The sequence below is a fragment of the Thalassospira sp. CH_XMU1420-2 genome (assembly GCF_037029325.1).
Lineage (GTDB): Bacteria > Pseudomonadota > Alphaproteobacteria > Rhodospirillales > Thalassospiraceae > Thalassospira > Thalassospira povalilytica.
This window is the reverse complement of the sequence record NZ_JAYMEG010000001.1, coordinates 54,697-112,367: the sequence shown is the minus strand read 5'-3', so window position 1 is coordinate 112,367 and position 57,671 is coordinate 54,697. Positions and strand designations below refer to the sequence as shown.

General features: G+C 54.3%; 52 protein-coding genes and 1 tRNA gene (2 of these 53 only partly in view). 26 read left to right on the top strand and 27 right to left on the bottom strand.

The annotated features are described in order from the left end of the window. The 9 genes from WA429_RS00595 to rph form a co-directional block, all read right to left on the bottom strand. A protein-coding gene (locus tag WA429_RS00595) for an LptA/OstA family protein (RefSeq protein WP_114112084.1) crosses the window boundary here: on the bottom strand, window positions 1-680 show its 5' portion. 199 nt of this gene lie to the left of the window's left edge; the window shows 680 of its 879 coding nt (coding positions 1-680); it begins with the start codon at window positions 678-680; its stop codon lies beyond the left edge, outside the window. Then, on the bottom strand, window positions 677-1,384 hold the full coding sequence (gene lptC / locus WA429_RS00590) for an LPS export ABC transporter periplasmic protein LptC (protein WP_101246629.1): 708 nt from the start codon (window positions 1,382-1,384) through the stop codon (window positions 677-679). Before lptC ends, WA429_RS00595 begins: the two co-directional genes overlap by 4 nt. Before the next feature lie 3 nt (window positions 1,385-1,387). Next, the gene (locus tag WA429_RS00585; protein WP_101246630.1) at window positions 1,388-2,395 is read right to left on the bottom strand and encodes a KpsF/GutQ family sugar-phosphate isomerase; all 1,008 of its coding nucleotides are present in this window, start codon (window positions 2,393-2,395) and stop codon (window positions 1,388-1,390) included. 151 nt (window positions 2,396-2,546) lie between these two features. Further along, complete coding sequence (locus tag WA429_RS00580) at window positions 2,547-3,158, bottom strand: ribonuclease D (protein WP_101246631.1); 612 nt, start codon at window positions 3,156-3,158, stop codon at window positions 2,547-2,549. 245 nt (window positions 3,159-3,403) lie between these two features. Further along, on the bottom strand, window positions 3,404-3,559 hold the full coding sequence (locus WA429_RS21405; RefSeq protein WP_353799156.1) for a superinfection immunity protein: 156 nt from the start codon (window positions 3,557-3,559) through the stop codon (window positions 3,404-3,406). A gap of 229 nt (window positions 3,560-3,788) precedes the next feature. Then, window positions 3,789-3,875: transfer RNA gene (locus WA429_RS00575), tRNA-Leu, on the bottom strand. A gap of 168 nt (window positions 3,876-4,043) precedes the next feature. Next, window positions 4,044-5,237 (bottom strand): radical SAM family heme chaperone HemW, encoded by a 1,194-nt coding sequence (hemW, locus tag WA429_RS00570; protein WP_206926495.1) that lies wholly within the window; start codon window positions 5,235-5,237, stop codon window positions 4,044-4,046. A 111-nt stretch (window positions 5,238-5,348) separates the two neighbouring features. Then, entirely contained in the window at window positions 5,349-5,945 is a 597-nt protein-coding gene (gene rdgB, locus WA429_RS00565; protein WP_101246633.1) for an RdgB/HAM1 family non-canonical purine NTP pyrophosphatase, read from the bottom strand. A 77-nt stretch (window positions 5,946-6,022) separates the two neighbouring features. Next, the gene (gene rph / locus WA429_RS00560) at window positions 6,023-6,739 is read right to left on the bottom strand and encodes a ribonuclease PH (RefSeq protein WP_286886513.1); all 717 of its coding nucleotides are present in this window, start codon (window positions 6,737-6,739) and stop codon (window positions 6,023-6,025) included. A 302-nt stretch (window positions 6,740-7,041) separates the two neighbouring features. Between rph and hrcA the strand changes: the two genes are divergently transcribed. The 3 genes from hrcA (at window position 7,042) to WA429_RS00545 (ending at window position 9,678) form a co-directional block, all read left to right on the top strand. After that, window positions 7,042-8,100: a heat-inducible transcriptional repressor HrcA gene (hrcA, locus tag WA429_RS00555; protein WP_101246635.1), complete on the top strand. Its 1,059-nt coding sequence runs from the start codon at window positions 7,042-7,044 to the stop codon at window positions 8,098-8,100. A 51-nt stretch (window positions 8,101-8,151) separates the two neighbouring features. Then, the gene (gene grpE, locus WA429_RS00550) at window positions 8,152-8,796 is read left to right on the top strand and encodes a nucleotide exchange factor GrpE (protein ID WP_101246636.1); all 645 of its coding nucleotides are present in this window, start codon (window positions 8,152-8,154) and stop codon (window positions 8,794-8,796) included. Window positions 8,797-8,931: 135 nt separating this feature from the next. Beyond that, on the top strand, window positions 8,932-9,678 hold the full coding sequence (locus WA429_RS00545; RefSeq protein ID WP_287464544.1) for an NAD-dependent deacylase: 747 nt from the start codon (window positions 8,932-8,934) through the stop codon (window positions 9,676-9,678). Here WA429_RS00545 and WA429_RS00540 read toward each other — a convergent pair. Next, the gene (locus tag WA429_RS00540; protein WP_114112090.1) at window positions 9,675-10,355 is read right to left on the bottom strand and encodes an ArsR/SmtB family transcription factor; all 681 of its coding nucleotides are present in this window, start codon (window positions 10,353-10,355) and stop codon (window positions 9,675-9,677) included. The genes WA429_RS00545 and WA429_RS00540 overlap by 4 nt on opposite strands. Before the next feature lie 110 nt (window positions 10,356-10,465). Beyond that, window positions 10,466-11,701 carry a hypothetical protein gene (locus tag WA429_RS00535; RefSeq protein WP_287464545.1) on the bottom strand — a complete coding sequence of 412 codons (1,236 nt, stop codon included), beginning with the start codon at window positions 11,699-11,701 and terminating at the stop codon, window positions 10,466-10,468. 212 nt (window positions 11,702-11,913) lie between these two features. On the opposite strand from WA429_RS00535, the gene WA429_RS00530 reads away from it, so the two are divergent. Continuing rightward, entirely contained in the window at window positions 11,914-12,243 is a 330-nt protein-coding gene (locus tag WA429_RS00530; RefSeq protein ID WP_286886505.1) for an NIPSNAP family protein, read from the top strand. Beyond that, on the top strand, window positions 12,240-12,590 hold the full coding sequence (locus WA429_RS00525) for an antibiotic biosynthesis monooxygenase family protein (protein WP_287464546.1): 351 nt from the start codon (window positions 12,240-12,242) through the stop codon (window positions 12,588-12,590). The genes WA429_RS00530 and WA429_RS00525 overlap by 4 nt, the downstream gene beginning before the upstream one ends. Before the next feature lie 19 nt (window positions 12,591-12,609). Here the strand turns inward: WA429_RS00525 and WA429_RS00520 are convergent, their stop codons facing one another. Further along, window positions 12,610-13,542 (bottom strand): DMT family transporter, encoded by a 933-nt coding sequence (locus WA429_RS00520; protein ID WP_287464547.1) that lies wholly within the window; start codon window positions 13,540-13,542, stop codon window positions 12,610-12,612. A 506-nt stretch (window positions 13,543-14,048) separates the two neighbouring features. Between WA429_RS00520 and WA429_RS00515 the strand changes: the two genes are divergently transcribed. The 8 genes from WA429_RS00515 to WA429_RS00480 all read left to right on the top strand — a co-directional run bounded on the left by WA429_RS00515 (window position 14,049) and on the right by WA429_RS00480 (window position 20,862). After that, window positions 14,049-14,987 (top strand): LysR family transcriptional regulator, encoded by a 939-nt coding sequence (locus tag WA429_RS00515; RefSeq protein WP_101246641.1) that lies wholly within the window; start codon window positions 14,049-14,051, stop codon window positions 14,985-14,987. Window positions 14,988-15,080: 93 nt separating this feature from the next. Then, complete coding sequence (locus WA429_RS00510; RefSeq protein ID WP_206926488.1) at window positions 15,081-15,965, top strand: glycosyltransferase; 885 nt, start codon at window positions 15,081-15,083, stop codon at window positions 15,963-15,965. Between the two features lie 164 nt (window positions 15,966-16,129). Then, window positions 16,130-16,654, top strand: a complete 525-nt coding sequence (gene ppa, locus WA429_RS00505; RefSeq protein ID WP_287464548.1) for an inorganic diphosphatase — start codon at window positions 16,130-16,132, stop codon at window positions 16,652-16,654. 54 nt (window positions 16,655-16,708) lie between these two features. Next, entirely contained in the window at window positions 16,709-17,344 is a 636-nt protein-coding gene (locus WA429_RS00500; RefSeq protein ID WP_336107141.1) for an O-acetyl-ADP-ribose deacetylase, read from the top strand. Next, a complete protein-coding gene (locus WA429_RS00495; protein WP_287464550.1) occupies window positions 17,345-17,887 on the top strand; it encodes a L,D-transpeptidase family protein in 543 nt (180 codons plus the stop codon). 69 nt (window positions 17,888-17,956) lie between these two features. After that, window positions 17,957-18,931: a DUF2333 family protein gene (locus WA429_RS00490; RefSeq protein ID WP_287464551.1), complete on the top strand. Its 975-nt coding sequence runs from the start codon at window positions 17,957-17,959 to the stop codon at window positions 18,929-18,931. Window positions 18,932-19,094: 163 nt separating this feature from the next. Further along, a complete protein-coding gene (locus WA429_RS00485; RefSeq protein WP_101246646.1) occupies window positions 19,095-19,664 on the top strand; it encodes a NifU family protein in 570 nt (189 codons plus the stop codon). 307 nt (window positions 19,665-19,971) lie between these two features. After that, the gene (locus WA429_RS00480; RefSeq protein WP_228194854.1) at window positions 19,972-20,862 is read left to right on the top strand and encodes a glucosaminidase domain-containing protein; all 891 of its coding nucleotides are present in this window, start codon (window positions 19,972-19,974) and stop codon (window positions 20,860-20,862) included. Between the two features lie 105 nt (window positions 20,863-20,967). Here the strand turns inward: WA429_RS00480 and WA429_RS00475 are convergent, their stop codons facing one another. Then, window positions 20,968-21,426, bottom strand: coding sequence for a hypothetical protein (locus WA429_RS00475; RefSeq protein WP_101246648.1), 459 nt, complete (start codon window positions 21,424-21,426; stop codon window positions 20,968-20,970). A 285-nt stretch (window positions 21,427-21,711) separates the two neighbouring features. Here WA429_RS00475 and WA429_RS00470 point away from each other — a divergent pair, with 285 nt between their 5' ends. Next, a complete protein-coding gene (locus tag WA429_RS00470) occupies window positions 21,712-22,917 on the top strand; it encodes a hypothetical protein (protein ID WP_287464552.1) in 1,206 nt (401 codons plus the stop codon). A gap of 116 nt (window positions 22,918-23,033) precedes the next feature. Here WA429_RS00470 and WA429_RS00465 read toward each other — a convergent pair whose 3' ends face one another. After that, on the bottom strand, window positions 23,034-25,301 hold the full coding sequence (locus tag WA429_RS00465; RefSeq protein ID WP_101246650.1) for an NADP-dependent malic enzyme: 2,268 nt from the start codon (window positions 25,299-25,301) through the stop codon (window positions 23,034-23,036). Between the two features lie 603 nt (window positions 25,302-25,904). After that, the gene (locus tag WA429_RS00460; RefSeq protein WP_114112363.1) at window positions 25,905-26,405 is read right to left on the bottom strand and encodes a hypothetical protein; all 501 of its coding nucleotides are present in this window, start codon (window positions 26,403-26,405) and stop codon (window positions 25,905-25,907) included. Between the two features lie 185 nt (window positions 26,406-26,590). On the opposite strand from WA429_RS00460, the gene mutS reads away from it, so the two are divergent. The 4 genes from mutS (at window position 26,591) to trpS (ending at window position 35,545) form a co-directional block, all read left to right on the top strand. Next, the gene (mutS, locus tag WA429_RS00455; protein WP_287464553.1) at window positions 26,591-29,314 is read left to right on the top strand and encodes a DNA mismatch repair protein MutS; all 2,724 of its coding nucleotides are present in this window, start codon (window positions 26,591-26,593) and stop codon (window positions 29,312-29,314) included. Window positions 29,315-29,539: 225 nt separating this feature from the next. Further along, window positions 29,540-32,281, top strand: coding sequence for a [protein-PII] uridylyltransferase (locus tag WA429_RS00450; RefSeq protein ID WP_101246652.1), 2,742 nt, complete (start codon window positions 29,540-29,542; stop codon window positions 32,279-32,281). A gap of 551 nt (window positions 32,282-32,832) precedes the next feature. Further along, window positions 32,833-34,383 carry a murein biosynthesis integral membrane protein MurJ gene (gene murJ, locus WA429_RS00445; protein ID WP_287464554.1) on the top strand — a complete coding sequence of 517 codons (1,551 nt, stop codon included), beginning with the start codon at window positions 32,833-32,835 and terminating at the stop codon, window positions 34,381-34,383. A gap of 160 nt (window positions 34,384-34,543) precedes the next feature. After that, entirely contained in the window at window positions 34,544-35,545 is a 1,002-nt protein-coding gene (gene trpS, locus WA429_RS00440; RefSeq protein ID WP_101246654.1) for a tryptophan--tRNA ligase, read from the top strand. 76 nt (window positions 35,546-35,621) lie between these two features. Here trpS and WA429_RS00435 read toward each other — a convergent pair whose 3' ends face one another. Next, window positions 35,622-37,082: a hypothetical protein gene (locus WA429_RS00435; RefSeq protein WP_287464555.1), complete on the bottom strand. Its 1,461-nt coding sequence runs from the start codon at window positions 37,080-37,082 to the stop codon at window positions 35,622-35,624. Between the two features lie 154 nt (window positions 37,083-37,236). Further along, complete coding sequence (gene ribA / locus WA429_RS00430; protein WP_287464808.1) at window positions 37,237-38,394, bottom strand: GTP cyclohydrolase II; 1,158 nt, start codon at window positions 38,392-38,394, stop codon at window positions 37,237-37,239. Between the two features lie 387 nt (window positions 38,395-38,781). Between ribA and WA429_RS00425 the strand changes: the two genes are divergently transcribed. Further along, complete coding sequence (locus WA429_RS00425; RefSeq protein ID WP_101246657.1) at window positions 38,782-39,471, top strand: response regulator transcription factor; 690 nt, start codon at window positions 38,782-38,784, stop codon at window positions 39,469-39,471. A gap of 224 nt (window positions 39,472-39,695) precedes the next feature. Here the strand turns inward: WA429_RS00425 and WA429_RS00420 are convergent, their stop codons facing one another. Continuing rightward, entirely contained in the window at window positions 39,696-40,391 is a 696-nt protein-coding gene (locus WA429_RS00420) for a YggS family pyridoxal phosphate-dependent enzyme (RefSeq protein WP_287464556.1), read from the bottom strand. A gap of 48 nt (window positions 40,392-40,439) precedes the next feature. Between WA429_RS00420 and WA429_RS00415 the strand changes: the two genes are divergently transcribed. Then, window positions 40,440-41,072, top strand: coding sequence for a thiamine phosphate synthase (locus WA429_RS00415; protein ID WP_287464557.1), 633 nt, complete (start codon window positions 40,440-40,442; stop codon window positions 41,070-41,072). 36 nt (window positions 41,073-41,108) lie between these two features. After that, entirely contained in the window at window positions 41,109-42,332 is a 1,224-nt protein-coding gene (locus tag WA429_RS00410; protein ID WP_287464558.1) for a lipopolysaccharide heptosyltransferase family protein, read from the top strand. 98 nt (window positions 42,333-42,430) lie between these two features. On the opposite strand, the gene WA429_RS00405 is transcribed toward WA429_RS00410, so the two are convergent. Beyond that, window positions 42,431-43,471, bottom strand: coding sequence for a porin (locus WA429_RS00405; protein ID WP_287464559.1), 1,041 nt, complete (start codon window positions 43,469-43,471; stop codon window positions 42,431-42,433). A gap of 597 nt (window positions 43,472-44,068) precedes the next feature. Then, complete coding sequence (locus WA429_RS00400; RefSeq protein WP_287464560.1) at window positions 44,069-45,100, bottom strand: porin; 1,032 nt, start codon at window positions 45,098-45,100, stop codon at window positions 44,069-44,071. 253 nt (window positions 45,101-45,353) lie between these two features. Here WA429_RS00400 and WA429_RS00395 point away from each other — a divergent pair, with 253 nt between their 5' ends. The 4 genes from WA429_RS00395 to holA are packed head-to-tail and all read left to right on the top strand — an operon-like array spanning window position 45,354 to window position 48,186. After that, window positions 45,354-45,917, top strand: coding sequence for a DUF3576 domain-containing protein (locus tag WA429_RS00395; RefSeq protein ID WP_287464561.1), 564 nt, complete (start codon window positions 45,354-45,356; stop codon window positions 45,915-45,917). A gap of 5 nt (window positions 45,918-45,922) precedes the next feature. Continuing rightward, window positions 45,923-46,597: a hypothetical protein gene (locus WA429_RS00390; protein ID WP_287464562.1), complete on the top strand. Its 675-nt coding sequence runs from the start codon at window positions 45,923-45,925 to the stop codon at window positions 46,595-46,597. Further along, a complete protein-coding gene (gene lptE, locus WA429_RS00385) occupies window positions 46,598-47,104 on the top strand; it encodes an LPS assembly lipoprotein LptE (RefSeq protein ID WP_101246664.1) in 507 nt (168 codons plus the stop codon). Between the two features lie 50 nt (window positions 47,105-47,154). Next, the gene (gene holA / locus WA429_RS00380; RefSeq protein WP_101246665.1) at window positions 47,155-48,186 is read left to right on the top strand and encodes a DNA polymerase III subunit delta; all 1,032 of its coding nucleotides are present in this window, start codon (window positions 47,155-47,157) and stop codon (window positions 48,184-48,186) included. A 110-nt stretch (window positions 48,187-48,296) separates the two neighbouring features. On the opposite strand, the gene WA429_RS00375 is transcribed toward holA, so the two are convergent. The 7 genes from WA429_RS00375 to WA429_RS00345 form a co-directional block, all read right to left on the bottom strand. Continuing rightward, window positions 48,297-49,514, bottom strand: a complete 1,218-nt coding sequence (locus WA429_RS00375; RefSeq protein ID WP_287464563.1) for a ParB/RepB/Spo0J family partition protein — start codon at window positions 49,512-49,514, stop codon at window positions 48,297-48,299. Then, window positions 49,511-50,338, bottom strand: coding sequence for a ParA family protein (locus tag WA429_RS00370; protein WP_101246667.1), 828 nt, complete (start codon window positions 50,336-50,338; stop codon window positions 49,511-49,513). The genes WA429_RS00375 and WA429_RS00370 overlap by 4 nt, the downstream gene beginning before the upstream one ends. Then, a complete protein-coding gene (rsmG, locus tag WA429_RS00365) occupies window positions 50,335-51,036 on the bottom strand; it encodes a 16S rRNA (guanine(527)-N(7))-methyltransferase RsmG (RefSeq protein WP_286887622.1) in 702 nt (233 codons plus the stop codon). The genes WA429_RS00370 and rsmG overlap by 4 nt, the downstream gene beginning before the upstream one ends. 604 nt (window positions 51,037-51,640) lie before the next feature. Beyond that, window positions 51,641-53,548, bottom strand: a complete 1,908-nt coding sequence (mnmG, locus tag WA429_RS00360) for a tRNA uridine-5-carboxymethylaminomethyl(34) synthesis enzyme MnmG (protein ID WP_287464564.1) — start codon at window positions 53,546-53,548, stop codon at window positions 51,641-51,643. Window positions 53,549-53,691: 143 nt separating this feature from the next. Further along, window positions 53,692-55,065, bottom strand: coding sequence for a tRNA uridine-5-carboxymethylaminomethyl(34) synthesis GTPase MnmE (gene mnmE / locus WA429_RS00355; protein WP_287464565.1), 1,374 nt, complete (start codon window positions 55,063-55,065; stop codon window positions 53,692-53,694). Window positions 55,066-55,209: 144 nt separating this feature from the next. Further along, entirely contained in the window at window positions 55,210-55,533 is a 324-nt protein-coding gene (locus WA429_RS00350) for a (2Fe-2S) ferredoxin domain-containing protein (protein ID WP_101246670.1), read from the bottom strand. Window positions 55,534-55,538: 5 nt separating this feature from the next. Continuing rightward, window positions 55,539-55,793, bottom strand: a complete 255-nt coding sequence (locus WA429_RS00345) for a DUF6489 family protein (protein ID WP_101246671.1) — start codon at window positions 55,791-55,793, stop codon at window positions 55,539-55,541. A gap of 293 nt (window positions 55,794-56,086) precedes the next feature. Here WA429_RS00345 and WA429_RS00340 point away from each other — a divergent pair, with 293 nt between their 5' ends. Further along, on the top strand, window positions 56,087-57,671 hold the 5' portion of the coding sequence (locus WA429_RS00340; RefSeq protein WP_287464566.1) for a thioredoxin domain-containing protein. It continues 455 nt past the right edge of the window; 1,585 of the gene's 2,040 nt are visible here — the first part of the coding sequence; its start codon is at window positions 56,087-56,089; its stop codon lies beyond the right edge, outside the window.

The window sequence follows — 57,671 nt, the reverse complement described above, 5'->3', positions numbered from 1 at the left end:
ATACCTGTTTTCGCATCATAAACGCCCTGATCGCCCACGACAAAGTCGGTGGATGTGCGAATATTCACATTGCCCTGACCATCAATGCGGCGCAACTCGTTTGCACCGTCCTTGCCCGGTTCAAACCGTGCTGTCAGCGTATCACCACGCAGGGTCCGGTCCTCGGAGGTTGCAACCGCGTTGCCACGGGCCACTGCAATCCGCTCGGTCTCCCAATATTCAAGGCTGTCACGCGCCGTCAGGGTTTCCTTTGGCGTGGTGTATTTAAGGTTATCACCGGTCAGAACCACCACCGCCTGATCGATGTCATAAACTGCCTTGTCGCCGGTCGCGACATCGGTATCCGATGACAGTTTGACATTGCCGATCGCAATGATGCGGTAAATCTCGCTATTGCCGTCGCGATCACGATACAGCGCCTGAAGCTCATCGGCATCGACGCGCGATGTCCCGCGCTTGGCCACCGCATTGCCGCGGGCAATCAGGACCTGTTCGTTGCGACGCCATTCAATGCCGTTATCGGATTCGACTTCAAGACCGCCACTGCCATTTTGCGCCAGCCCCAGCGGATTGGCCTTTGCACCGTTTGGCAGCCCCGACAGAGCCAGCACAGCACCACCAAGCATCAGGGCCGCAACAAGCGTTCCGGTTTTTCGGCTCAGATGCCCCATTGCGATCATGACTTCCCTTTCAATGCGCTATCGAAAATCACCAGTTTGGACTTCCCGAGAAACCGGATCACCGCCCCCTTGTTTTCCAGTTCAAACCCGGAATCGGATTTGATCGTGCCGAACGGCCCCTGGCCATCGACCGGCACTGTCCCGCTTGCAGAACCGGAATTCATAGCGATTTCAGCTTCTTCGGTGTGAATTTCAAAGCCGTTATCGTGATACATATTGACCGTACCAACAAGATCGAGCATCCCGTTTTCTTCGGTATAGAACCCCTCATTGGCGGTAAGCGCGATCCAGGATCCGTCTTGCAGGGTGATGTCAGCCTGCGGCGCATCCAGATAGATATGTTCGTTGCGTTCCTGGGTTTCCGGGGTTTCAATGGCTTCGCGTGCGGTCACGGTAAAGGGCTGCTTTTTGCCATCCACACCAAAGAAACGCGGGTTGCTCATGGCAACATTTTCCATCAGATCTTCGGGGGATGTCGAAAACCCAAGGCGGAAGCCGCTATCCTGAACCTGTTCGATCTGCGGCCACAGCACCACAAGCGCCATCAGCGCCAGCGCAATCATCGGCAGAACGAATTTCAGCATGGTGACAATCATCCGTCGCAACGGATTGATACGCACCTCGCGGCGACCGGAAGGCAGCCGGTCGCGCGAAAGGCCTTCGGCCCTTTGCGATGCGACCTTTGGCGTGCCTTCGATACTCATTGCTTATGCCACTCCCGAACGCAGAAGATCATGGATATGGACAAGCCCCACCGGCACCTTGTTTTCATCCAGAACGAACAAGGCGGTGATGCTGCGATCATTCATGATTGCCAGAGCCTCGACCGCCAGCGCATCGGCATGGGTCACCTTGGGCCCGGCGGTCATGACATCGCCAACCTTCATCGCCACCAGATTGTCAGCCATATGACGGCGCAAATCGCCATCGGTCACAATCCCGATCAGCGCGCCATCATCGCCAAGCACCCCGACACAGCCAAAGGAATGGCTGGTCATGGTCACAAGGGCCTCTGACATCAGCGCGTCGCGCGCAATAAGCGGCAGGCTGTCTGCATCATGCATGACGTCATGAACATGCAGCAAACGCTGCCCCAGCTTGCCGCCGGGATGGAAAGTACGGAAATCATCGGCGCTAAAGCCGCGGCGCTCCATCAAGGTCACCGCCAACGCATCGGCAAGGGCCAGCATCGCCGTGGTCGAGGTCGTCGGAGCCTGTTTGTTCGGGCAGGCTTCCGGACTTGCCGGCAAAACCAGCGGACAGTCGGACTGCTTGGCAAGCGAGCTTTCCGGCTTACGGGTCATGCCGATCAGCGGCACGTTAAAGCGCCGGGTAAAGGCGATGATGTCGGACAGTTCCGGGGTTTCGCCGGAATTGGACAGGGCCAGAACCGCATCATCCTTGCCAATCATGCCAAGATCGCCGTGGCTGGCTTCGGCCGGATGAACAAAGAAGGATGGCGTTCCGGTCGAGGCAAAGGTTGCCGCGATTTTCTTGGCAATATGACCGCTTTTGCCCATTCCGGTAATCACCAGACGGCCCTTGAGGCCTTCGATCAGGTCAATCGCCTTGCAGAAATCACCATTGAGCGAGTCTGCAAGTTCGCGCAGTGCCGTGGCTTCGATATCAAGTACCCGGCGCGCAATCGCAAGATCGGCATCAGACGCCGGTGCGGGAGCATTTTTTGAGGTGGGAGCGATAGAGGTCACTGTCATCTGTTTCTTGTTTGCGTTTCCTGCCCGGAGATAAGGCACAAGGCCCCTTATGCAAGACCAATGAGCCGAAACTATGAACCTGACAGGTGTAGGGGTCAATTTTATTGAACCCCATACACCGCCATTCTTCACAGGCGGTTAACCGCAATGATTAATGGGCAAAAATATCGGTTTCTTCCCAACCCGACAGATCAAGCGTCGCACGGGTCGGCAGGAAGTCAAAACAGGCCTGGGCCAGCTCGGTACGGCCTTCACGGGCCAGACGACGATCAAGCTCTTCCTTGGCCTTGTGCAGATACAGCACATCGGACGCCGCATAATCGATCTGTTCCTTGGTAAGCTCGGCGGCCCCCCAGTCGGAACTTTGCTGCTGCTTGGAAATCTCGACCCCGACCAGTTCGCGCAAAAGGTCTTTCAGACCATGGCGGTCGGTATAGGTGCGGATCAGTTTGGAGGCGATTTTGGTGCAATAGACCGGCGCGCACCGCACACCAAGATATTTGTCCATAACCGCAATGTCGAAACGCCCGAAATGAAACAGCTTCAATACCGACGGATCGGCCAGCAGCTTTTTCAGGTTCGGGGCGCTGTAATCTTCTCCATCGAACTTGACCAGATGAGCATTACCATCCCCGCTTGAAAGCTGCACGACACACAGACGGTCGCGGTGCGGGTTCAGGCCCATGGTTTCGCTGTCGATCGCCACCACCTTGCCAAGGTCAAGATCGTCCGGCAGATCTCCGAGATGGAGGAAATTGGTCATCGCGGTTCTCCAAATGTCAGAATTTGCCTGTTCTTAACACAGCGAACCGCCGCTCGCATCGCAAAAGTCATGCCATTTGTGGGGTTTTATTCCTAAAATTGAACAGAAACTGCATTCTTCTGAATCCTATCGACGCCGACATCAGACTAGACGCTATACTTTTTTCCTTCAATGTAGTCGGCTGTTGCGAACTCAGCTCTCTTGCACTCAGCGACTTACTTAATTCGTAAAATTTGAGATGTGAGCTAATCGCTATTCCTGATGCTTTTCAGCGACCAGACGAGTGCCACAATCCATAGAATTATCGTAAAAGCGAGAATGTTGAGCACTAAAATGACAACCCTGCTTGGGTGGCGCCGTCTGAAAGCAATTATTGTCGGTATGAAATAAATTACCGCCATCAAAAGAAGCAGAACAATCTGCCAAACGCCTATTCCCACGTTTCAATCCCTCACAAGTTTTGAACAAGTCACTGATTTATTTACAGGATGGTGAAATCTAATATCACATCAACAACAAATACAAGTATTGGGACAACTTCGCACACGCAAAAGTTAATCCGAGATAAAACAATCCTGTTTTCAGGCCCAAAACGACAATACCCCAGCACATCAGAAATGTGCTGGGGTATGGTGCCCAGGAGAAGACTCGAACTTCCACGACCTAATGGCCACTGGCACCTGAAGCCAGCGCGTCTACCAATTCCGCCACCTGGGCATAGGGGCATCTGGTTTGTTCGGGCGGTGTCCGCCGGAACGGGGCGGAATATACGCGGTCAGCTTAAAGTGTCAACCAACTTTTTGATGGTTTGGTGAAACTAAATCGCGCAAAGCCGCCTTGGGCCGAAAACACACGGATTTTCCTTGGTTTTCGCGGATTTTCACATCACGCCGAATGGTCGAACAAATAGCCCAGAACACCATTCAGCCGGTTTCTGCCCTGCTGCGTTGCCCGAAGCCCCGCAGAATCACAGATCAGATCACCCGACGCGATCAGGGTTTCGAGCCGTTCCGAATCCAGCACATCACGTGGTGCCTTGCCAATGATCCGATCAAAACGCGATACCGGAATGGTTTCATTAAGCCGCAAGCCCATCATCACCATTTCAAGCAGGCGTTCATCCGCATCCAGCACAGTTTCTTCCTGCGTGCCATGGCCATGCTTTTCCACCCGATCCAGCCAGATTTCCGGTGCACGGTGGCGGCGCACCGCCATCGGGATGGTGCTGCCATCGGGTTGAATCACCGCTTCGCGGCCATGTGCGCCCGGGCCAATGCCCAGATAATCGCCATAGCGCCAGTAAACGAGGTTATGGCGGCTTTCCTGACCGGGCTTGGCGTGGTTGGAAACCTCATAACAGCGATACCCCGCCGCCTCGGTTTCTTCCTGGGTGATTTCGTAAAGTTCGGTGGCAAGGTCTTCGTCGGGCACCACCAGTTCGCCGCGCTGATGCAGGGTATAGAATTGCGTGCCCGGCTCGATGGTCAGCTGATAAAGCGAAATATGACCATTGGCGATATCAAGCCCTTCGCGCAGCTCCTGACGCCAGGCCTTGGGATCATGTTCCGGACGGGCATAGATCAGATCGAATGAAAAGCGATCAAACACCGTGGTTGCCACATCAAGGGCGCGCAGCGCCTCCTTGGCGGAATGGACGCGGCCCAGGAATTTAAGATCACGGTCATTGAGCGCCTGGATACCGATCGATACCCGGTTGATGCCATTCGCCGCAAAGGCCGAAAAACGGTCAATTTCGACCGTGCCCGGATTGGCTTCCAGCGTGATTTCAAGATCGTCCGTGACCTGCCAGAAGGTCTTGATATCGGCAATCAGCGCGCCCGCGGTTTCCGGATCCATCAGCGACGGCGTACCACCGCCAAAGAAAACCGACCCGACAACGCGCCCCGGATGACGTGCGGCACCCGCAGCAAGCTCTGCGCGCAGCGCCTTGCGCCAGCGGGCATGATCAACACTGTTCGCGACATGGCTGTTGAAATCGCAATAGGGGCATTTCGACAGACAGAACGGCCAGTGGATATAGATGCCAAACGGCACGGTTTCGACAAGGGGTGCGGACACGCGGAACTCTTTTAAATGCGGGAAGCAGGGCCATAAACTAACACGCACCGCCGATCATGACATCAGCGATGCGTGCATATGTTCAATGCAGGCTTTGGGCCTGTGAAAGGCTTATTCGAAGCAGGCCTTGACCAGCTGGGCAAAGGCATCGGCACGGTGGCTCATTTCATGCTTTTTGGCCGGGTCCATTTCGCCAAAGGTTTCGTCATATCCCTTGGGCTGGAAGATCGGGTCATAGCCAAATCCGTGACGACCGCGCTTCGGCCAGACGATTTCGCCATCGATCTTGCCTTCGAAATTCTCGACATGCCCATCGGGCCAGGCCAGTGACAGCGCACAGATAAAGGACGCCCGGCGATCCGGGTGGTTACCGATCCCGTTCTGGACCTTTTCCATCGCCATGTCGAAATCCTTGTCCGGCCCGGCCCAGCGCGCCGAATAGATCCCCGGCGCACCATCAAGGGCGGAAACCGCAAGGCCGCTGTCATCGGCCAGTGCCGGAAGATTGGCCCCCTTTGCCGCGGCCATCGATTTCAGCTGCGCATTGCCGATAAAGGTCTTTTCGGTTTCTTCTGGCTCTGGCAAATCAAGTTCGCCGGCTGAAAATACCTCGATCCCGAACGGGGCCAGCAATTCGCCAATTTCCTTGATCTTGCCTTTGTTATGGCTGGCAATCACCAGTTTCTTTTCCGTAAAACGACGCGCCATTTTTCTGCCTGAGATGCAATAAGGGTCAGATGTGAAAAGCGGCAGGTGGGATGCCTGCCGCAAACTGCAATTCCAGCTTAAAGGCCAAGGGCCTCGCGCTGTTTGGCAAACAGCTCTTTGCAGCCTTTTTCCGCCAGCGCGAACATCTTGTCATAAGAGTCGCGATCAAACGGCACGTCTTCGGCAGTTGCCTGCACCTCGACGATGCCACCATTGCCCGCCAGCACAAAGTTGGCATCAGCACCCGCATTGCTGTCTTCGGCGTAATCCAGATCAAGAACGGCCTCGCCTTCATAAATACCGCATGAGATGGCAGCAACCGGCTGGGTCAGCGGGATTTCCTTGATCAAGCCAAGGCGGCGCACGCCCTGAAATGCCAGATGGGCCGCGACATAGGCACCGGTGATCGATGCGGTACGGGTACCGCCATCAGCCTGGATGACATCACAATCCAGACGCATCTGCATTTCGCCCATGGCTTTCATATCGGCCACCGCACGGATCGAACGACCGATCAGACGCTGAATTTCCTGGGTACGGCCCGACTGGCCGCCACGGGCGGCTTCACGCTGCATGCGCGAATCGGTGGCACGCGGTAGCATGCCGTATTCTGCGGTGATCCAGCCTTTGCCGGAATTGCGCATCCAGCCAGGCACCTTATCCTCGACCGTGGCGGTACAAATAACTTGGGTGTCGCCGAATTTGATCAGGCAGGACCCTTCGGCATATTTCGAAACACCGGTTTCAATGGTTACGTCACGAAGCTGATCGGGGGTACGGCCGGATGGGCGCATGAGTGGGAACCTCTTGTTTGTAAGGTCAGGCCCTTGTGCCAAAGCAACAAAGGCGAACTGTCTGAAAATTTGGCCCAAAGTACGGTGCCACCCGCCAAAGGTCCAGCAGTTTCCCCGTCAAAATTGCGTCCGATTCGCACATCAATGACCCGGTCGGCAAACAACGTTTTCAAACCAAGGGCTTGAAGCAATGCAGCTTTCACCACGTGTGGCCCCGCGGTGTGATTGACGCCATCGCCTTGCCTGACTAAATTCTCAAAAGCATTGAGACAGCTTTGTCTGAACCGGTTGGCACAGAACAAATGGCGCATTTTGACGATACATTGCTGGGCGATATGAATGCGCGGTCACGTGAAGTGTTCCGCCAGATTGTCGATGCCTATGTCGAAACCGGCGAACCGATCGGGTCGCGGTCCATTGCCCGGCGCATGTCTGAAAATCTTTCGGCTGCAACCATTCGCAATGTCATGTCCGATCTTGAAGACATGGGTCTTCTGGTTGCACCGCATGTTTCAGCCGGCCGCCTTCCCAGTGAAAAGGGGTTGCGGCTGTTTGTGAATGCCCTGATGGAAGTCGGCGATCTTCCCAATGCCGAACGCGACCAGTTGACCAAGAATTGCGAACAGGCGGGCTATTCGCTTGATCAGATGCTGGGCGAGGCCACCACAATGCTTTCCGGCCTGTCACGCTGCGCAGGCCTGGTGGTTGCACCGAAAACCGATGGCATCCGGCTTAAACAGATTGAATTTGTCGCGCTTTCGCCCGGAAAAGTGCTTGCGGTTCTGGTGTCGCAGAACGGCACGGTTGAAAACCGAATCCTGGATGTACCGGTCGATTTGCCCGCCTCGGCATTGACAGAGGCGGCGAATTATCTAAATACCCGGTTGGCTGGAAAGACACTTGATGATGCAAGAGTACTGATCACAAAGGAACGTGATCAGCTCAAGCAGGAGCTTGATGATCTTTCGGCCAATCTGATTGATGCGGGCCTTGCGACATGGGCCGGCGGGGTCAAGGGATCGTCTCTGATCGTTAAGGGACAGTCCCAGCTGCTTGAAAATATCGATACGATAGAACAGCTTGAGACCGTTCGCCGCCTGTTTAACGTGCTTGAGGCCCGTGATCAGATGATTGAATTGCTCGATGTGACGACGGATGCCCAAGGCGTTCAGATTTTCATCGGGTCGGAAAATAAACTGTTTGGCGGATCGGGTCTGTCGATGGTGATTTCGCCCTATCAGAATGCAGAAGGCAGCATTGTGGGCGCAATCGGGGTTGTCGGACCGACCCGGATCAATTATGCCCGGATCATTCCGCTGGTCGATTATACCGCCAAGCTGGTCGGTCGACTGATTGGATAAATCGCGGCGCTGCGTGTCAGGCCGCACAACGTGAAAGTAGTAAGGTTAGCCATGTCGGAAACCGCAAAAAACAATCCGGAAGATCTGCAGGATGTAAATGCCGCAGAGGAAACCGCAGCTGAAGACGTCGCAGCAGAGGCGACCGAGGCAGAAAGCGAAGAAGTTGTTATCGAAGATCCGGTCGCAGCCCTTGAAGCCGAAGTCGCAGAACTGAAAGACCGTCTGTTGCGTCAGGCCGCCGAGGTGGAAAATACCCGCCGTCGCGCGAAAAAGGACGTCGAGGATGCCGGCAACTACGCCATCACGAAATTTGCCCGTGACCTTCTGGATGTGGGCGACAACCTGCGCCGTGCACTCGAAGCAGCCGGTGATACCTCCGATGCTGACCCGGCGATGAAAACGCTGGTTGACGGTGTCGAGATGACCGAAAAGGCGCTGCTCAAGGCGATGGAACAGAACGGCATCGAAAAGCTTGAACCGCTTGGTGAAAAGCTTGATCCGAACAAACATCAGGCCGTGTTTGAAATGCCGAACCCGGAATATCCGGACGGTCATGTCGCACAGGTCATGCAGGCCGGTTACGTGCTTAAGGGCCGCTTGCTGCGCCCGGCAATGGTTGGTGTGACCAAAAATCCGGCCGGCGAAGCCCCGGCCAAGGAAGACGGCCCGGGCAGCAATGTCGATACCTCGGCCTGATTGCCACAATATTCAGATAAACCGGTTTTAGCGGATCGGGTTTAGCAACCACCCCTGCCAGACATACTTGGCGGGGGTGTTTTGTTTGCATTAGGCTGTCGGGCAAAAGTCCCCTGCCAATCAAGGATCACTTATATGCCGCTCCGCCCCGATCTGATTGAAATCCTGCGTGACGAAGCCGCCCCAATTGTCATTCTGACCGGTGCGGGCATTTCCAAGGAAAGCGGCCTGCATACGTTTCGCGATCCTGACGGTATCTGGGCGAAATACGATATTTCCGAAGTTGCCACACCCGAGGCCTTCGTGAACAACCCTGATCTGGTGCATTATTTCTACAATGACCGCCGATCCGGACTGCTTGATCCCGCGGTTCAACCCAATGCCGCCCACATTGCCCTTGCCCGGCTTGAAGCCGAGTGGCCGGGGCCTGTGCTGCTGGTGACGCAAAATATCGACGATCTTCATGACCGGGCCGGATCGAAAAACCTGATCCATATGCATGGCGAGCTTTTAAAAATCCGCTGCAATCATTGTGATCTTCTTGCCCACTGGGCTGATGATCTTGCCACGAAAACCCCCTGCCCGTCCTGTGGCAAGGCTGGCGGGCTTCGTCCGCATGTCGTGTGGTTTGGTGAAATGCCCCTTGAGATGGAACGCATTTACGCCGCCTTGGGCGAATGCGGGCTTTTTATCTCGATCGGGACATCGGGAAATGTCTATCCGGCTGCCGGGTTTGTTCAAATCGCCCATGAAGAAGCCGGGGCGGAAACGGTCGAGCTCAATCTTGAACCAAGTTCGGGCGCGACGCTGTTTGAACACAGTGCATACGGGTCGGCAACCGATCTGGTGCCGGCCTTTGTCGCAAGCTTGCTCGGCGATTAGAAATTCACAAGATCACGGAACTGGCGTTCGCCATCACGTTCAAACCGTACAATGCGCGACTCCGCAACCCGCCTGGCCCAACCCAGCTCATAAAATCGGTCCAGCATTGCCGCACCGAATGAACCGGCCAAATGCGATTGCCGCGCGCTCCAGTCCAGACATTCCCGGCAAAGCGGACGGCGTTTGCGACGCAAGGCTTCAAGATCAATGCCGAATTTGTCAGCAAATGCCACGCCGGCATCGGTCAGCACCACGCCATTTACGGTATTTTCGATCAGCTTTCCTTTGATCAAACCGTCAAACAGGGCAACCCCCATATCCCCCGCCAGATGATCATAGCAAACGCGTGCCTTGCGTAATTCCGGGTCCTTCGGCCCGGTCCGCACCCGGTTATGTCCAACCCGGTTCGCAATCCCCATCAGGACCTCAAGCGCCTCGACAATATCGGGACCCGACAACGTGAAATAACGATGTCGCCCCTGTTTGCGCGGCACAACAATCTGCCCGGCTTCTAGTTTCGCCAGATGGGAACTTGCGGTTTGCGGGGTAACACCGGCTTCCTGCGCCAGTTCGGCGGCCGTCAATGCCCGACCGCCCATAAGCGCGGTCAGCATATTTGCGCGCGCCGGATCACCAAGCAATGCGGCCACACGGGCAATATCGGGTCCTTCTTTCATCCTTCGATAGTAATCGAAATGTGATCACCAAACAACAACCAGCAAAGCGAAAGGCGGACAGATACCTGCCCGCCTTTGCCTTAGTCACTGGAATTGGTTCTTGTCGCTGATCAGTGGGACAGGCCCGAACCACCCAACGCAACAATATTGAATGGCAGCCCGTCGACCGGGATTTCACCTTTGTTTGCAAAAGTCTCGGCATCAACGAATCGGACAAGATGTTCGCGCGGGTCGGTCACGCTAACCACGTCACCGGCAACAGCAATGCGCGGACGCGGATCACGCCAGTGGCCATCCTTGCTATAGGGTTTGGTGATTTGGGCAGACCGGACAATCTTGCCATCCAGCAAATCCACCGCATGAAGATAGCCATTCTCGGTGAAGACATAGGCAATGGTCACGCGTGCCGGATCAAGGATGAAGTGCACGTATCGGACCGGCAAGTTAATCAGATGAAACGGGTTCTGTTCGGTGCGATCAATAAAGACCAGCTTGTCTGAACCGTAATCGCCAAGAAAGAACTGCATCGCCTTGCCACCGGCCAGATGCCCTACACGACCTTCCGGCATGTCCTTGCCATAGGGCAGCATTTCAACTGTCGGCGCATCATCACCATTCTGATAGGCGATGATCACCCCTTCCTCGCAGCCAAAGGCCGTCACACCGGCAGACGATGCTTCGCCATGCAGGCCGGTGCAGGTATGAACAGGACCAACCTGTTTTCCATCCTGATCAAGAACCTTAAGGCCCAGCCGCGGCGGCAGACTGCCCGGCTTGGTTTCAACAGCAAGATTTGGCTCGGAGATCAGATGATAGTTCCCCTTTGGCACAACAACGCCATGATGGGGCGCACTGCCTGCAACTGTTTTATGCACGGATTTTCCGGCAATCAGATCTCCCTCATCAAAGACCTTTGCCGCACCCTCACCATCAAAGAATATATAGAATGCGCCATGATCGGGCACGGCGTGGACCGGGCGTTTGCCCGCAATGGTTATGGGCAGCAATGCCGGATCATGGATTTCAAGGTCGCTGTGATCCCCGTGCGAGGACAACTCAATACCGCTATCGATCATGTGGACGACATCATGATCCATCTGAACAGCGGCCAGGGTTCTGCCGCTTTGGCTTGGGACAAGATGCGTGACATAGCCCTTGGTGGCAAACCGGTCGATCACCGATTTCTGTTCCAGATCAAGGATCGTTACCCCGCCCTCTTGCTGGTCGGTAACAAAAAGACGCCATGCCTGTTTGGTTTCATCATCGGCCCGGGCAACAGAGATACCCAAGACCGGCATCAGAACCGCACCACTTATAATCGCGGCCTGAACCACATGTTTGAACAACGAACGCTCCTATTAAATGTTATGTTATAACGTAACATTTAATAGCGTCCTTTTTCACACCTGTCCATGCCCCGTCACGTTCTTTGCTGTCGCTTCTTGTAATTGCCCATAGTTCGATCCGTATCGAAGCAACAGGGCGATCATTTGCGCTATCTCCGACAAATACCGGGACCTTCACCGGTTTCGTCACCATTTACATAAGGAAGACCGCCATGATCACCTGCTTCATCCGCTATGAAATCGATCCCTATAAAAAGGATGCCTTCGTCCAATATGCCCGAAACTGGGGGCAGGCCATTCCGCGTTGCGGGGCCGATCTTGTCGGGTATTTCGCCCCGCATGAAGGATCGGTATCGACCGCCTATGGTATCTATCATTTGCCCGATCTGGCATCTTATGAGGACTATCGCGCCCGGTTAAAGGACGATCCGCTGGGCCGGGAAAACTATGCGTTTTCCCAACGCGAAAAATTCATCCTGCGCGAAGAACGCCAGTTTCTCAAACTGGCGTCCACCCCGCATGCGGAGCTGATCAAACCATGATCGCGGTCATTTTCGAAGTCACACCTCACACGGCGCGCTATGACGATTATCTTGCCATTGCGGGTGATCTCAAACCGGTGCTTGAAACCATGGATGGCTTCATTTCGATCGAACGGTTTCAAAGTCTGAGCACGCCGGGGAAAATCCTGTCACTGTCATTCTGGCGTGACGAGGATGCCGTGAAAGCCTGGCGCAATCTGGCGGAACACCGTTCTGCGCAGACCCAAGGTCGAACCGGAATTTTTGAAGATTACCGTTTGCGGGTTGCCGGTGTTATCCGGGATTACGGCATGTTTGAACGCCAACAGGCACCCGACGATTCCCGATCACGCCATGACCGTGACTAGATCGGCATAAGTGGATCAATCACGCCTCGGCCGGTTTCGGGGATGTTTCATCATCCCCGATCTCCTCGGTATCTGTTGCCTGCTGCGGTTTTGCCCCGCCTTTGTAGTCCAGAAGCATCACCGCAAGAATAACAATCCCCGCCCCGATGAATATGACCGGCACCGGCAACATATCAAAGAAAATCAGGTCCATCGCGACTGAAAATGGCAGGGCGGTATAGGCTGCTGGTGACACAACACTGGCATCTGCAACCCGTACGGCACGCAAAACCATATAGTTGGTCATCATGGCAAAGAACCCTGCCCCCGCCGAATAGGCCCAATCGGCAAATGACGCCGGCTGCCAGGAGATCAGGGCAATCGGCCCCCAGATCACGACTGCAATGATTTGCGGCCAGAACAGCATGGAAAAATTGGTCTCGGTGCGCGTCATCACCTTGGCAAACAGGGTTTGCGCCGAAAAACAGAAGGCACCGATCAGGGCAGCAGCCACACCAAGCGGCACACCGAACCCGTCCATGCGTGGCGCACACATCACCCAAACCCCGATCAAACCCAGAACGGTTGCGATCATTTTGCGTGCTGTCAGCTTTTCACCAAGGATCACAACCGCCAGCAACACGGTCAGCAATGCCTCGATAAACAAATAGGCATTGACCTCGGCGATGCTCATCTGACGAAGTGCAAAGAACACGAAAAACAGCGACCCGTACCACAAAACACCACGCGCAATATGGGCCATCGGACGACGGGTGCGGATTGAACGGGTACCGACAAACATCAGGATGATCAGGAACACCGCAACCGTCGTTATTGCCCGCATGGCAAGGATTTGAGCCGTCGGAACGTCATGGGATACCAGCTTGGCACAGACATCGACAAAAACGCCCGATGCCATTGCAGCCGTCATCCATAAAACGCCGCGGACATTTCCGCTTAGAGCACTCAACATCAAATCCAATCCATTTTGTTTGTCATTGGCGCGTTGTCTGGCAAGGAACGTTGCGCGGGGGCGATGCGGGGCATCGTTCACGTAATGTGACGCTCCGAAAAACCGTCCGCACCCAACCCTTCGGGCCGGGCACCCGTTCTTTCCGCAACATCGATGACAGTGACCTTTGCGACCGCCTTATTGCGGAACATCTGGTTGCTTTGGGCAAAACGGGTTGGACTTGATGCTGAATGCTCTTGCCGCATCAGCGTCCCGGTCATGATCGTTTCCATGCTCTGAGGTTGTTTGGGGGTTTCCGGCAGTCAGGGAGACTGGCTTACGAGGTGGCGCAAGGAGACATCGGAAAATCTACGGCCGGAAACCCTTTATGCCGATGATATTGCCCGCTTGTTTTGAAAAATACGAATGAAGAGTTTTCAGCCATTGTTGAGTTTTTTTTGCCCCATTTTCCGATCACTCCTGATAGACAGGTATGACGAAGGAAACAGCTGGTATGGAAATACAAAATGCGCCGGAAACTGCCCCCTTTACGCGCACTTGTCGCCTTTGAAGCCACCGCCCGCCATCAGAGCGTCAAGGGCGCGGCCGAAGAACTGCATGTCACACAAAGTGCCATCAGCCATCAGCTGCGCCAGCTTGAGGAAAATCTTGGTGTTGTCCTGTTCACCCGCAAAGGCCGCGGACTAAGCCCGACCAAATCGGCCGAACTTTTGTTGCCGCGCCTGACCGAGGCCCTGGACGGCATTGCCGACATCACCGGCGAAGTCGGTCCCGACAAGGGCAAGGCGATCCGTATTGGTGCGCTTGCAACACCGGCCCTGACCGTGTTGCTTTATGAACTTGATAACCTGCGTGACCGGCTGCCGGGTGATATTCCTGTCCAGTTCCGCAAGATCGAATTTGATGACGGGCTTGATCCGCTTGAAATTGATCTTGCCCTGCAAATCGCCCCCAAGGACCTGCCCGGTCCGGAAGATTGGGTAACTGAACTTCTGACTCCCGAAGTCTATACCGCCTTTGCCGCCCCCGAATGGCTGGCAAAACGCGGATTTGATGCCCGCAACATCAATGTTGCCGAGCTCGGCCCGCGGGATATCTTGCTGATCGACAGTGACAGTGAACAGTTTTCCCAGATCGAACAATGGTTCAAGGCCGGCAAGTTCTCCCTCGCTGATTGCTGGACCTTCAGCCATCATATCTGGGCGCTTGAGGCGGCACGTGCCGGTCAGGGGATCGTTGCCAGCACCGACGTTGTTGCCCGCAACTATGTCGAACGTGGTGAACTGGTGCCGCTGAATTTCCCGGATTTTATTTCGCATTGGTGGTACCGCCTTCTAATCCGCCCGGCGCGTCAGAAGGACCCGGTCGTGATCGAAGCCGCCAACTGGATCCGCGAACTGATCAATCCGAAAACCGCATCACTCGCACGCAAGAAATTCATGTAAGCGAATTGTCAATTGCCCTTAAGGATTCGTAAGGGTAGGCTCGGTTAACAATAGCGGGCAATGCTGCGAAAAAGACGGGGTAATTTGGGGAAGATGACATCTTTGGTGTCGGTCGTTGTCACGACCTATAACTGGCCGGAGGCACTGTCACTGGTGCTCAATTCGCTTGCCGATCAGAAGGACCGCAATTTCGAAATCATCATTGCCGATGACGGGTCTGCCGGTGCGACAACGCGTGTCATTGAAAATTTCGCAGCCACCTGTCCTGTTCCGGTGAAACATTACTGGCATGAAGATAGCGGCTTTCGGGTCGCAAAGGCACGAAACGGGGCAATTGCGATGGCCAAAGGCGATCTTGTTGTCTTCATTGACGGCGATTGCTGTGTCATGCCCGACTTCGTCAGCCGCCACCGCAAAGCGGCAGAAGCCGGATGTTTTGTGTCGGGCAAACGCGTATTCATCAAGGAACGCCTGACCAATATGCTTTTGAAGCGCAAATGGGCCTTCCACAAATGGCCCCGCGCAGCCCTGTTTGGCGTTTCGCTTTTTGGTTTCTGCAACCGCCCGTTCCAGTTTATCCGTCTGCCGCATAAGGGTCCCTGGCTTTGGGAACATGAAAACTGCTGGCGCAAGGCCCAGACATGCAATCTTGCCGTGTTCAAAGCGGATATCGATCGTATTCACGGCTTTGACGAGGCATACGAAGGTCACGGCTGGGAAGATTCAGACTTTGTACTGCGCCTTCTGCGATCAGGTCTGCGCCGCAAAAATGTCGAATATTGCTCACCGGTATTGCACCTGTATCACGACCGCAAAATTCCGCAGCGCCATCAAACCAGCAATGCAGTTTCCAACTGGCATCTCTTTAACGAAGACCTTTTGCGTGATCAGAACAGGTTTTTGCCGTCAGGTATTGCCGCGCAGTCAAAACACCCGGAAACTGCGTCTTCTTTCGCAGCCGCAAAAGAGATAGCGTGATTTTCGACCAAGGATGCATGTGCACCCCCTTGGAAGCGGCGACAATTCGCGATAAAAGGGCGGCATCATTCTCCTTCGGGTGCGTTTTCGCATCTTCGAAGCCGATTACAGCCGTCCCGGCATGCCGGGGCATGCCTTTATAGAAGCGAAAGGGATTTTCCCAGATGGATCTCAGCAAGATTGCCGTCGGCAAAGATGTTCCGTGGGACGTAAATGTCGTCATCGAAATTCCGCAGGGCGGACCGGTAAAGTACGAAGTAGACAAAGACTCCGGCGCTGTCTTTGTTGACCGTTTCCTGCATACCTCGATGTATTATCCGGTCAATTACGGTTTCATCCCCAACACCCTTGGCGAAGATGGTGATCCGGTTGATGCGATGGTCATGTTCCGTGAGCCGGTTGTTGCCGGTTCGGTTATCCGGACACGTCCGATCGGCGTTCTGATGATGGAAGACGAAGCCGGTCAGGACGAAAAACTGATCTGCGTTCCCCATGACAAGATCGACCCGTACTACACCGACATCAAGTCGCATGAAGATCTGCCGCAGATCCTGCGTGACCAGATCCAGCACTTCTTCGAGCGTTACAAAGACCTCGAAAAAGGCAAATGGGTAAAGGTCACCGGCTGGGAAGGTGCTGAAAAAGCAGCAAGCCTGGTCGAAGAAGGTGTCGCACGTCTGGCCAAGTAACTGGCATAACGGACGAAATCAATTTTCAAGCAACGCTCTGCCCTTGGCAGGGCGTTGTTTTTTTTGACTTTTTTGCAAAAAACGCGACAATGGAACTGTCGGGGGCCCAGCACACATTTTGGGAGTGGATCTGTGCCCGTAAAAAAAGAAGATGATCTAAAAACCACCAGCGTCATAAAAATCATAGAAGGTGACATCACCGCGCTGGACACCGATGCCATTGTCAACGCTGCCAATACGGCCTTGCTGCCTGGCGGCGGAGTTTGTGGTGCCATCCATTCTGCGGCCGGGCCGGAACTGGCCGCCGCATGCCGGTCGCTTGCACCCTGCCCGACCGGCGAAGCCCAGATAACACCGGGATTTGGGCTTATGGCGCGCCACGTCATCCATACAGTCGGTCCTGTATGGCACGGTGGACAAAACGGCGAAGCAGCATTGCTTGCCGCCTGTTATCGCAATTCACTTGTTCTTGCCGCGCAGCACAGTCTGCATTCGATCGCCTTTCCGGCCATTTCGACCGGAATATTTGGCTATCCGGAAGACCAGGCAGCCAAAATCGCCGTATCAACCATTTGTGAATGGGCTGGCGAAACCGCCGCGATGCCACAAATTTACCTTTGTTGTTTTTCACACTCCATGCGCGGGCATCTCGAACATGCCCTGCACCAGTTCCAAGAAGGCACCTGCTGAATGCAAAGCGACGCAACTGCACATTCCGTTCCCCAACCGCTTGAGATTACGGCCTCGGCAACGGGAAATTTGCGCGTCGGCGATCGGGAATTCCGGTGCGCATTCGGCGTCAATGGCATCACTGATGCCGACAGCAAAACCGAAGGTGATGGCAAGACACCCGCCGGTAGATGGAAACTGCGATATGTCATGTATCGCGCCGATCGCAGGTCCTGCCCGAAAACCAGACTGCCTGTAACGACCATTTCGTTTTCCGATGGCTGGTGTGACGATCCGGCACATCCGTCCTATAACTGTCCGGTCAGGCTGCCCTTCAAGGGCAGTCATGAAAAACTGTGGCGTGATGACGGGCTCTACAACATTGTTGTTGTACTTGGGCATAATGATAGCCCGCCCGTTCCGGGAAAAGGTTCGGCGATCTTCATGCATATCGCCAAACCGGACTATAGTGGTACCGAAGGATGCATTGCCCTTGCCGAACAGGATCTGGAAACCCTGCTGGGTCTGGCGCAATATGATACCTATATCTCTATCGAGCAGTGAAATCATGCACTTGCCGTTTGGGCACCGACGTCCTAGGTTCTATTGCCGGATCAATTCACAGGACAAGTCATGATTGAAGACGATTATCTGTACAAAAAAGGCGGAATTTCAGGTTTCGGATCGCGTCTGAAAGCCGTTTTCGGATCGCGGAAATTCTGGATTCGTAGTTTTGGCATAATCGTTCTGATTGCACTGATCTATTATCCGGCGGGCATGGCGCTGGTTCACCGTATTGACGACAATCCGGACTTTGTAGGCAATTATCAGGGTGGCAGTCACGCCGTAAGCACCGCAGCAGGGCTGATTGATCGCGAGGTCAATCAGAACCGCTGGACGGCAAATGATCCGTTCTTCCTGCCCGGGGCAGCACTTGACAATATGCCGAACTTCCAGACCGGCATCATCTATGCCCTGTCGCGTTTTTCAATCGAGCTGTCTGATCAGATCGGCCGAACCCGCGGATCAAGTCAGGTCGACCCTGATCTTGACGATGCGGCCGGCCTTTTGAAGTTCCGCGGCGACAAATGGGTGTTTGATCCAAGCGTTTCGTTGCTGCCCGGTGTGACGTCCGAACAGCAATATCGTCAGGCCATTCGTGCTCTTGAAAATTACAACACGCGCCTGACCACAGGGAATGCAGTGTTTGAACGCCGGGCCGACAACCTTCAGGAAACGCTTAACCGCTTTGCCAATGATCTTGGATCGGCATCCGCCCTGATTGATGACAAGGTCGATGATCCATCCCTGTTTGATCGCACCGCAGACGATGTGTTCTATGCCACCAAGGGGCGTCTTTATGCCTATAGCCTGATCCTGCGTGATCTTGGCACCGATTTTGAGCAGATCATCAATGAACGGCAAATTGCCCCGGCATGGGCCGAAATGATCGGGTCCCTGCAATCGGCAGCCGCACTGGACCCGCTGGTGGTGGTCAACGGATCGGCAGACGGGATCATTTTCCCCAACCATCTGGCCGGATTGGGCTTCTATCTTCTGCGCGCCCGCACCCAGATGCGCGAGATCAGCAGTATCCTGCAACGTTAATCGTGATTTCCGTCATATATACGCTTGGGCGGAATACCTGACTTGCGCGCTGCGACTTGATCTTTTCTGTTTTTTGCCCCATTTAGGGCCTAACCAAATGAAATGCGGATTGCCGAGCGGGCAGCATAAGCCCCGGCAATCAGAGTGAGAGGACAAGCCGACCATGTTCATTCAGACCGAACCAACCCCAAATCCGGCCACACTTAAATTCCTGCCGGGCGAGGAAGTCATGGGCCGTCTGGGCACTGCGAACTTCGTCAAGGGTGACGAAACCGTCAAATCGCCGCTGGCGCGCAAGCTGTTTGAAGTTGATGGCATCGCAGGTGTCTTTCTTGGCGGTGATTTCATCACCATCACCAAGGACGATTCCAAGGACTGGCAGACCCTAAAGCCGCAGATTCTTGGCGGCATCATGGAACATTACACGTCCGGACAGCCGGTTCTGGACCAGAATTCCGGTGCCGCAACTGGCGCCAGCACCGCCGCAGAAGGCGATGACGAACTGGTCAGCCAGATCAAGGAACTGCTTGATACCCGTGTTCGCCCGGCCGTGGCCCAGGATGGCGGCGATATCGTTTTTCACAAGTTTGAAGACGGTGTCGTCTATCTTGAGATGCATGGCGCATGTTCGGGTTGCCCGAGCAGCACCGCGACCCTGAAAATGGGGATCGAGAACATGCTGCGTTATTACGTGCCGGAAGTTCAGGCCGTCGAACCGGTCATGGCCGACTGATTTCCCGAGTCGTTAAGAAAATCTTTAGCCCGGCGCAAACTTTTGCCTGCGCCGGGCGTTATTATTTTGCGCAAACGAGAAGGTTTACGCGGCGTTTTCAACTTGTGGAAATATTGTCCGTTGCGATCCGCGGCGCTGACAGGCATAGATATCTTCCACTTGGGATGGACAGTGAATCAACAATGATACTGATCCTGGAGAGACAAGAATGACTAGCGCAAAGACAGGAAATTACCGGAAAATTGCGCTTGCTTCGGTCACCGGAGCAATCGGTTTATTGTATATTGGTATATTTGCCGGAGTTGATGTGTCACCAACCCCCGCCGGGTTTGGCACCGACATCCCTGCAATGACCCCGAAAGAGATCGCTGCGACAAAGAAAAAGCCGGTCTATCGGCGTGGCCCCGAAGTCGTTGCATTGAACCAGTATTTCAAAAGCATCGGTTACAGCTTTGGCAGCATGACCGAAGTTCCGCGCGTTTATATCAAGCGCGTTCCAAAGGGACTTGGCGAGCTGGCATCGGTCGAAGAGCGCAAGGAACTGTTCCTGCGCATCATGTTGCCGCTGGCCATGCGGGTGAATGAAGAAATCGGTGCACGTCGCGAACGTCTGATGGCCATTCAGGCCAAAGGTATTTCCGGCACCCCGGTCAGTGCAGCCGATCAGCAATGGGTTGATCAGCTGATGAAGCGTTACCGCGTTACCGATGGCGGTATTACCGCCCTGCTCGAACGCATCGACATCATCCCGCCGTCACTGATCCTGGCCCAGTCGGCCGAGGAAAGCGGATGGGGCACGTCGCGCTTTGTCCGGACGGGCAATGCCCTGTTCGGGCAGTGGGCCTGGGGCGATGACGAAGGCATCGTTCCAAAAGACCGCGAAGAAGGCAAAACCCACGTCATCAAATCATTTGGCAGCCTGATGGACAGCGTGCGCGCCTATGCGCGTAACATCAATTCCCATCCGGCCTATCAGACCCTGCGTGAACGCCGTTCGGTCCTGCGGGCCGAAGGTCATCTGATCAATGGCTGGGATCTTGCCGAAACCCTGACCAAATATTCCGAACGCGGTGAGGAATATGTCGACAGCCTGCATACGATCATGCGGGCCAACGGTCTGAACGAGCTTGATGGCCTGACATTCGCAGCCGGTGAAATTCCGCCGCCGCCCAAAGTTCTGGCATCCCTCGAAGACTAGGCATGAAGACCAGGCATCTTTGCCTGGCACAAATATGCAAAAGGGACCCGATCGGGTCCCTTTTTTCATGATGTCGCAGCAGTAGCGCACAAACGGTCAAAGCCGTTATCGGTCGCCGCGATAGATCCAGCCTTTTTCAGATTTCAGCAGGCGGATTTCATTTTCAACCGTGCGACGGTCACCAGCCTTGAACTCGCCTTCCTTCATGGCAAGCATCTTGGTTTTCACCAGATCAATCGCATCACTGACCGTATTGCCGACATCATCCATAGTGCCAGCAGCCTTGCCCTTTTCGGTTACGTCATCTGCGAAATCGGCGATTGAGCGATCAAACACCAGATCATAGCGCACCATGACAATGATCTCGTCATCGCCTTTGGGGATGCTGTTGGTCTTGGTGACATTTTCGACATGCCCGACCTTGGCATAGGGATCGGCACGGAAACGCTCGATGACTGCGGTGGTGATTTCATCGGCAGTCGGGCCGCTGATTTGTTCATCTTCACAGGCCGCAAGCATCGGGAAAAACATGAAAACAGCGAGAAATCGGGTCAACTGGCCCATCGAGAAGTTCCTATTTTTGTACAATTTCGCAGACATATCAGCCATATGCCCAAACCATGTGGCGAAAATCGGGTCGTGATCATCCCATGACATTTCATGACATCAAGCCTAACACATCAGCCATGCATCCATTACGCCGGAATGTCTGGTCACAAACCTGATAGTGCCGCTCGCCAACAGGGTGCCGCATGGCCTGAAGGCACCGACGACTATATTCTGGACATAAACGGATGTTTCATCGCTTATAAATCAATGCGCTACGAATAACCGCCCTGGAATGACACCGTGACTTTCGATCTGATCATTGCCCTGGCAACCGCATGTGTTGCCTTTGTTCTTTCAAAACGTTCTGTTGCGCATTTTCCGTTGTGGCGGGCCGTTGTTACACCGCTTGCATCGATCATTGGCAGTGGTTTTTTGCTGCTGGGTCCGATTCTCAATATCGGATATGGCGGCTATGCACCGCTGATCATGATTGCACTGTGTTTTGTCGCCTTCCTGTTTGGCGGTGTGATCCGCTTCAATATGGCTGCCGGCGAACAGGCCATTCAGAACGGTGATTACGGGGCGCTGGCAATCCGCATCGAAACGCTGTCATCCTGGGCGCTGGCCTTTGCCTATATCATTTCGGTGTCCTATTACCTCAATCTTCTGGGTGCTTTCGCCCTTAGCCTGACGCCATTCAATTCCGATCTTGATGCCAAACTTCTGACCACCGGGGTCTTCATCATCATTGTGTTTGTCGGATGGTCGCGCGGGTTCAAAAGCCTTGAGAAAATGGAATATGTTTCCGTCAGTCTGAAACTGGCGATCATTGCCGGACTGCTGATCGGGTTGATGGCGCATTTCGGTCATCGGGCGATTGATGACGCCTTGATCTTCAATCCGCCGAAACTTGGCGGCTGGTCTGCACTTACTTTGGCATTCGGTCTTTTGATTACCGTGCAGGGGTTTGAGACATCGCGCTATCTCGGATCGGAATATGACGCGCAAACCCGCATCAAATCCATGCGTCTTGCCCAGTGGTTATCTGCGGCGATCTATCTGGTTTATATTCTTCTGATTTCCTATGTGTTTCGTCCCGACCAGATGTCGTCATCAGAAACCGGCATCATCAATATGATGCAGATTGTCGCGCCGATTTTGCCCTTTTTGCTGGTCGCAGCAGCACTGGCATCACAATTCAGCGCCGCGGTTGCCGATACCAGCGGATCAGGCGGGCTGTTTGCCCAGCTGTCACGCGATCGGATCACCGAACGGCAGGCCTATCTTCTGTTGGCGGTAATCGGCGTTGCCCTGACCTGGTCGGCGAATATCTATGCCATTGTAAATTACGCATCGCGCGGCTTTGCCATCTATTACGGATTGCAGGCCGCCCTTGGCGCGGTGATCGCGGCCCGGCAGAATACCGGGTGGCAACGGGTCGGGTTTTACGGGATGCTGGCAACATTGGGTGCGGTGATTGCACTCTTTGGTCAGCCGGTCGAATAACCTCACATTGCTGGTCACCTGCAATGCCCGGCGACCACATCATGGCCAAATTAGAAATGGCGGAAACTGAATAATCAGCTCCGCCATTTTTTTTGATATTCAGTCGGAAACGGCGATTAGCCGTGCTCTGCCTCGTGCGCGGCAAGTGCCGCCAGGTTGACCAGATCGTTCACGGTCGAGCCCATCTGTGCGATCTGGGCCGGTTTTTCCAGACCGATCATCACCGGACCAACCACCGTGCCACCGCCAAGCTTGTCAAGCAGCTTGGATGCGGTGGTTGCCGCATGAAGGGCCGGCATCACCAGAACGTTGGCCGGACCGGACAGACGGCAGAACGGATAAAGCTTCAGCAGTTCCGTATCGAGTGCGACATCAACCGCGATATCACCATCGAATTCAAAATCGACATCACTGCGTTCAAGAATGCCAACTGCTTCGCGGATACGATCGGTATCGTCGCTATAGGGGTTCCCGAAGGTCGAATGCGACACCATTGCAACGCGCGGCTCATGACCAAGCTGACGGGCTTTTTCGGCCGCCTGAATGGCGATTTCAGCCAGTTCCTCGGCATTGGGCAGGTTATGCACACGGGTATCGGCAATGAACACCGTACGGCCCTTGGCGATGGCAATCGAAAGACCCATCGGAATTTCACCCGGTTTGGCATCAATCACACCGGCAACATCGGTGAAGCTGCGATTGAAGTTACGGGTAAGGCCGGTGATCAGGCCATCTGCATGTCCCTTGGCCACCATGACAGAGGCAAAGACGTTACGCTTCTGATTGACCATGCGCTGGCAATCACGCCACAGATATCCTTTGCGCTGCAGGCGCGCATACAGGAATTCCGCATATTCGGCATTGTGCTTTGAAAGTGCGGCATTGTTGATTTCAACACCTTCAAGGCTATCGATACCAAGCTTTTTGGCACTTTCATGAATGCGGTCTTCGCGCCCGATCAGGATCGGCGTGCCATAGCCCGAGTTGCGATAGGCAACAGCCGCGCGAATGACGGTTTCTTCTTCGCCCTCGGCAAAGGCGATGCGTTTGGGATGTGCGCGCACATAATCGGAAATCAGCTGCAAATGTGCTGCCGTCGGGTCCAGACGACCGCGCAGCTGATTTTCGTATTCTTCCATGTCAATGATCGGACGGCGGGCAACACCGCTGTCCATGGCGGCCTGTGCAACCGCCTTGGGCACAGCCATGATCAGACGCGGATCAAACGGGGCCGGGATGATGTATTCCGGACCATATTGCAAACGACGGCCGGAATAGGCGGCCGCCACTTCGTCCGGAACATCTTCACGGGCAAGCGATGCCACCGCATGGGCGGCCGCGATCTTCATGTCCTCGTTGATGGTTGATGCCTGGACATCAAGTGCACCACGGAAAATATAGGGGAAGCCAAGCACGTTGTTGATCTGGTTCGGATAGTCCGAACGACCGGTCGCACAGATTGCATCACTGCGGATTTCAGCCACTTCTTCCGGGCTGATTTCCGGATCCGGGTTGGCCATCGCAAAGATGATCGGCTGTTTGGCCATCGATTTGACCATCTTGGCAGTCACCGCACCTTTGACCGACAGGCCAAAGAACGCATCGGCACCATCCATGGCTTCTTCTAGGGTTCTGGCGTCGGTATCGGCAGCATGCGCCGATTTCCACTGGTTCATGCCATCTTCGCGGCCCTTGTAGATGACCCCGCGCGAGTCACACATGATGACATTGTCAGGCGACACACCCATGCTTTTGACCAGTTCGGAGCAGGCAATTGCCGCGGCACCCGCACCATTGATCACAAGTTTGATGTCTTCGAGTTTGCGACCGGTGAGATCACAGGCATTGATCAGACCCGATGCCGCGATGATGGCTGTGCCGTGCTGGTCATCATGGAAGACCGGAATATCCATCACTTCGCGCAGGCGCTGTTCAATGATGAAGCATTCAGGTGCCTTGATGTCTTCCAGGTTGATGCCGCCAAACGACGCGCCAAGGAAGCGCACGCAATTGACAAACTCGTCGACGTCTTCGGTCGATACTTCAAGATCGAACCCGTCAACATCGGCAAAGCGTTTGAACAGAACTGCCTTGCCTTCCATCACCGGCTTGGACGCCAGCGCACCAAGATTGCCAAGCCCTAGAACGGCAGTACCGTTGGAAATCACCGCAACGATGTTGCCCTTGGAGGTGTAATCATACGCGGTGGCAGGATTCTTGGCGATTTCAAGACAGGGCACCGCAACGCCCGGCGAATACGCCAGGGACAGATCGCGCTGTGTGGTCAGCGGTTTGGATGCGGTGATTTCGATTTTGCCCGGGCGGCCGCTGGAATGAAACAGCAGCGCTTCGCGGTCACGAACCTTGATTTCTTTATCTGACATTATGTTTTCACTGACGCTTGCGTGGTGGGTTGGAAAGCAAAGTGTGTAGTTTATCCTGTTCGACATAAAATCGGTGTGGGACCGTCATGTCGGACCGCCCAATAAATCAGGCTTCTTGCCCCGGGTCAAAGGCGACGTTAACGGCAACCGCAAAATTACGTAGCGTTTTCCGTATGTTGCGACGCAACAATGCACCGGCGGTTGCACCGTTCCAGAACCGGTTTTTCCATCCGGTGATGGGCCATTTTTTGCGATGATGGGGATTGAAAACAGGAATAGACTTGATTTTTCAGTAACGTAAATGCCGATCCGTCTGCCGGACCGGCCAACAGCAATCAGTTTGCAGCGCGCAAAAAACCATCGGATTTCGCATCAAAAGCACCTTTTCCACGATCCGAAAAAACCGAAAGTCCCCGACAACAGCCGCACTTTTGACAGATCACCAAGCCCGATGCCGGTCCGATCAAACCTGCCCGATCAGGCAGATGGCGGTCGCCGACCCAATTCGGCCACCGCCAGGTCATTGCTGCAAGCAACCAGATGCATTTGCACATCTAGCTTTTGCCGGACGGGTTGATTTACGACACGGTCCGGCGGTCGGCCCTATTTGCCAACATGCAGGTGAATGTTGGTCGCGCCGTTCTTTTCAAGGATCGCCTTTGCCTTGGCTTCTGCGCCGGCATTTGCCGGATCAATGCGCACCCACAAAATAACCGAGCCGGCATCGACCGCACGGGCGAAATCCTCGGTATGGGGGGTGGATGTGACTTCGTCGATAAATTCACGCAGGGCCACAGCACCAACCCCGGCACCAATCGCAATCGCAGCCGGTGCCGTTGCCGCCCCGCCAAACAGGGCTATGGCACCCGATGCCACCAACGGCACTTCATATTTCACTTCACCCACCAATGCTGTCAGCACATCGGACCAGGACCGGCCGTCAGATCCGGCAACATCGATTGATTCGTGTGAACTCAGCACCGAAAGGTCCGTCCGCGAAAAGCCGCTTTCCCGCAATTCACGCACAGCGGCATCGAAACTGTCTTTTGTGTCGAACAACCCGACCAGTTCGGGGGCCTGCGAGGTGGTCTGTTCTGCTGCCATTTTGCGCTCTCCTTGGGGGATGTTTTCCGGTACAAGATTCTGCGATGACCATCGCAGGTCCTGACCGGCCATATGGTTATATATTTTACGGAAATTCAGGCGTTGCAATGGCATAGGTCAAAAACTATGACTTCGCACTTTGCCACCTCTCGTCAATGCCTTCAGGGTTTGCTATCACAGTCGTCATGAACAAGATCGCTGATACATCCGACACCACACCGACCGCGCCTTCCTTTTCCAAAGAGGGCGCAACACCCATGATGATGCAGTTCCTTGAAATCAAGGAACAGTATCAGGACTGCTTGCTGTTTTACCGGATGGGCGATTTCTACGAGCTGTTCTTTGACGATGCCGTCAAAGCAGCCGAAGCCCTTGATATCGCCCTGACAAAACGCGGCAAGCATCAGGGTAACGAAATTCCCATGGCCGGTGTTCCCGTCCACAGTCACGAAACATATCTTCAGCGTCTTATTCGCAAGGGGTTCCGGGTCGCGGTCTGCGAACAGATGGAAGACCCGGCCGAGGCCAAGAAACGCGGTGCCAAATCCGTGGTCAAACGCGGCGTTGTCCGCCTGATCACGCCAGGCACTCTGACCGAAGACAGCCTTCTGGATGCGCGGCGCCATAACTATCTGGCAGCCGTATCGGAAGTTCGCGGCAAGGTTGGCCTGGCCTGGCTTGATATGTCGACCGGCGACTTTTTTGTTCAGCCTTGTGATATGGCCGGTCTGCCCGCGGCCCTGGCCCGACTTGATCCGGGTGAAATCCTGTTTTCGGAAAAGATGCTGAACCGTGCGGACGTGTTTGACATATATGCCGAATACAAAAACATCATCACCCCGCAGCCGACCGCGCGTTTTGATCCCGAAAACGCGCAGCTGCGCCTGAAAAAGCTTTATCAGGTCGAAGCCCTTGATGCCTTTGGCGGGTTTGAGGTTGCCGAACTTTCCGCAGCTGGCGCACTGATTGATTATGTCGATCTGACCCAGAAAGGCCAGATGCCCCGCCTGTCGCCCCCGACCCGTGTGGCCGAGGGGGCAGCAATGGAAATTGATGCCGCCACCCGCCGGTCACTGGAACTGATCCAGACCCAGTCGGGCGAGCGCAAGGGATCGCTTCTTTCGGTTATTGATCGCACCAAAACCGGTGCCGGGGCACGATTGCTGGCCGCACGCCTGTCGGCCCCGCTGACCAATGCCGATGAAGTCAACAAACGCCTTGATCTGGTCGAATATTTCCATGATCGCGATGCGTTGCGATCCGATCTGCGCGCAGCCCTTGGCGAATGTCCCGATATTGAACGCGCGCTTTCGCGTCTGTCGGTCGGGCGTGGTGGCCCGCGTGATCTGGCGGCAATGCGTGACGGTTTGTCCTGTGCCTTTGCGATCGGCAATTTGTTGGCCAAACCCGATGGCGGCAATGATGGTCTGACCACACAGCCAGAGGCCCTTGGCGATCACTTGACGGCAATGGGGCATCATGGCGATCTGATTGACCTTTTGCGCCGGTCGCTTTCGGAAAATCTGCCGCTGCTAGCCCGTGACGGCGGCTTTATTGCCGGGGGATATCACCCGCCGCTTGATGAATTGCGCATGCTTTCAAGCGAAAGTAAAAAGCTGATCGCCAATCTTCAGGCCCGCTATACCGAACAGACCGGGATCAGCAATCTCAAGGTCAAGCACAACAACGTTCTGGGCTATTTCATCGAAGTATCGGCCAAATCGGCCGACAAGATGATGGAAGAAGACGAATTCATCCACCGTCAGACCATGGCAAATGCCGTGCGCTTTACGACCGTGGAATTGTCCGAACTTGAGAGCAAGGTTTCCAAGGCCGGTGATCAGGCGCTTGCCCTTGAACTTGAACTGTTCGATGAACTGGTAGCAGCCGTTCTTGCCAAGGCCGACGAGATTGCAAGATGCGCACAAGCCCTGGCAGGACTTGATGTATCAGCCGCCCTTTCCGAACTTGCCCGTGATCAGGGCTGTGTCCGCCCGACCATTGACAACAGCCTTGCCTTTGACATTCGTGGCGGCCGCCATCCGGTGGTTGAAGCGGCCCTGCGCGAAAATGGCGATGCCCCGTTTGTTGCCAATGACTGCCGCCTTGAAGATGCGCAAAGCCTGTGGCTGATTACCGGTCCGAACATGGCCGGTAAATCGACCTTCCTGCGCCAGAATGCGCTGATTGCGGTATTGGCCCAGATCGGTGCCTTTGTTCCGGCCGCCAAGGCCCATATCGGGGTGATTGACCGGCTGTTTTCGCGTGTCGGTGCGGCCGATGACCTTGCTCGCGGTCGGTCCACCTTCATGGTCGAAATGGTTGAAACCGCATCGATCCTTAATCAGGCAACCGACCGGTCGCTGGTGATTCTTGATGAAATCGGGCGTGGTACGGCAACCTTTGACGGGCTTTCCATTGCCTGGGCGGTTGTTGAAAACCTGCATGAAATCAACAAATGCCGCGGCCTGTTTGCCACCCACTATCATGAACTGACCGCCCTTGCCGCCAAGCTTGACCATTTGTCCTGCCACACCATGCTGATCAAGGAATGGCAGGGCGAGGTCGTGTTCCTTCACGAAGTCGGGGCCGGCAGTGCGGATCGGTCATACGGTATTCATGTCGCCCAGCTGGCTGGCCTGCCCAAACCGGTCATCAAGCGCGCCGAGCAGGTTCTCAAGACCCTTGAAAAAGGCGAACAAGGCGGGGCTGTTTCGAAACTTGCCGATGACTTGCCGCTATTTGCCGTTGCCATCGAACAGGCCGCCAAGGAAGAACGCGCAAGCACCCCTGCCCTGTCTGATGATCAGAAAGCGGTTCTGGACGCCGTGGCAGAACTTGATCCCGACAATATGACACCGCGCGAAGCACTGGATGCGTTGTATCGTCTGCGATCAATCAACAGCTGATCGAATATAAACGCATGAAAAACAGGCACCTTGCCCCTATATGAGGCAGGTGCCTGTTTTCATTTGGGCCTGATGGTGCGGGTTTTTCGGCGTTTGGGCAAAACCTGCGTTCCGGCATGGCACATGCATATGATGCGGACGCAAAACTTTGTCGTTATTGTATTTGGATAACGGCCCCGAATACGGCACTCAGACCGCAGACCAGCGCCAAGGAAACCGACCAACGTGACCTACAAGATCAAGAAGCAGCGCGAAATCATTGACCGGAAAAAAGTCTTTGCCGAGCTTGAAGCCATCGCAAAGGACCCGGAGCTGAAAAGTTTCAAACAGCGCACCGCTGTCCTGAACAAGCTGAAATCGGTCATGGAAGACGGTCGCACTGTCATTCGCGCCCGTTTCGAAGCCAGCAATTCCGGCCAGGAAACGGTGTTTTCCAACAGCTTCCTGATGGATCAGGTCGTCCGATTGATCCATGATTTTGCCGTCAGCTTCGTCTATCCCCTGCATAACCCGACCAATGAACAGCGCATGTCGGTGGTTGCGGTTGGCGGATATGGTCGCGGCGATATGGCACCGCATTCGGATGTCGATATCCTGTTTCTGTTCCCCTACAAGCAAACCGCCCACGGCGAACAGGTCGTCGAATTCATTCTTTATATGTTGTGGGATCTTGGCCTTAAGGTCGGTCATGCCACCCGTTCGGTTGATGATTGCCTGCGTATGGGCAAACAGGACATCACCATCCGCACAAACCTGCTTGAAAGCCGGTTCGTCTGGGGGGATGAGGATACCTATAATGTCTTTCGCGCCCGGTTCATGGACGAACTGGTCAAGGGCAGCGGTCTTGAATTTATCGAAAAGAAACTGAACGAACGCGATGAACGCCATGTTCGCATGGGCGATTCACGCTATGTGGTCGAACCCAACGTCAAGGACGGCAAAGGCGGCCTGCGCGATCTTCATACCCTGTTCTGGATTGGCAAATATCTGTATCGCGTCAACTCCCCGATGGAACTGGTCGACCTTAAGGTTCTGACCCGCAAGGAAGCGCAAGGCTTCCTTAAGGCCCAGAACTTCCTGTGGGCGGTGCGGTGCTGGTTGCATTACCTGTCAGACCGCGAAGAAGACCGCCTGACCTTTGACATGCAGCGCGAAATCGCATCGCGCCTTGGCTATACCGATCATGCCGGGGCATCGGGTGTCGAACGCTTCATGAAACATTACTACCTGATGGTCAAACATGTCGGGAACCTGACGCGGATCTTCTGTGCCGCCCTTGAAGAACGCCATCAGCGCCGCCCGCTGATCCGGTTCCCCGGCAAGCTTTTCGGCACCAAGGAAATCGACGGGTTCGAGTTGCGCAATGATCGCCTGACGGTCGAAAACCTTAATGTCTTCAAAAAAGACCCGATCAAGATCTTGCGCCTGTTTCTGGTCGCGCATCAGAACGGTGTCGGCATTCACCCCGAAACCCTGCGCTGGGTGACGCAAAGTCTGAAATTTGTTGATCACAAACTGCAAAATGATCCGGTCGCCAACGAGGTCTTTCTTGAAATCCTGACCCAGCGCAACAGCCCGGATGTCGCGCTTCGCAAAATGAACGAAGCCGGTGTTCTTGGCCGGTTTATCCCCGATTTCGGGCGTGTGGTTGCCCAGATGCAATATGACATGTACCACACCTATACCGTGGACGAGCACACCATCCGCGCGATCGGTATTCTCAATCAGATCGAATGTGGCGAACTGGCCGAAGATGCACCGGTCGCGACCCGGATCATGGGCAAGGTGATTTCGCGCCGGGTACTTTATGTCGCCGTCCTGCTTCATGACATTGCCAAGGGACGTGGCGGGGACCATTCCGAACTTGGTGCCGAAGTCGCCGAAAAGCTCTGTCCGCGTCTGGGCCTGTCGCCTGCCGATACCGAAACTGTTGCCTGGCTGGTAAAGGCCCATCTCTGGATGAGCCTGACCGCATTCAAACGCGACCTTAATGACCCGACCACGATCAAGGCGTTCGGGGATCTGGTGCAGTCACAGGAACGTTTGCGTCTTTTGCTCTGTCTGACTGTGGCCGATATTCGTGCGGTCGGGCCCAATGTCTGGAACGGCTGGAAAGCAACGCTTTTGCGTGAACTTTACTTTGCCACCGATGATTTGCTGTCGGGTGGCCTGAATGCCGACAGCCGCGATTCGCGCGTTGCCAATGCCCAGATGGCGCTCCGCGAAGCGCTGGTTGACTGGCCCACTGACGATATCGAAGATTTCATCGATCGCGGTTATCCGTCCTATTGGCTCAGTTTCGATACCGATGTTCATGTCCATCATGCCCATCTGACCCGCGAGGCCAAGAAAACCGGTGCGGAAATCACGGTCGATGTCCGCATCGATACCGAAATTGACGCCACCGAAATCACCGTTCACACCACCGACCATCCCGGCCTGTTTTCCCAGATTGCCGGTTCGATGGCGCTGTGCGGTGCCAACGTTGTCGATGCAAAGATCCTGACCCTTGCCGACGGCATGGCGCTGGACACCTTTTTTGTCCAGGACACCAATGGCGAGGCCTTTAACGATACGGCCAAACTCGAAAAGCTGCGTGAAACTCTTGAACAGGTGATTTCCGGGCGTCTGCGCCCCAGCCATGAAATCGAACGTCGCCAGACCAAGGACAACAAACACCGCACTGCGGTGTTCAAGGTCGAACCGAACGTCATCATCGACAACAAGGCCAGCCGCACCCATACGGTGATTGAAATTACTGCGCGTGATCGTCTTGGTCTGCTTTATGACATTACCCGTGCCTTGCGTGACCTGTCCTTGCAGATCGCATCGGCCCGTATTTCCACCTTTGGCGAACGTGCGGTTGACGTATTTTACGTGAAGGACGTGTTTGGCCTTAAAATCGACAGCCGGACCAAATTTGTCCAGGTCAAGGAAACCCTGACCCAGGCCATCCAGAACAATTAACGACCTGTCTCGCGCCGTTTTTGGCGGGGCATTTGGGCTTGGTGCATAAAGACAAACCGGATCGATCCAATACCCATGTGGCATCATCAATACCACCACGGTACGGATCAATCCGGTAGTTCCAATCTCCGCGATCAGAACGGTATTATTGTCTTTCTGGAAAATTGTGACGGACGAGGAAGGGTAAAAACCAAACCCGACATCGAGACCTGTTATTCGCGATGTCGTTGTCCTCGGAGTGCAGCAGGTTGAGGTGGATTCCCTTGTTTCCCCGCCCGTCCAATAATGAGGCTCGCGTCCCAACGAATCCTCAGCGAGATGGAATTTATGCCCGTTACAATCCATTTTCTGTGACGGCTGTCACAATCATCGAAAAAAATCACCTGATTCAACGACTTTCATATTTTTGTGATATAGCCCCGACCGTTTTTAGGGTGTCATTACGACTTCTTCACCTTCAGCTGTCAGTTTTGTCGCTCCGGCCTGATCATTGCCGCAATTGGCGATCATCACACAAAGCCTGATGCCTCCTTGATACGGAACGCTATTGAATGTCGCTTGTTCGCTCCATCGCTACGGTTAGTGGTTTCACCTTGTTGTCCCGTCTGCTGGGATTTTGCCGCGACATTCTGATTGCCGGGATGCTGGGTGCCGGGGGCATGGCCGATGCATTCTTTGTCGCGTTCAAATTCCCCAACCTGTTTCGCCGACTGTTCGGCGAAGGCGCCTTCTCCGCGGCCTTCATTCCGCTTTTGGCTGGTGACATTGAAAAGCGCGGCATGGATGCCGCCCGTGAATTTGCCGCGCGCGCCATGTCGATGCTGGTTCTGATCACCGGTTTTCTGGTGGCCATCATCGAAATCCTGATGCCCTGGGCGATGTATGTTTTTGCGCCGGGCTTTGCGGAAAATCCCGAAAAGTTCAATCTTGCGATCGAATTGTCGCGGATCACTTTCCCCTATCTTGCTTTCATTTCCGCCGTTGCACTGATGTCGGGGGTTCTCAATACCCTTCATCGTTATGCCGCCGCGGCCGGGGCTCCCATCATCCTTAATATCTGTCTGATTGCCGCCCTGCTTGGCCTGACACCGATGACCGAAACCCCGGCCCATGCGCTGGCATGGGGGGTTGCCGCAGCCGGGGTTGCGCAATTTGTCTGTTTGGTCATTGCCTGCAAACGCGCCGGTTTTGCCATCAAATGGCAACTGCCAAAGGTTGATGACCGGGTTAAACTTCTTGGCAAACGCATGATCCCGGGCATGATCGGGGCCGGTGTTTATCAGCTTAACCTGCTGATCGATACCATGCTGGCATCACTGGTATCCGATGGTGCGGTATCCTGGCTTTATTATGCCGACCGGGTGCAACAGCTGCCGCTTGGGGTGATCGGCATTGCCATCGGCACCGCCCTGTTGCCAACGCTTTCACGCCAGTTGCAGGGCGATGACCCGAAAACCGCGATGTATAGCCAGAATCGCGGCATTGAAATCGCCCTTTTGCTGACCCTTCCAGCTGCGGTTGCGCTGGGTGTCATGGGGCTTCCGGTAATCAATGTCCTGTTTGAACGCGGGGCGTTCGGGGCCGAAGAAACCCGCATGACCGGTCTTGCCCTGATTGTCTTTGCCTTTGGCCTTCCGGCATCGGTTCTGGTCAAGGTGCTGGCACCGGGCTTCTTTGCACGTGAAGATACCAAAACCCCGATCCGGATCGGCATTTCGTGCATGATCCTTAATATCGCGCTGATTGTTGCGTTGATGCCGCTGTTCGGGCATCTCGGCATTGCAGCTGCGACATCGGTTTCCGTCTGGGTCAATGCCGGATCGCTTTGCTTCCTGCTCCATCGCAGGGGCGATCTTGTATTTGATGACCGACTTGTCAAACGGTTACCGCGCATTCTGTTGGCATCTGTTCTGATGGGGGCGGCTCTTTGGATGGCGACCGATATTTTCTGGCAGAATGACGCGCTTTCAGTCACGCGGATAACCATCATGAGTTTCTGTGTCATTGGGGGATTGGCGGTCTATGGCATCTCTGCCCAACTGCTTGGGGCAACCAGCCTTTCCGAACTCAAGGCCACTTTCAAACGCGGAAAAGCCGCCTAGCGGCAATAAATCCGGTCATATGCCGACAAGCTGCTTGACCTGACCTGTCAGGGCGGCTTAACTCCGCGCTGCTTGCTTGCATGCTCGTCCGCCGGCGGGTGTCCAAAACCTGGCGGAGTATGCAGGCTCTATTGATCATCATTTGAAATGGACGACACCAATGGAACGTGTGTTTTCGGGCGCCCAGCCCACCGGTAACCTTCATCTTGGCAATTATCTCGGCGCGATCCGCAACTGGGTCGAATTGCAGAAGCAATATGAATGCATCTTCTGTGTTGTTGATATGCATGCCATCACGGTCTGGCAGGACCCGCACGAACTGCGTTCTAACATTCGCGAACTTGCTGCCAGCATGATTGCATCGGGCATCGATCCGGAAAAACATGTTCTGTTCAATCAGAGCCAGGTTTCCGCCCATGCCGAACTGGCCTGGATCTTTAACTGTGTTGCGCGCATCGGCTGGATGAACCGCATGACCCAGTTCAAGGAAAAAGCCGGCAAGCATCGCGAAAACGCGTCCCTTGGCCTTTATGCCTATCCGAGCCTGATGGCGGCGGACATTCTGACCTATAAGGCGACCCATGTTCCGGTCGGCGAAGATCAGAAACAGCATCTTGAGTTGGCCCGTGATATTGCGTTGAAATTCAACAATGATTACGGCGTCGAAGACTTCTTCCCGCAGCCCGAGCCGCTTATTCTTGGCCCGGCAACGCGTGTGATGTCATTGCGTGACGGTGCGAAAAAGATGTCCAAGTCCGATGCGTCGGATATGGCGCGCATCAATATGACCGACGATGCCGATACGCTGTCGAAAAAAATCCGCAAGGCCAAAACCGATCCGGAACCGCTGCCAAGCGAAGCCGCCGGTCTTGAAGGCCGCCCGGAAGCCAAGAACCTGATCACCATCTATGCTGCGCTGACCGACAGCACGGTCGATGCGGTTCTTGCTGAACATGGCGGCACCCAGTTCTCGGGCTTCAAACAGGCGCTGACCGACGTGGTTGTTGATAAACTGGCACCGATCACCGAAGAAATGGCAAAGCTCAATGCCGATCACGCCTATATTGACAGCGTTCTGGCCAAAGGAGCCGAGCGGGCAAATGCCATTGCCCAGCCGATCCTGCGCGAGGTCAAGGAAATCGTCGGTTTCCTTAACAGCTGATCAGACCCGAAGTTAAAAAACAAAAAGCCCGCCAGTGATAAACAGGCGGGCTTTTTTGATGAGTATCATGCTGTGATCAGATGGCATTGCCCGATGGCCGGGCCTGGTTTTGCTGTTGCATCGCCTGATACTTTTTCAAACCATCCATCATTGTCTGACTAAACCACGCCCCGACAGGTTCATCCCCACCAAGATGATTTGATGCACGCTGCATCAAGGGATGGGATTCAGCGTCAGAATTCGGTGCGATATCTCCTGCCGTGTTAGCGCTAACATCGCCGGAATTTCTTGCATTCTGACTGACAGATCGGTCCTGATCCGCAACGGCGTTGGTACTGGCAACTGCGTCAGCGGCCATGGTCTGGGCCTTGTCACGACCAAGGGCTGCGTTAAACCGCGCGGCCATTTCAGCAGCCGAAAGCGGTGTATCCCCATCATGGAATGCATTTTCCGATTTTGATGCCGACACGTTTTCTTTGGCTGCGTTCAGTTTTGCCGTGCGCGCTTCATGGGCCGCCATTTCAGGTGAAATGGCAAAGCTTGATCCCTGACGACTGACACGACCGCTGCTTTGCGCCCGGGCCCAAACCGTGTTCCCGCCGTCGCTGGTCAATGTCGGCCGGCGCATGGTTTCATGTGATGCTGAATTGGCCGCTACGGTCTGGGCAAAACCCGATGATGCCGGATTGCCGGTTTGGGCCGATGCCATGGCAACGGTCAGTTCCGCCGGATCGGTTGCCGGTGCTGCTGGCGTTCCTGTATCGCTTGTCCTGGCTTGGCCAGTCATGTTGGCAGTCATCTGGGCTTGTAACTGAGCGTTCATCGACTGCGCCGGTCTATTGCTTTGCGCCCACGGAACGTTCAGATCACTTGCCTTGATACCGTCGCGAACCGGGTTCACGGTCGCGTTGGACGCCAGAACAGTTTGATCCACCGGTGCAACAGGCGCGTTTTGCACGATGGTTTCCTGCTCGGCCTGTGGTGCTGCCTGTCGTGAGGGCTGCGTGGACTGCGAACCGGTCATCCATGGCAGAACAAGATCACCCTGATAGCTGCCATCCGCCGCAGCAAGGCTTATTTCGGAATCGGAACTATTTTCGGATGCATCGGCGATCGCAGTACCGTTCTCGTCACCACCGCCAAAGCTGTCTTCGACAAAGGCCATGACATGGGCGCCGGTATCTTCACCGGTCACGGCATCGACAACCGCATCGATTGCAGCCCCGGCCAGACCAAATACCCCGCCAAATAATCCGCCACCAACAACCCTAGCCCCGTTACCAAGCTCGTCCCCGGTAAGTGACCGATAGATCATGCCAACGCCGGGTATGTGCTGCAAAGGATTGATAACATCAAGCACATCGGAGAACTCGAAGCCGTCCTGGCCGAACATATATTCGGAAAAACTGCGGCCTTCCGATGTTTCGGAAAGCTGGTCAGCCGCGTTCGACTGGGCAAACTTGCTTCCTGCCCCGTCTCCTGCGACGCCCGGCACGTTACCGGGCGAAATTTGCCGCCAATTTGCTCCAATCGACATATCTGTCCTCCTCTTGCCTGATAATTTGCAAAAGGAGTGCCAGTTTGGAAATCAAATAACCTATTGAAAAATAATGATATTATTTGGGAACAGTTTTGGGCAAAGCTGCCTGTCGGAATCTTCTGCCGGGTTATGGGATCCCATCCTGGCACAATCAGAACAGATGCCCTGCCCGATCTTTCTTGGTTTGCAGATAAAATTCGTTGTGACCGTTCGAAGGGAATTTGTGGGGAACGCGTTCGGACACCTGAATGCCCCAGCTTTCCAGTCCGGTCAGCTTTTCCGGGTTGTTGGTCAAAAGACGCACTGTCTCAAAACCCATCTGTCTGAGCATCTCGGCGGCCGGCCGGTAAACGCGCTCATCGGCGTCAAAGCCAAGTTCTTCGTTGGCATCAAGCGTATCAAATCCGCGATCCTGAAGTGCATAGGCGCGCAATTTGTTGACCAGGCCGATCCCGCGCCCTTCCTGGCGCAAATATAGAACGATGCCACCCTGCCCACTGCGCGAAATTTCGGAAATTGCGCCGCGCAATTGCGGGCCGCAATCACAACGCAACGATCCGATCAGATCACCGGTAAAGCATTCCGAATGCAAGCGGATCAGCACCGGTTTGTCCTTTGCCGGTTCGTCAATGACGATGGCCAGATGTTCCTGTCCACCGTCTTCGGGACGGAAGGCAATGACAGTCGCATTTTCGGCATCTTCAAGCGGAACACGTGCTTCACTCACCTGGCGCAGACTTGCGGCAGAGGCATTTTCATATCCATTGATGCTGTCTGATTGCAGCACCAGAAGATTTTGCGCCCGTGCCAGATTTTCCAGCTGATCGGCGCCAACCCGAACCGTCACAACGGCCGGCAACAGTCTTGCCAGTTTTGCCAGTCGAATGGCGGCACTTTCGGCCATTGAAACCGGGCGCCAGTCACCTGTTGGCAATTTTTCAAGATCAAGCAACGGGTTGGCGATTTCGCCCAACCGATCTGCATTGATCGCGGTTCGGTCGGCGCTGACAAAGGCGATAAACGGATCATCCTTGCACGCCTGTCCCAGTGATTTGGCGCGCACACGCGGAATAACGATTGCCGGGGCTGCGTTGCCATTTGCGATATCACACAAACGATCAAAACCAAGTTGCGACAACGGTTCTGCGGCAATGACAGCCACATTGTGGGCTTCGCCGTCCTGATGGCCTTGCACCAGAACGATTTCGCCACGGCGCAAATCGGCCACAGCGCGTGATACAGTCACAAGATCAGTGGCCGGGATCAGATTGCTGTCATTTTGGGCCGGGGCAACAGAACTTTGGGTCATCATTATCTTGTCTTTATGATCACAACATCGCGATCTGGTGGGTATGGGGCTGGATAAGGACCCGAATTAATTAATATAACCGCATTGGTCAGTCAGGTTTCATTCCAAGCGCTGCGCAAAATCGCAGGAAGATAGACATCTTTCAAGATTTTACAGCAATGCACACCGGATAAACCCGACCGGGTGACTGTATTAAGTAATCCGCATCCTGCACAGGATTAATGCGAAAACAGTTTGTTCTTGAAAATGCACTTTAAGGCGCTGATCCTAGATTGAGTACTTTATATATGGCGGGCCTGACCGGAAGTTCCAGAAAACAAGGTAACACCCGGTTCCTGATACGGCCCAATATATAGACCGGATCGCGCAAACAGCAAGGGATGGTGAATGTCGACAGGTAAACAGGTTCTTGTGGTCGAAGATGATGCAGCTTTGAGCCAGTCGCTGACTGAACAGCTTCGCCTGCATGAAGAGTTTGAATGCGTGGTCGCGAAAAGCGGTGCAGATGCACTTGATGCTGCCAAGGAATCCTATTTTGATGTGATCCTACTTGATGTCGGGCTTCCCGATATGGATGGCCGTGACGTGTGCAAACTTATGCGTCGGGCGGGCGTCAAGTCACCGATCATCATGCTCACTGGTGCCAATAGTGATTCAGATACCATCCTTGGCCTTGAATCCGGTGCCAATGACTATGTAACCAAGCCCTTCCGGCTCAATGTCCTGCTGGCGCGCATTCGCGCCCATATCCGCCAGCATGAACAAAGCGAGGATGCGGTATTTGTAATCGGGCCATACAGCTTTCAGCCAAGTGCCAAGATATTGATTGAAACCGCGACCGAGAAAAAAGTTCGCCTGACAGAAAAGGAAACTTCGATTCTGAAGTTCCTGTTCCGTGCCGGCGACAAGCCGGTTACCCGGGAAACCCTGCTTGATGAGGTATGGGGCTATAATGCCGGGGTGACGACCCATACGCTTGAAACCCATGTTTACCGGTTGCGTCAGAAAATCGAAAAAGACCCGTCAAATGCCGCGATCCTGATCACCGAGCCCGGCGGATACAAACTGATCCCGTAGTCAGGTTTTTTCGACACGAATAAAAAAAATCCCGCTTCTGGCGGGATTTTTTGTCACAAAGAACGGATGAAACCGTCATTGTCTTTCGGCTGGTTATCCACAAAAATGCGCCTTACCCGAAAATCCGTCCAAAACACATGATTTCGGCAAAAAAATCGGTGAAATGACAAAATTTTCCCCTTAAATCGGCATTTTCGGGTAAAAAATCACCGTATTTTTGGGAATCAATAGCCTCGTGACCCGAAAATGGCTGTCCCAACCCGCACGTGAGTAGCCCCAATGGCGATTGCGGCCTCGTAATCACCGCTCATTCCCATGCTTTTGATTTTCAGTCCATGTTTCTGGGCAATCTTGCCAAGCAGGGCAAAATGCGGGGCCGGTTCCTCATCAACAGGAGGAATGCACATCAGCCCCTTGATCGGCAGCTCAAGCTCCTCGCGACACATCCTGATGAATGCATCAGCATCCTTTGGCGCGATCCCGGCTTTTTGCTCTTCCTCGCCAGTATTGATCTGAATGAACAAATCCGGGCAGTCACCGGTTTTGTCACGGTGCTTTGCCAACGCATTTGCAAGTTTCGGACGGTCAACCGTTTCAATCACATCAAACAGTGCGACCGCATCTTTCAGCTTATTGGTCTGAAGCGGTCCAATAAGATGAAGTTCGATATCGGGAAACTCTTCACGTAGCCCCGGCCATTTCCCTGCCGCTTCCTGGACCCGGTTTTCACCAAAAACCCGCCTTCCTTCAAGCAGGGCCTTGCGCACATGATCGGCTTCGTGATTTTTGCTGACACAGACAAGGGTGACTTCAGCCGGATCACGCTTTGCGGCAACACAGGCCGCATTGATATTTCTCTGAATTTCGGCAAGGTTTTCGGCAACATCGCTCTTGTCGGATGACAGATCAGACTGGCTCATGGATGATAGGCCCTTAATCGGTGGCAGACGAAGATCAGGATCATAACAATGGATGACACCCTGTTAAAGCAGGCTCGCCAACTCAATTTGCGCAATAGCCGCCCGGGGTCTGTTTTTCCGCCGGTCATACTTTTGACCGACGATCACCGTTTGCCCGATCCGCGGTCAGCGATCAAGCAATTGCCGCGTAACAGCATGGTGATTTTTCGTCATTACAACCATCCTGATCGACCAAAACTGGCAGCATCACTCCGGCAGCTTTGCCGCCTGCGCCAAATCCGGTTTCTGGTTGCGGATGACCTTGGGCTTGCGCTCGAAATTTCTGCTGACGGAATTCATCTTCCGGAATATCGCATTCTCCAAACACCTGGAATTTATCATCAAATTCCGACAGGGATGATTACGACATCCGCCTGCCACGGGACCAAAACCCTGCGCCACATGGCGCTCCTTCCATCATGCCATCGACCAAACGGAGCGTTGATTTCACCGGTATTTTCCACCCAAAGTCACCCCGGTAGATCGGGCCTTTCACTTCAGAAAGTTCAACAGCTGGCAATGCTGTGTCACACGCTTGGCATCACCCCGGTCGGACTGGGTGGAATTAACCGGAAAACATGCAGAAACCTGCGGTCTTCCGCCCTTGCTTCTTTGGCCGGGATAGGGTTTTCTTCTGAGTGAACCGCACCTTTCGGTGATTGGAGAATAAGCCCCGCAATGCCCCGCCACCTGCATCCATCGCGCAAGACTTTTGCGCGTTTCGCCTCCAGACAACCCTTTCAGTTCGGCCTGCCCAATGTCAGCCCGGAACTTGGTCAGGCATCTGACAACAGTCCTGTTTATTTCACCCGTACGAACTCGCTTTTGCGTCAACAGGTTCTTGGCAATGCCAAGGGAGTTGCCATCAAATCCGATGCCTTCCGGTTTCAGGTGCTTCCGCGTAATCGCTGGGGAAAAACCGACTTTTCCAAAAGTTCTGTTCTGTTTTTAATCCCCGACGATGCGCTTGGCGATTGTGTTGGCATGACCCTGTTTCTCAGGGCATTTCTTCAACGCTATCCACATGCAAAGACCGCCGTGCTTAACAGTGCAGCGGCTTCTGATATCTTTGCCCTGATCCCCGATCTTGCGATTTTTCAGTTGTTCATTTCTGCGCGGAACCTCGCACAGTTTGAATATGTGATTGATCTGAGCGAGATGGAAGGATGGAAAGATATCGCCACCATGCCGGTCAACCCGGAAGAAGCCCTTTGCGAAGCCTTTGAATTGGCGCCGGTTCCGCTTGAAAAACGCGATGTCAGTTTCAAACCCGGGATCAATATCGGCATTGTCCCCATGGCCTCTTCCCCACTTAGGACATTACCACCTGAGCTTGTCGGGAAAATCAGCACGCTTTTTGCCCGTCATGATGCCAATGTCACGATTGTTCTGAATGCCTATCAAGGGGTGATGAAGGCCTATAAATCGGCACTTGGCGATCTGAGCGCGCCCAACATACGGATCGTCGATGGATTTAAGACGATCGGCGATCTTGTGCAGTTTGTCTCAAGGCAGGATTACATGGTAGTCGCCGATAGCGGTCCGGCGCATATTACCAAGCTTTTTCAGACACCGGGGCTCGGGATCTACAGTTCGGCTTCTGCCAAAACACTTCAGGGACGCCATAAGAATTTGCGCAGCTGGCAAAGCGGCTTTGTCGGCCCCTATTGTCAGGCGCCATGCGGACTTGCGAAGTTGCGTGCGACGCCCGATGGCAAAATCGGCTGTATGGGAAGCCTGAATGTTGCAGCCAGTGCGTTAAGCGAACTACCGCAAAAAAGCGATCCGGCCCTTGCCCGTGCTTTGGTAACCGAAAACCCCGTACCCTGCGTTGCCGAACTTGGCCAAAAAAGCGATGCGATTTTATCGCTGCTCAAAACGGAGCTATCGCTGGACAGCTGATGCTTCACAGCATCGGAAAATCGCAACAAACCCGATGGAACAAAAAAGAAAGGGTGGCGTAAGCCACCCTTTCCACGTCTGTATCCAATTCCGAAGAATTAGAAGTTTAGAACCAGACCGGTAACAGCGCCGTAGCCGTCATTGTCTGCGATCGCAGCGTTGTCAGATTCGTCGTCGAACCAGAAGATCGAGGATTTCCAAGTCACGCCTGCACCAAGGGTGTAAGCAAGGCCAAGATCAACGGTGCTGACTTCACCGGTTCCTGCCGGGTTGTTAACGGTAGAAGACGGGTCGATATCGCGGTTGCCGTATTCAGCATAACCATAGGTCAGAGAAACTTTGGCTGCGTCCATCGCGTAGGAAACGCCAACGTCATATGCGTCGGTGTCGCCACCCGTTTTCGAGTTTTTGCCGCGAGCATAATCGTCTTCGATATGGCCCCAGGAAGAACCAACTACGAAGTTACCGAAGCCAACGGTGGCACCAACGCCATACCAGTTGCCTTCACCCTGGTTTTCACCGACAGCAGAAACGCCGAAGGAAACACCGTCGAAATCACCCTGGTAGCTTAGACCGGCAGAAATGATATTGTCTCCACCGGTAGCCTTGTCATTGTTGTTCGAGGTGCTGTCGTCAGCATAGGAAACGCCAGCCTGGAAACCACCCATGTTCGGGGTGAAGTAGGTAGCGCGTTTCTGGTCGCCGCTCGAAGGAACGGTATCGATCAGGTATGCGTCGACCCAGTTGGTCAGGTCGCCATCGTTAACGCCAACCGGACCGACTGACGGTGCGGTGATGCCAAGCGAGTCAGCAGCCGAGTCGTCTTTACCCAGTTTGAACTGACCGAAGCCACCGTTTACGAACAGATACTGTTCGTCGATCTGGTCATCAGAAGTTTCACCTTCGAGTTCGATCACTGCACCAACTTCGATGCCGTTATCAAGGGTGGTTTTACCTTTGAAATGAACTTCGGTGTCAGACTGGAATGCGTTTTTGGATTCGCCGACGTCCTGATCAGCTACACCAGCCCACTGTTCCATGTAGCCACCAACTTCAAGCTGGATTTTTTCAGAAGCCTGTGCGGAACCTGCAACAGCTACAGCGACGAGCGCGCTGGAAGCAAAAAGAATCTTTTTCATCTTTACCCTCAAAGAATGACGTTTCGGGAATGAAGGGGTTGAACCGAGCGGCCCTTCAATCTGTCGAGGGACATAAAAACCTTTTAATGACTTATGGTCAACTATCATAAACGACCAATGGTCATTTAAATATCGCACTGTGGCATTTTAAGCACACTATCTAGTTATAGAACTGATTTTCAAAGAGTATATATAGGATTATAATGGCCATCGGTCACAAGACACAGGTGATAACGTGTGCACTTATTTATACACCTATATAAATACCCTTCGGTCATTTATTGTTCCTGGCATACTGCAAAGCGACCAGTTGGCAGATAGTCCGCAATGATGACCGCGCTGCTAAAGTCCCACCATCCAGCAACACCAAGACAGTATCGGCTCAAACACAGATATTGCTCTGAACGAGCCAAGTTATAGCTTCAAGAAAAGCCCAACTTCAGAAGTCCGACAGATTTTCAGTCGGTGCATAGTTTAGGTAATCAGTCGGAGAGGATAGATTAAGGAGCTTTCGACTTCAAATATCCAAAATTCAGTCAAAAAAAGAAGGAGGCGGAAAATCCGCCTCCTTCAATTCTTCAGCTAATCCAGTAAGGATTAGAAGGAGAGTTTAAGACCGGTAACTGCACCAACGGCATCGGTGTCACGCGAAGCGGTTTTGCTGTCGTTGTTGTACCAGAAAACAGACGACGTCCAGGTCACGCCAGCACCAAGGGTGTAGGAAAGGCCCAGATCTACAATGTCAGCTTCATCCGGATCTACGTTTGCGGTAGAACCCTGAACTTCAGAGTACATGTAAGACAGCGATACAGATGCTGCATCCATCGCATAAACTACACCGATGTCTGCGCCCCAATCGTCATCGAAGCCAGCATAGTTGCCTTTACCTTTGCCGAATTCGTAATCTTTCTTACCATAGGAACCACCAACGGTGACGTTACCGAAGCCAACGCTGGTACCGATGTTGTACCATTCGCCTTCTTCTTTATGTTCACCGGTAGCTGCAACAGCAACAGAAACACCATCAAAGTCAGCTTTGTATTCAACGCCGGCAGCAACTACAGAGTCACCGGAGCTAATGTTGTCGTTGGTTTCCGAGCCATCCTGATCGGTGTACGAAACACCAGCGCGGAAGCCGCCAATAACCGGGGTGTAATAGGTCAGCTTGCCATCGTCACCGGAGTCCCATTTGTTGTCCGGGGTAGCAGGCATGTTTGCCCAATAGGACGCATCGGAACCGTTAACGCCAACCATACCAACACCGGGAGCGGTGATGGTCATGTCTGCTGCAGCGCCATCTTCCTGGCCAAGTTTGACCTGACCGAAACCACCGTTGATGTACAGGTACTGTTCATCGGTGTTGTTGTTGGCTTCGCCTTCAGCCTCGAATTCGATAGCTGCACCAACTTCGATGCCGTTATCAAGGGTGGTCGAACCTTTGAAGTGAACTTCGGTATCGGAAACGAAAGCGTTTTTCGCGCCGCCAGAAGCTTCTTTACCGTTAGATGCACCACCAATCCACTGGTTCATGTAACCGGAAACCGACAGGCTGATTTTCTCAGAAGCCTGTGCATGGCCTGCGAAAGCAACAGCGACGAGTGCGCTGGAAGCTACCAGAATCTTTTTCATCTTTTCCCTCAACGTCTTTGCAAATGCGCTTGAGCGCATAACAAAATTAGGTGAGCAGCTTTTTTGTTATTGCCGCTCGGTTCGACGTTATGGAGCCAGTATTTTTTGCTGTCGTCAACGATACTGTGATCAAAATGCGACATTTTTCACATCATGTTGCACAAAAACCACACATGTTTTTATTTGCCCGGCGCGCCATCCGCCTTATAGTGCGGGCAACTGCTGAACGACACTCGATATTAAGGGCTACACCGTGAACAGTTCTTTCGCTAAATTCGCAACCATTGCTGCACTTTCTGCCTTTTTGGCAAGCTGTGCTGGAAAGCAAGCCGACTATGACAGTTTTCCAGGCTCTGCTCCCGGAGACGAAAGAGTAAATGGCCGAAGTGCTACTCGAGCAGACCTTAAGAAGCAGGGGTCAGTTTTTGGTGAGGATGGCCTAAACATTTTCGGCGGCGAAGAAGCCAAACCGGGCACAGGTGGATCCGGCATCGGTGTCAACAGCTTCTTGTGGCGTGCCACACTTGATACCCTGTCATTCATGCCCCTTAATTCTGCGGACCCGTTTGGCGGTGTGATCATTACCGATTGGTATTCGCCGGCAGAGACCCCAAATGAACGCTTCAAACTGACCGCGTATATTCTCGGTACAGCATTGCGATCCGATGCCATCAAGGTTTCGGTCTTCCGTCAGGTCAATGTCGGTCCGAATCAGTGGCAGGATGCGGTGGTCGAAGCAGGGACGGTTACCTCACTTGAAGATGCGATCCTGACCCGTGCCCGCCAGCTGCGCATCGACAGTGCAAACGCCCAATAGGGTTGATGGCACAGGACACCTTATATATATCGCCCGAATTCAACCCCCATTCGCTTGAACGCGATTGGGGGTTCGTCATGCGCAGCCAGTACCCTGCTATGTACGCCGCCCTGTCAAAAAACCTTTCAGCGTTGCGTCGTGCAATGTTTGATCATGTCATCGCACAAGCAACGGTCACCCAAAACCAGGGTGACCAGGCAAAACCACCCGCTTTGCAAAATGATGCCAAGGTCACGACGGAGTCGGTGAGCCCCGATACCCAGCAGCTGTATCGCGAAATTGGCCTCGATACCCTGTCACTGGCGTTGCTGGCGGATGTTCCCATTGACCGTCCATTGCAAATAAGTCACAACAGTCTGGTTGGTCATTGGCGCTGGCTGCGTCAGGTTTGGCGAACATGTGCGAATTTTTCCGAAAGAATGCCCCACGACGGCATCAAAGAATCCCCAACCCCGGAAATCATCACAGCCATTGATGAAGGCCGAAACAATCTGGCAATTGCCCTGTTGCGTCAAAGCTTCCGCGACCTCGAGTCGGAGGATAATTCATCGTCGGCACGATCAAACCGGACGCACCATTCTTTTCTTGCCAATCTAACTCTGTTTTGCCCTTTTATCGGAACCGAACTATTGTGGCGGCAAGGCCTGATCGCTGGCCCGAAAGACAGAAGGCTTGATTGAATGAAAATGCGCGCGATTCTTCCGGTTTTGGCACTTGTCGCCCTGACGACCCTGAGTGCCTGCGGCTTCCGGCCGCTTTACGCAACAGGGGGCGACAATTACAACACCGCTGCAAACATGGCGCTTGTCAAAGTTGCCCTGATTAATGACCGCGTCGGTCAGGTCACGCGCAATGCCTTGGTCGAGACCCTGACCCCGCGGGGGCAAAGCAAGACCCCCTTGTATGACCTTAAAGTCACACTGAGCGAATCGACCAGTGAACAGGGCTTTACCAAGGACAACGAAGCGACAATCGCCGATTACCTGATCACGGCGACCTATGAACTGACGCGCCGGCAGGATTCAAAGGTCCTGCGCAAGGGCAATGTCAGAACCCGTACCAGTTACAATATTGTCGATTCCGATTTCGCAACCATCGAAGCCGAAAGCGCCGCCCAGGCCGATGCCGCACGGACTTTGGCCAATCAGCTTGCCAACCAGGTCGCAATCGGCCTGAGATCGCAATAAATCCCGTTCTGTCATTTCTGCACCCGATACCAGGATAACCAAGACGCTTCATGAAGCTCAAGGCAGCCCAAGTCGAAACCTTTTTGCGCAGTCCCGATGCCAAGGCACAGCTGATCCTGATCTATGGTGAGGATGAAGGCCTTGTTCGCGAACGCGCCGTGCGCCTGGCCAAAACCGTTGTCGAGGATCTCAAGGATCCGTTTCGGGTGATCGAACTTGGTATCCCGCAGCTTAAGGAAGATGCCGGCCGCCTTCGTGATGAGGCCGCCGCGATCAGCTTTGGCGGCGGCCGCCGGGTGATCCGCATCCGCGACATTGGCGAAGCACAAGCCCCGATCATCGCAGACTTTCTGGCCGATCCGGCTGGTGATGCCCTGATTGTTATTGAAGCCGGCAGCCTTGCATCGAAATCCAAACTGCGTCAGGCAGTCGAAAAAGCCGGCAATGGCATGGCCCTGCCCTGTTATGCCGATAGCGGTCGCGACATTGAAACCCTGATCCAGTCGATCATGGAAGAACACAAATTGCGGATCGATCGTGATGCCACGCGCTATCTGGTGGCAAATCTCGGATCCGACCGCATGATTTCACGAAGCGAGCTTGAAAAGCTTGCACTTTATGCGCTCAAAGACGGCCAGGTCACGTTGGCCGATGCGATGGCCTGTGTCGGCGACAGTTCCGCCCGCCATTATGACGATGTCATTCAGGCTGTTTCACAGGGCAATGTCGTCAATCTTGATGCAGCACTGACCCGACTGGTGGAAGAAGGTCTCAACCCGGTCGGCGCATTGCGCATGATGATCAGCTATTTCCAGAAATTGCATCTGGTAAAGGGCCTGGTTGCCCAAGGTACCAATGCCGATCAGGCAATGAAGTCCCTGCGCCCGCCCCTGTTTTTCAAGGCAGCAGACCAGTTTCGTGCCAATCTGAATAATTGGGCGGTAAATAACCTGCAACGTGCCCTGCAAATTCTGCTTGAGGCCGAAAAGGACTGCAAAAGCGGCCTGGCCATCCCGGAAACCATTGCCCATCGCGCCATGATCAAGGTTGCCGTCGCCCGCCAGAAACAGGCACGGCGGTAACAGTTTTCATCGAATATTTTATTGATACCAATTAAAAACGGGCCACCGATCGGATGGCCCGTTTTTTTGTGGCGAGATGATCTTTGTCGCCGAGTAACCGACAACCCCCGTCATGCCTTGTCGGTTATGATCAACTCATCAAGCTCGTCTTCATCGATCGCATCAGATTCGATTGGCGTGTCGCCTTCCGGTCCATCGACGACGGCATCAAGATCAATCCCGTCATCCTCGCCATCGCTTTCCGGCAAAGTAGCATCGGCGATGCTTTCAAGTTCCGCGGTCAGTTTCTCTTCGGGATCTTCGTGGTCTGCGGCCGGGTCATCGTCTTCGATAAACATCGAATCGAATTCATTCTCGTCCGAGTCGGATATTGATGAACTGTCTTCATCTCCGGTCAGATCATGGGCCTTCCCATGTGTAAGCCGTTGCAAAATGTCATCAAGCTGCTCAAGCGTTTCATAACGAATAGAGATTTTTCCAGCCGCGCCATCAAAATCAATATTTACCGCCAACCCCAACATGTTGCTAAGATCACGTTCAAGGGCCACAGTATCTGGGTCTTTATGCGCAGAAGCCCCACCAGATGCTTTTTTGGGGCGGGATGCCTTGCCACCGTCGGTTTTCACCAGCTTTTCTGTCTGGCGAACATTCAATCCCTTTTTGACAATCTGGGCTGCAAGCTCGACAGCATTTTCCGCCCCCAACAATGCCCGGGCATGGCCGGAGCTCAGAACCTTGTCAGACAGCATTTGCTTGATCGGGGCTGGCAGTCCCAACAAGCGCAAGCTGTTGGCGATGTGACTACGGCTTTTGCCAAGCGCCTGACCCAGTGCTTCCTGGGTGTGCGAGAACTCGTTCATCAGGCGGTTATAGCCTTCGGCCTCTTCAAGCGGCGACAGATCCTGACGCTGAAGGTTCTCGATAAGGGCAATTTCAGCTGTTTCGCGATCATCGAAATCACGCACCAGCACAGGAACTTCATGCAATTGTGCCCGCTGGGCCGCGCGCCAGCGACGCTCACCCGCGATGATTTCATAGGTGGTTTCGCCCGTAGAAGACGCACGCACCAGAATCGGCTGAATGATCCCCTTTTCGCGGATCGAGGCAGCCAGATCATCAATGGCTTCGTCATCAAAATTGCTGCGCGGCTGGAATGGTGACGGCTTTAAATCCGTAATGGCAATCAGCTGTGTGGTGCCGCCCGGCCCCGGATGGCCACCAGCCGATGCTTCACCGCCTGCGGCAACTGCAACGCCGACATCTTCGTCATCTTCACCCAGAAGTGCAGACAGTCCTCTCCCCAAGCCGCGTTTTTTTGCTTCGCTCATGCTTTAACCCCTTCGCGTTTCAGGACTTCGCTTGCCAGATTGAGATAGGCCCGTGATCCCGGGCATTTCATGTCATAAACCAGAACCGGCGTCCCGTGACTGGGGGCCTCGGAGACACGAACATTGCGCGGAATGACAGTGCGATACACAACGTCACCGAAATAATCGCGTACGTCATTGGCAACCTGTGCCGACAGGTTGTTGCGCTTGTCATACATGGTCAGAACAATGCCCTGGATTTCCAGATCCGGGTTAAATGCCTTTTTGACACGTTTGATGGTGCGAACCAGATGACTGACCCCTTCAAGGGCAAAGAATTCGCATTGCAACGGCACAAGAACCGCATCAGACGCCACCAGTGCATTCAAGGTCAAAAGACCAAGCGACGGCGGGCAGTCGATCAGGACGTAATCAACATCCTGCGGCAACTTGCCCAGGGATTCTTTCAGCTGCATCTCGCGACGTTCAAAATCGACCAGTTCGATCTCGGCACCGGACAAGTCCATGCCGGACGGCACAATCGTCAAACGCGGGATCGCGGTTTCCTGACGCGCTTCTTCCAGCGAGTTGCCATTGATCAGCACATCATAGGAACTGATCTGACGATCCGAAGGGCGCAACCCCAAACCGGTGCTGGCATTGCCCTGCGGATCAAGGTCAACAATCAGAACACGCTGATTAACCGCAGCAAGCGCCGTCGCCAGATTGATGGTGGTGGTTGTTTTACCAACGCCCCCCTTCTGGTTGGCAACCGCAATGATACGCGGACGATGCCCTGCCCCTTGTGACTGGGCGGAAAGCGGCAAGTCAATTACATCAGTCACCGGCCAACTCCTTTTAAGATCATCACGACTCCGTCCGGATCCACCAGACTGGCATGCGTGGTTACATCAAACGACCAACCAGCGTTTCGTGCATCCGCCAGCTCATCCTCAAAGGCACGTCCCTTCAGCAGCACATAATGGCCACCGGCTTTCAAATGTCTTTGTCCCAATTCCAGCAATTTTGGCAGCGGTGCAAAGGCGCGCGCCGTAATCACATCGGCCGCGCGCGGTGCTGCGGCTTCGATCCGTTCGCGGGCAATTTCTGTCTGTGCCAAAACATTACAAACCCGGGCTGCTTCCATCAGGAACACCGTCTTTTTGGTATTGGATTCCATCATGGTGACGTTGCCCGCCCCAAGAATGGCCAAAACGATGCCCGGGAATCCGGCACCAGAGCCGAAATCAACGATTTTACCCTCTGCAGCAACATCCTGCAGATACGGCCAAAGCTGCGCAGAATCCTGTAAATGACGTCCCCAAACGTCTTCAGCCGTACTGGCGCCAACGATGTTAATACGTGGCTGCCATTTGACGACAAGGTCTGCGTATTGGTTCAAACGGTCCAATGTTTCACGTGAAACATTCAAATCGCGTTCGAACCACGTTTTTACGGGTGCGGAAATGGATTGCATAAATGATTTATACGTCCAGTTTGAAAAACACACCAGACTTGATTTTTGACGTTTTGCGTTTTTCATCGCGTCGCGACGCAAAAAATCGGCTCGAATGTTTCACGTGAAACATCATTTATCAGAAATCGAGAGGCCAGGTGGTGAAAAGATAGACTAGGTATCATGGCCATCGCCTGCCGCCGCACCCGACAATAGGTCCCTGCCCAACCTTGGCTTAGTAGCTGCACAAAAAAATGTTTCACGTGAAACACTACTATACGCATCCCGCCTTCCAGGTTGTGCACCCACCCAAGCCGACAAAGCGCACCCCAACAATAATCCGACATTCACCAGATCTGCCCTGATCACCGCAAGCGCCCTGCTCGTACTTCATCCAAAAGAACCACCCACAAAGTTGCGTGGCCCAGATCGTGTATCGATCCCATCTCACGGCACAGATACCTGCCAGTCTGTTAGCTCAGCGGCGTCGGATTTTCGGTAACCTAACTGGTCGGCATCCCCCGCCCGATCAGGAGGCGTTGCCAATTAAGCTGCTAATAAAATGTCCTGATGCGATTCCCAAGAAAGAACCTCGCACAGTTGTTCAGGCAGTTATTCAGATAGAGGAACGCAAAAAGGCCCGGCTGATTGGTCAACCGGGCCCTTGCTGAATGAATTTGATCAGGTGTTACTAGGCGCTTCTGGCCGCCTTGTCATCGCTGCCACGATGCTTGTGGCTTTTGATATGGCCAAGCAATGCCGTTACCGCTGCCGGGGTTACGCCCGGAATACGCGACGCGGCCCCAATCGTTTCAGGTTGAATTTCCTTGAGCTTCAACCGGATTTCAGCAGACAGACTTCCGACGGAATCAAAATCAAGGCCACGCGGCAAGCGCAATTCTTCGTCTCGCCGGAACGCGGCGATGTCTGCGGCCTGCCGGTCAAGATATCCTTTATATTGCGCATCGATCGCCACCTGTTCCTTGATCGCCGGATCAAGGTCGCCAAGCTGCGGCCACACGCGGGTCAAGGTATCAAAATTGATATCGGGATAGGCCAGAAGGTCATATGCAGATCGCCGCACACCGTCCTGATTGATCCTGATATCAAACTTGGCCAGACCATTCGGCGTTTCCGTCAGGGTCGAAACTTCATCCTTTGCTGATTGCAGGGCGGCTTTCTTTGCCCCCCACGCCTGTTCGCGGGGTGACGCAATACAGCCAATATCAAGACCGCGATCCGTCAGACGCTGATCGGCGTTATCGGCGCGCAGCATCAGTCGATATTCCGCACGCGATGTAAACATGCGATACGGTTCGCGGGTTCCCAGGGTCACCAGGTCATCGATCATCACACCAATATAGGCATCGGCCCGATCGAGCACGAATTCACGTTCGCCACCATCGGCGACCAGTGCCGCATTCACCCCGGCAATCAGGCCCTGCCCGGCTGCTTCTTCATAGCCGGTCGTGCCATTGATCTGTCCGGCAAAGAACAGACCGGCGACTTTTTTGGTTTCCAGCGTATGACGCAATTCGCGCGGATCAACGAAGTCATATTCGACAGCATAACCGGGGCGGAAAATCTCGACCTTTTCCAGACCCGGAATGGTGGCGAGCATGGCCAGCTGCACTTCCTCGGGGAGCGAGGTCGAAATGCCGTTCGGATAGACGGTCGGGTCATCGAGACCTTCGGGCTCAAGAAAGATCTGGTGCTGATTTTTCTCGGCAAAGCGCACGACCTTGTCTTCGATCGACGGGCAATAACGCGGACCGCTGCTTTTGATCTGGCCGCTATACATCGGGGCGCGATGCAAGTTGGCACGAATGATTTCGTGGGTGGCCTCGGTCGTCCAGGTCATATGACACGGGATCTGCGGCACCGTGATTTCCCGGGTCAGGAAGGAAAACGGATCGGGCGGAGTGTCGCCCGGCTGTTCCTGTAAACTTGCCCAGTCAATGGTGCGGCCATCAAGGCGTGCCGGGGTGCCGGTTTTTAATCGGCCCAGTTTGAAATCATATTTTTCCAGCGTCTCGGAAAGACCCATTGCCGGGGCATCGCCAATTCGCCCGGCCGGCGTAGTCTTTTCGCCAATATGAATAAGACCGCGCAGGAAGGTACCCGTGGTCAGCACCACCGCACCGGCACGATATTCAATACCCTCGCCCGTGATGACACCGGCCACGCGATTGTTCGCGTCAATGACCAGGTCTTCAACCCCGCCTTCAAGGATCGCGAGGTTTTCCTGATTGGCGAGGATATCCTGAACCGCTTCGCGATAAAGCTTGCGATCGGCTTGTGCGCGCGGACCCCGTACCGCCGGCCCCTTGGACCGGTTGAGCATACGGAACTGAATACCGGCACGGTCAATGGCGCGCCCCATCACACCGTCAAGCGCATCAACTTCGCGCACCATATGTCCCTTGCCCAAACCGCCAATGGCCGGGTTGCAGGACATTTCACCGATGCGATCAGCACGATGGGTCACCAGCGCCGTCGCTGCCCCCATGCGCGCAGCAGCTGCCGCAGCCTCGCAGCCGGCATGGCCCCCGCCAACAACAATCACATCAAAACGGTTGTGCGACACATTCTGTGACATCGAATTCCTCACTCAATCCCCACACCCATATGTGGCGGGTTTGAACCTTTGCGGTTCGAATAGGCTTATCAGGTCCGGTCAATGGACCAATGTTTCACGTGAAACAATCGCAGGGCTCGATCTATAGCGACTCTTCCCTGATCTTATTTTCCGATACAGAAGTCTCCGAAAATAATATCGAGCAAGTCTTCCACATCGACACGTCCGGTAATCTTGCCGATCTCGCGTACTGCCAAGCGAACATCCTCGGCAGCAAGTTCTGCGATTTCGGTCTGCAATCCGCGATCAAGATGATCGCTGGCACTTTCAAGTGCACGCCGGTGACGCAGCCTTGTCAAAGGCACGGGCCCGGCAAAATCGAGCCCCTCTTTTACGCGAGTTTCCAGCAGTTGCAAGAGGCTTTCGACCCCCTGCCCGGTCATGGCCGATATGGCCAGAACGGGAAGCTCCAGGCGATCCCCTTCAACCGAAGCACCCTGCCAGACGGTCGGGATATCATCCGCATCGCTGCCATCGACCTTGTTGATCAGGATGATGGTCTTCGCGTCAATCAGCCGGGCGGCTTCGGGATCGATATGGGGCCAGTCGGCACGATCGACAACAACAAGTCTGAGATCGGCATTCTCGGCCCGCTCGGTCGCACGACGCACCCCTTCGCTTTCGATCACATCACCGCTTTCGCGCAGGCCCGCGGTATCGACCATGGTCACCGGGAAACCGCCAAGATCAAGATGAACCTCGATCATGTCGCGCGTGGTCCCGGCAATTTCGGAAACAATCGCCGCATCGCGCTGTGCCAGACGGTTCAGAAGGCTCGATTTCCCGGCATTGGGTGCACCAAGAATGACGATCTGGAACCCTTCGCGCAGGCGTTCGCCCCGGCGGTTATCAGCCAGATGGCGTTTGACCTCGTCATTCACCGCACGCAGATCGCCATGCACAACCGGCACAATCCCGTCGGGAAGATCTTCATCAGGGAAGTCGATATCGGCCTCGATATGGGCCAATGCCTTCATCAGGCGTGTGCGCCAGCCTTCATAAAGCGTACCAAGCTCACCGGCCATCTGACGCACGGCCTGGCGACGTTGCGCCGCGGTTTCCGCATCAATCAGATCAGCGATCCCTTCGGCCGATGTCAGGTCCATCTTGCCGTTTTCAAAGGCCCGTCTCGTATATTCGCCCGGCTCGGCAATGCGCAGCCCGTTTTGACGCGACAGGCAATCAAGAACGCCTTCGATCACGGCACGTCCGCCATGAACATGCAGCTCAACCACATCTTCACCGGTAAAGCTTGCCGGGCCGGCAAAATAGATCGCCACCGCATCATCAAGACGCTCGCCCGATTGCGGATCACGGATCGGGGCATAGACTGCATGACGCGGTTTTGGCAACGTATCGCGCCCCAACAGCGCACAAAGCGTCTGCCCGGATAACGGCCCCGAAAGGCGGATCACGGCCACACCGGCACGCCCGGCCCCGGATGACAGGGCAAAGATGGTTTCTCGGCTTGCAATCATGATGGATCGTTCAATCTTGTGGTTTCGGTTCGTGCTGTCGATATCGTTCAGTCGCGCGCAAAGGTCAACCTAGCGCAGTCTTCACCAACAGGGTTTTAACAGTGCAAAAAGAAAACGGCCCCGACAAAGGGACCGTTTGAATTCTTATTGATCCGGCGAAAGCTGCAATCTTTCGACCACCTGACCACCGACCAGGTGATCATCAAGAATGGCGTCAATATCTTCCATCGTCTCGTACCGATACCAGGTCCCTTCCGGATAAATCACCATCACCGGGCCCAACTCGCACCGGTCCAGACATCCTGCCGTGTTGATCCGGGTCATCGGAATGCCGAGTTCCTTGGCGCGGACTTTCATGTAATTGCGAAGCTTGGTCGCGCCCTTGGAATTGCAACAGCCCCGCTCATGGCCAGCCGGGCGTTCGTTCTGGCACACAAAAACATGCGCCTGATAGTAGTGGTCAGTCACTTGGTTCAGTCCTTGTCACCGCTTCCGCCGGTTGATCCGTTGAACTGTCCCCAGAACGCTTTCTGAAGCTGTTCCCAATTCTGGATACCCTGCGGGAGCCAGGTATTAAGCATGGTTTCGGGATCCATTGCCGCCAAATTGGCCTTCATGCGGTCTTCGACCTCTTTCATCATGGCCTTCTGCATCGGCTGAACATCAGGAAGCCCAAAGAAGGTGCGGGCCTCTTCGGGGGTGCAATCAATGTTCACGGTTACTTTCATCGCCCTGATCTCCTTTTATTTTCTGATTTTTGTCCGCATCATTATGGCGCGCCTGCCTGCCATCTCAATCACAATAACCATATTGGCAGCATATTGGATCATTTCCCGGCAATATCACGAATTTGAGACAAAGATTACTGCCAATTGCCTTTATGAATGATGCCATAGGCCTTAGAGTCCCTCTTAACAGCATTGTCCGTCGTGATCTGTTCGTCATTCGATCACCATCGGGCACGCCACAACGATAATGCCGCCCCGCCAATATTGAGCCAACCGGTGGCACAGGACACGACATGGAACTTACACGGAACAATCTTGGGTCGGAAACCAGCCCCTATCTTCTGCAACACCGTGACAATCCGGTGCATTGGCAACCCTGGAGCGCCGAAGTTCTGGCCGCAGCCAAGGCAGCCAACAAGCCGATCCTGCTGTCGATCGGCTATGCCGCCTGTCACTGGTGCCATGTCATGGCCCATGAAAGTTTCGAAGATGATGACATGGCTGCCCTGATGAATGACCTGTTCATCAATATCAAGCTCGACCGGGAAGAACGCCCGGACCTTGATGCGATTTATCAGAATGCGCTGGCCCTTCTGGGCCAACAGGGCGGCTGGCCATTGACCATGTTCCTGACACCCGATGGTGAACCGTTCTGGGGCGGGACCTATTTCCCGAAAGAAGCCCGCTATGGTCGGCCCGGATTTGATGATGTGCTCAAGACCGTGTCAAAGATCTATACCGACAAGCCCGATGACGTGCGCCACAACGTCACCCAGATATCAAACGCCCTGATCAAAATGAACAGCGGTGCGACCGGGTCTGTTCCCGGTCTTGAAATGATTGATCGCTGCGGGCATGGCTGCTTGCAGATCATGGACGGGGAAAATGGCGGCACCGGTGGTGCGCCAAAATTCCCGCAGCCAAGCCTGTTATCGCTAATCTGGCGCACCGGGGTTCGAACCGGCGACGCCGATCTTGAACGGATCGTCAAACACAGCCTTGATCGCATGTGCCAGGGCGGCATTTATGATCATCTGGGCGGCGGGTTTGCCCGCTATGCAGTTGATGATCAATGGCTGGTGCCGCATTTCGAAAAGATGCTTTATGACAACGCTCAGCTGATTGATCTGTTGTGCGATGTCTGGCGCGTCGATGGCAATCCGCTTTATGCCCGCCGGATCGAGGAAACCATTACCTGGATCTTGCGCGAAATGCGCATTCCCGGCGGGGCCTTTACTGCAAGTCTTGATGCCGACAGCGAAGGGGTCGAAGGCAAGTTCTATGTCTGGTCCGAGGCCGAAATCGATGACCTTCTTGGCGATGATGCCGCACTTTTCAAAAAATTCTATGATGTTTCTGCCCGTGGCAACTGGGAACATCACAATATCCTGAACCGCACCAAATCGGGGCTTGCGCTTGCCGATGACGCAACCGAGGCAAAGCTTGCGCAATTGCGTGAAAAGCTTCTTGCCGCACGGGCCTACCGCGTTCGTCCGGGCTGGGATGACAAGGCGCTGACCGACTGGAACGCCATGACGATTGCCGCCCTCGCTGAAGCGGCCATGACCTTCCACCGTGCCGACTGGCTCGATTACGCCAAGCTTGCCTTCAATTTCGTCACCAACAGCCTGATGAAGGATGGTCGCTTCCTGCACAGTTACCGCGAAGGCCGTGCCCAGCATGCAGGGATGCTCGAAGATTATGCCCATATGATCCGCGCAGCCCTGCGTCTGTTTGAATGCTTTGGCGAGGATGCCTATCTGCGCGATGCGATTGCCTGGTCGGAAACGGTCGAAGACCTGTTTGCCGACGCCAAGGGCGGCTATTTCCAGTCGGCGTCAGATGCCAGCGATCTGGTGGTTCGTCAAAAACCGTTCA

Coding starts and splice junctions, on each gene's coding strand:
- WA429_RS00390 (WP_287464562.1), top strand. CDS start 45,923: ATGGCACAGGACACCTTATATATATCGCCCGAATTCAACCCCCATTCG.
- WA429_RS00585 (WP_101246630.1), bottom strand. CDS start 2,395: ATGACAGTGACCTCTATCGCTCCCACCTCAAAAAATGCTCCCGCACCG.
- WA429_RS00540 (WP_114112090.1), bottom strand. CDS start 10,355: ATGAAAGAAGGACCCGATATTGCCCGTGTGGCCGCATTGCTTGGTGAT.
- WA429_RS00510 (WP_206926488.1), top strand. CDS start 15,081: ATGACATCTTTGGTGTCGGTCGTTGTCACGACCTATAACTGGCCGGAG.
- WA429_RS00520 (WP_287464547.1), bottom strand. CDS start 13,542: ATGTTGAGTGCTCTAAGCGGAAATGTCCGCGGCGTTTTATGGATGACG.
- WA429_RS00490 (WP_287464551.1), top strand. CDS start 17,957: ATGATTGAAGACGATTATCTGTACAAAAAAGGCGGAATTTCAGGTTTC.
- mnmG (WP_287464564.1), bottom strand. CDS start 53,548: ATGTCACAGAATGTGTCGCACAACCGTTTTGATGTGATTGTTGTTGGC.
- WA429_RS00475 (WP_101246648.1), bottom strand. CDS start 21,426: ATGGGCCAGTTGACCCGATTTCTCGCTGTTTTCATGTTTTTCCCGATG.
- WA429_RS00420 (WP_287464556.1), bottom strand. CDS start 40,391: ATGAGCCAGTCTGATCTGTCATCCGACAAGAGCGATGTTGCCGAAAAC.
- WA429_RS00465 (WP_101246650.1), bottom strand. CDS start 25,301: ATGTCAGATAAAGAAATCAAGGTTCGTGACCGCGAAGCGCTGCTGTTT.
- WA429_RS00485 (WP_101246646.1), top strand. CDS start 19,095: ATGTTCATTCAGACCGAACCAACCCCAAATCCGGCCACACTTAAATTC.
- WA429_RS00525 (WP_287464546.1), top strand. CDS start 12,240: ATGATCGCGGTCATTTTCGAAGTCACACCTCACACGGCGCGCTATGAC.
- rph (WP_286886513.1), bottom strand. CDS start 6,739: ATGCGCCCATCCGGCCGTACCCCCGATCAGCTTCGTGACGTAACCATT.
- WA429_RS00580 (WP_101246631.1), bottom strand. CDS start 3,158: ATGACCAATTTCCTCCATCTCGGAGATCTGCCGGACGATCTTGACCTT.
- trpS (WP_101246654.1), top strand. CDS start 34,544: ATGGAACGTGTGTTTTCGGGCGCCCAGCCCACCGGTAACCTTCATCTT.
- WA429_RS00405 (WP_287464559.1), bottom strand. CDS start 43,471: ATGAAAAAGATTCTTTTTGCTTCCAGCGCGCTCGTCGCTGTAGCTGTT.
- WA429_RS00530 (WP_286886505.1), top strand. CDS start 11,914: ATGATCACCTGCTTCATCCGCTATGAAATCGATCCCTATAAAAAGGAT.
- holA (WP_101246665.1), top strand. CDS start 47,155: ATGAAGCTCAAGGCAGCCCAAGTCGAAACCTTTTTGCGCAGTCCCGAT.
- rdgB (WP_101246633.1), bottom strand. CDS start 5,945: ATGGCGCGTCGTTTTACGGAAAAGAAACTGGTGATTGCCAGCCATAAC.
- WA429_RS00515 (WP_101246641.1), top strand. CDS start 14,049: ATGCGCCGGAAACTGCCCCCTTTACGCGCACTTGTCGCCTTTGAAGCC.
- WA429_RS00435 (WP_287464555.1), bottom strand. CDS start 37,082: ATGTCGATTGGAGCAAATTGGCGGCAAATTTCGCCCGGTAACGTGCCG.
- WA429_RS00345 (WP_101246671.1), bottom strand. CDS start 55,793: ATGAAAGTAACCGTGAACATTGATTGCACCCCCGAAGAGGCCCGCACC.
- WA429_RS00460 (WP_114112363.1), bottom strand. CDS start 26,405: ATGGCAGCAGAACAGACCACCTCGCAGGCCCCCGAACTGGTCGGGTTG.
- rsmG (WP_286887622.1), bottom strand. CDS start 51,036: ATGAAAAACGCAAAACGTCAAAAATCAAGTCTGGTGTGTTTTTCAAAC.
- WA429_RS00400 (WP_287464560.1), bottom strand. CDS start 45,100: ATGAAAAAGATTCTGGTAGCTTCCAGCGCACTCGTCGCTGTTGCTTTC.
- mnmE (WP_287464565.1), bottom strand. CDS start 55,065: ATGATTGCAAGCCGAGAAACCATCTTTGCCCTGTCATCCGGGGCCGGG.
- WA429_RS00410 (WP_287464558.1), top strand. CDS start 41,109: ATGCCCCGCCACCTGCATCCATCGCGCAAGACTTTTGCGCGTTTCGCC.
- ribA (WP_287464808.1), bottom strand. CDS start 38,394: ATGACCCAAAGTTCTGTTGCCCCGGCCCAAAATGACAGCAATCTGATC.
- WA429_RS00545 (WP_287464544.1), top strand. CDS start 8,932: ATGCCGCTCCGCCCCGATCTGATTGAAATCCTGCGTGACGAAGCCGCC.
- hrcA (WP_101246635.1), top strand. CDS start 7,042: ATGGCGCATTTTGACGATACATTGCTGGGCGATATGAATGCGCGGTCA.
- lptE (WP_101246664.1), top strand. CDS start 46,598: ATGAAAATGCGCGCGATTCTTCCGGTTTTGGCACTTGTCGCCCTGACG.
- WA429_RS21405 (WP_353799156.1), bottom strand. CDS start 3,559: ATGGCGGTAATTTATTTCATACCGACAATAATTGCTTTCAGACGGCGC.
- ppa (WP_287464548.1), top strand. CDS start 16,130: ATGGATCTCAGCAAGATTGCCGTCGGCAAAGATGTTCCGTGGGACGTA.
- WA429_RS00375 (WP_287464563.1), bottom strand. CDS start 49,514: ATGAGCGAAGCAAAAAAACGCGGCTTGGGGAGAGGACTGTCTGCACTT.
- grpE (WP_101246636.1), top strand. CDS start 8,152: ATGTCGGAAACCGCAAAAAACAATCCGGAAGATCTGCAGGATGTAAAT.
- lptC (WP_101246629.1), bottom strand. CDS start 1,384: ATGAGTATCGAAGGCACGCCAAAGGTCGCATCGCAAAGGGCCGAAGGC.
- mutS (WP_287464553.1), top strand. CDS start 26,591: ATGAACAAGATCGCTGATACATCCGACACCACACCGACCGCGCCTTCC.
- WA429_RS00425 (WP_101246657.1), top strand. CDS start 38,782: ATGTCGACAGGTAAACAGGTTCTTGTGGTCGAAGATGATGCAGCTTTG.
- murJ (WP_287464554.1), top strand. CDS start 32,833: ATGTCGCTTGTTCGCTCCATCGCTACGGTTAGTGGTTTCACCTTGTTG.
- WA429_RS00495 (WP_287464550.1), top strand. CDS start 17,345: ATGCAAAGCGACGCAACTGCACATTCCGTTCCCCAACCGCTTGAGATT.
- WA429_RS00415 (WP_287464557.1), top strand. CDS start 40,440: ATGGATGACACCCTGTTAAAGCAGGCTCGCCAACTCAATTTGCGCAAT.